Origin of the sequence: Pseudomonas sp. PGPR40 (genome assembly GCF_022014505.1) — a bacterium.
Taxonomy (GTDB): Bacteria; Pseudomonadota; Gammaproteobacteria; order Pseudomonadales; family Pseudomonadaceae; genus Aquipseudomonas.
This window is the reverse complement of the sequence record NZ_JAKLSP010000018.1, coordinates 1-57,671: the sequence shown is the minus strand read 5'-3', so window position 1 is coordinate 57,671 and position 57,671 is coordinate 1. Positions and strand designations below refer to the sequence as shown.

The 57,671-nt window shown below is 58.3% G+C and carries 47 protein-coding genes and 7 pseudogenes (1 of these 54 running past the window's edge); 16 read left to right on the top strand and 38 right to left on the bottom strand.

Annotation, left to right across the window (positions count from 1 at the left end; all coding sequences use genetic code 11):
- Window positions 1-1,353: the 3' portion of a cardiolipin synthase gene (gene cls / locus MEB48_RS16605; protein WP_237885166.1), read on the top strand. 87 nt of this gene lie to the left of the window's left edge; 1,353 of the gene's 1,440 nt are visible here — the last part of the coding sequence; its start codon lies off the left edge, out of view; its stop codon occupies window positions 1,351-1,353.
- On the opposite strand, the gene cfaB is transcribed toward cls, so the two are convergent.
- The 5 genes and pseudogenes from cfaB to MEB48_RS16580 all read right to left on the bottom strand — a co-directional run.
- A complete protein-coding gene (gene cfaB, locus MEB48_RS16600) occupies window positions 1,350-2,537 on the bottom strand; it encodes a C17 cyclopropane fatty acid synthase CfaB (RefSeq protein WP_237885165.1) in 1,188 nt (395 codons plus the stop codon). The genes cls and cfaB overlap by 4 nt on opposite strands.
- A 196-nt stretch (window positions 2,538-2,733) precedes the next feature.
- Window positions 2,734-3,485, bottom strand: a pseudogene (locus tag MEB48_RS16595) (HAD-IC family P-type ATPase); the annotation flags it as partial.
- A pseudogene (locus MEB48_RS16590) lies at window positions 3,473-3,709 on the bottom strand (protease modulator HflK); the annotation flags it as partial. The pseudogenes MEB48_RS16595 and MEB48_RS16590, both read right to left, overlap by 13 nt.
- A 57-nt stretch (window positions 3,710-3,766) precedes the next feature.
- Window positions 3,767-4,802 (bottom strand): annotated as a pseudogene (gene hflC / locus MEB48_RS16585) (protease modulator HflC).
- A pseudogene (locus MEB48_RS16580) lies at window positions 4,799-5,332 on the bottom strand (SPFH domain-containing protein); the annotation flags it as partial. The pseudogenes MEB48_RS16580 and hflC, both read right to left, overlap by 4 nt.
- Here MEB48_RS16580 and MEB48_RS16575 point away from each other — a divergent pair.
- Window positions 5,328-6,301, top strand: a pseudogene (locus MEB48_RS16575) (FAD-dependent oxidoreductase); the annotation flags it as partial. The pseudogenes MEB48_RS16580 and MEB48_RS16575 overlap by 5 nt on opposite strands.
- A gap of 156 nt (window positions 6,302-6,457) precedes the next feature.
- On the opposite strand, the gene MEB48_RS16570 reads toward MEB48_RS16575, so the two are convergent.
- Complete coding sequence (locus MEB48_RS16570; protein WP_038980472.1) at window positions 6,458-6,931, bottom strand: Lrp/AsnC family transcriptional regulator; 474 nt, start codon at window positions 6,929-6,931, stop codon at window positions 6,458-6,460.
- Between the two features lie 145 nt (window positions 6,932-7,076).
- Between MEB48_RS16570 and MEB48_RS16565 the strand changes: the two genes are divergently transcribed.
- Entirely contained in the window at window positions 7,077-7,706 is a 630-nt protein-coding gene (locus MEB48_RS16565; protein ID WP_237885164.1) for a LysE family translocator, read from the top strand.
- On the opposite strand, the gene MEB48_RS16560 is transcribed toward MEB48_RS16565, so the two are convergent.
- The 7 genes from MEB48_RS16560 to MEB48_RS16530 form a co-directional block, all read right to left on the bottom strand.
- Window positions 7,707-9,842, bottom strand: a complete 2,136-nt coding sequence (locus MEB48_RS16560) for a hypothetical protein (protein ID WP_237885163.1) — start codon at window positions 9,840-9,842, stop codon at window positions 7,707-7,709. It lies immediately after the preceding gene.
- Window positions 9,829-11,025: a DUF3142 domain-containing protein gene (locus MEB48_RS16555; RefSeq protein ID WP_237885162.1), complete on the bottom strand. Its 1,197-nt coding sequence runs from the start codon at window positions 11,023-11,025 to the stop codon at window positions 9,829-9,831. The genes MEB48_RS16560 and MEB48_RS16555 overlap by 14 nt, the downstream gene beginning before the upstream one ends.
- A gap of 168 nt (window positions 11,026-11,193) precedes the next feature.
- Entirely contained in the window at window positions 11,194-12,030 is an 837-nt protein-coding gene (locus MEB48_RS16550) for a class I SAM-dependent methyltransferase (protein ID WP_237885161.1), read from the bottom strand.
- On the bottom strand, window positions 12,024-13,178 hold the full coding sequence (locus tag MEB48_RS16545) for an acyltransferase family protein (RefSeq protein ID WP_237885160.1): 1,155 nt from the start codon (window positions 13,176-13,178) through the stop codon (window positions 12,024-12,026). Before MEB48_RS16545 ends, MEB48_RS16550 begins: the two co-directional genes overlap by 7 nt.
- Window positions 13,175-14,074, bottom strand: a complete 900-nt coding sequence (locus tag MEB48_RS16540; protein ID WP_237885159.1) for a class I SAM-dependent methyltransferase — start codon at window positions 14,072-14,074, stop codon at window positions 13,175-13,177. The genes MEB48_RS16545 and MEB48_RS16540 overlap by 4 nt, the downstream gene beginning before the upstream one ends.
- Window positions 14,071-15,375, bottom strand: coding sequence for a glycosyltransferase (locus MEB48_RS16535; RefSeq protein ID WP_237885158.1), 1,305 nt, complete (start codon window positions 15,373-15,375; stop codon window positions 14,071-14,073). The genes MEB48_RS16540 and MEB48_RS16535 overlap by 4 nt, the downstream gene beginning before the upstream one ends.
- A complete protein-coding gene (locus MEB48_RS16530; RefSeq protein WP_237885157.1) occupies window positions 15,375-16,934 on the bottom strand; it encodes a glycosyltransferase in 1,560 nt (519 codons plus the stop codon). The genes MEB48_RS16535 and MEB48_RS16530 overlap by 1 nt, the downstream gene beginning before the upstream one ends.
- On the opposite strand from MEB48_RS16530, the gene MEB48_RS16525 reads away from it, so the two are divergent.
- The 9 genes from MEB48_RS16525 to MEB48_RS16485 all read left to right on the top strand — a co-directional run bounded on the left by MEB48_RS16525 (window position 16,933) and on the right by MEB48_RS16485 (window position 26,353).
- Entirely contained in the window at window positions 16,933-17,148 is a 216-nt protein-coding gene (locus MEB48_RS16525) for a hypothetical protein (RefSeq protein WP_237885156.1), read from the top strand. The two genes, MEB48_RS16530 and MEB48_RS16525, sit on opposite strands and share 2 nt — an antisense overlap.
- Window positions 17,149-17,364: 216 nt before the next feature.
- Complete coding sequence (locus tag MEB48_RS16520; protein WP_237885155.1) at window positions 17,365-18,279, top strand: GDP-mannose 4,6-dehydratase; 915 nt, start codon at window positions 17,365-17,367, stop codon at window positions 18,277-18,279.
- The gene (gene gmd, locus MEB48_RS16515) at window positions 18,276-19,247 is read left to right on the top strand and encodes a GDP-mannose 4,6-dehydratase (protein WP_237885154.1); all 972 of its coding nucleotides are present in this window, start codon (window positions 18,276-18,278) and stop codon (window positions 19,245-19,247) included. The genes MEB48_RS16520 and gmd overlap by 4 nt, the downstream gene beginning before the upstream one ends.
- A gap of 3 nt (window positions 19,248-19,250) precedes the next feature.
- On the top strand, window positions 19,251-20,693 hold the full coding sequence (locus MEB48_RS16510; protein ID WP_237885153.1) for a mannose-1-phosphate guanylyltransferase/mannose-6-phosphate isomerase: 1,443 nt from the start codon (window positions 19,251-19,253) through the stop codon (window positions 20,691-20,693).
- Window positions 20,694-21,491, top strand: a complete 798-nt coding sequence (locus MEB48_RS16505; RefSeq protein ID WP_237885152.1) for an ABC transporter permease — start codon at window positions 20,694-20,696, stop codon at window positions 21,489-21,491.
- Entirely contained in the window at window positions 21,491-22,744 is a 1,254-nt protein-coding gene (locus MEB48_RS16500; protein ID WP_237885151.1) for an ABC transporter ATP-binding protein, read from the top strand. The genes MEB48_RS16505 and MEB48_RS16500 overlap by 1 nt, the downstream gene beginning before the upstream one ends.
- Window positions 22,741-24,108 (top strand): glycosyltransferase family 4 protein, encoded by a 1,368-nt coding sequence (locus tag MEB48_RS16495; protein WP_237885150.1) that lies wholly within the window; start codon window positions 22,741-22,743, stop codon window positions 24,106-24,108. The genes MEB48_RS16500 and MEB48_RS16495 overlap by 4 nt, the downstream gene beginning before the upstream one ends.
- Window positions 24,092-25,222, top strand: a complete 1,131-nt coding sequence (locus tag MEB48_RS16490) for a glycosyltransferase family 4 protein (RefSeq protein ID WP_237885149.1) — start codon at window positions 24,092-24,094, stop codon at window positions 25,220-25,222. The genes MEB48_RS16495 and MEB48_RS16490 overlap by 17 nt, the downstream gene beginning before the upstream one ends.
- Window positions 25,223-26,353, top strand: coding sequence for a glycosyltransferase family 4 protein (locus MEB48_RS16485; protein WP_237885148.1), 1,131 nt, complete (start codon window positions 25,223-25,225; stop codon window positions 26,351-26,353).
- 115 nt (window positions 26,354-26,468) lie between these two features.
- Here MEB48_RS16485 and MEB48_RS16480 read toward each other — a convergent pair.
- The 25 genes and pseudogenes from MEB48_RS16480 to rpmH form a co-directional block, all read right to left on the bottom strand.
- Window positions 26,469-26,836 (bottom strand): annotated as a pseudogene (locus MEB48_RS16480) (DUF6124 family protein).
- 470 nt (window positions 26,837-27,306) lie between these two features.
- Window positions 27,307-28,206, bottom strand: a pseudogene (locus MEB48_RS16475) (flavin-nucleotide-binding protein); the annotation flags it as partial.
- A gap of 63 nt (window positions 28,207-28,269) precedes the next feature.
- The gene (locus MEB48_RS16470) at window positions 28,270-28,896 is read right to left on the bottom strand and encodes a glutathione S-transferase family protein (protein WP_237885147.1); all 627 of its coding nucleotides are present in this window, start codon (window positions 28,894-28,896) and stop codon (window positions 28,270-28,272) included.
- 129 nt (window positions 28,897-29,025) lie between these two features.
- Window positions 29,026-29,928: a LysR family transcriptional regulator gene (locus MEB48_RS16465; protein WP_237885146.1), complete on the bottom strand. Its 903-nt coding sequence runs from the start codon at window positions 29,926-29,928 to the stop codon at window positions 29,026-29,028.
- An 80-nt stretch (window positions 29,929-30,008) separates the two neighbouring features.
- Window positions 30,009-31,841, bottom strand: coding sequence for a glutamine--fructose-6-phosphate transaminase (isomerizing) (gene glmS / locus MEB48_RS16460; RefSeq protein ID WP_237885145.1), 1,833 nt, complete (start codon window positions 31,839-31,841; stop codon window positions 30,009-30,011).
- Between the two features lies 1 nt (window position 31,842).
- Window positions 31,843-32,619 carry a DeoR/GlpR family DNA-binding transcription regulator gene (locus MEB48_RS16455; protein ID WP_237885144.1) on the bottom strand — a complete coding sequence of 259 codons (777 nt, stop codon included), beginning with the start codon at window positions 32,617-32,619 and terminating at the stop codon, window positions 31,843-31,845.
- A 230-nt stretch (window positions 32,620-32,849) separates the two neighbouring features.
- Window positions 32,850-34,217, bottom strand: coding sequence for a bifunctional UDP-N-acetylglucosamine diphosphorylase/glucosamine-1-phosphate N-acetyltransferase GlmU (gene glmU / locus MEB48_RS16450; RefSeq protein WP_237885143.1), 1,368 nt, complete (start codon window positions 34,215-34,217; stop codon window positions 32,850-32,852).
- A gap of 118 nt (window positions 34,218-34,335) precedes the next feature.
- Window positions 34,336-34,761 (bottom strand): F0F1 ATP synthase subunit epsilon, encoded by a 426-nt coding sequence (locus tag MEB48_RS16445; protein WP_237885142.1) that lies wholly within the window; start codon window positions 34,759-34,761, stop codon window positions 34,336-34,338.
- A 45-nt stretch (window positions 34,762-34,806) separates the two neighbouring features.
- Window positions 34,807-36,186 carry a F0F1 ATP synthase subunit beta gene (gene atpD, locus MEB48_RS16440; RefSeq protein WP_095052280.1) on the bottom strand — a complete coding sequence of 460 codons (1,380 nt, stop codon included), beginning with the start codon at window positions 36,184-36,186 and terminating at the stop codon, window positions 34,807-34,809.
- A 27-nt stretch (window positions 36,187-36,213) separates the two neighbouring features.
- Window positions 36,214-37,074 carry a F0F1 ATP synthase subunit gamma gene (atpG, locus tag MEB48_RS16435; protein ID WP_007934344.1) on the bottom strand — a complete coding sequence of 287 codons (861 nt, stop codon included), beginning with the start codon at window positions 37,072-37,074 and terminating at the stop codon, window positions 36,214-36,216.
- A gap of 50 nt (window positions 37,075-37,124) precedes the next feature.
- On the bottom strand, window positions 37,125-38,669 hold the full coding sequence (atpA, locus tag MEB48_RS16430) for a F0F1 ATP synthase subunit alpha (protein ID WP_237885141.1): 1,545 nt from the start codon (window positions 38,667-38,669) through the stop codon (window positions 37,125-37,127).
- A gap of 21 nt (window positions 38,670-38,690) precedes the next feature.
- Window positions 38,691-39,227 carry a F0F1 ATP synthase subunit delta gene (locus tag MEB48_RS16425; RefSeq protein ID WP_007903030.1) on the bottom strand — a complete coding sequence of 179 codons (537 nt, stop codon included), beginning with the start codon at window positions 39,225-39,227 and terminating at the stop codon, window positions 38,691-38,693.
- Between the two features lie 12 nt (window positions 39,228-39,239).
- Window positions 39,240-39,710 carry a F0F1 ATP synthase subunit B gene (locus MEB48_RS16420; protein WP_237885140.1) on the bottom strand — a complete coding sequence of 157 codons (471 nt, stop codon included), beginning with the start codon at window positions 39,708-39,710 and terminating at the stop codon, window positions 39,240-39,242.
- 57 nt (window positions 39,711-39,767) lie between these two features.
- The gene (gene atpE, locus MEB48_RS16415; RefSeq protein ID WP_002555987.1) at window positions 39,768-40,025 is read right to left on the bottom strand and encodes a F0F1 ATP synthase subunit C; all 258 of its coding nucleotides are present in this window, start codon (window positions 40,023-40,025) and stop codon (window positions 39,768-39,770) included.
- Window positions 40,026-40,158: 133 nt separating this feature from the next.
- Complete coding sequence (gene atpB / locus MEB48_RS16410; protein ID WP_237885139.1) at window positions 40,159-41,028, bottom strand: F0F1 ATP synthase subunit A; 870 nt, start codon at window positions 41,026-41,028, stop codon at window positions 40,159-40,161.
- 16 nt (window positions 41,029-41,044) lie between these two features.
- The gene (locus tag MEB48_RS16405; RefSeq protein WP_007903021.1) at window positions 41,045-41,452 is read right to left on the bottom strand and encodes a F0F1 ATP synthase subunit I; all 408 of its coding nucleotides are present in this window, start codon (window positions 41,450-41,452) and stop codon (window positions 41,045-41,047) included.
- Between the two features lie 148 nt (window positions 41,453-41,600).
- Complete coding sequence (locus MEB48_RS16400; protein WP_095052275.1) at window positions 41,601-42,473, bottom strand: ParB/RepB/Spo0J family partition protein; 873 nt, start codon at window positions 42,471-42,473, stop codon at window positions 41,601-41,603.
- A gap of 9 nt (window positions 42,474-42,482) precedes the next feature.
- Window positions 42,483-43,280, bottom strand: coding sequence for a ParA family protein (locus MEB48_RS16395; protein WP_007934331.1), 798 nt, complete (start codon window positions 43,278-43,280; stop codon window positions 42,483-42,485).
- 18 nt (window positions 43,281-43,298) lie between these two features.
- Window positions 43,299-43,943 (bottom strand): 16S rRNA (guanine(527)-N(7))-methyltransferase RsmG, encoded by a 645-nt coding sequence (gene rsmG / locus MEB48_RS16390; RefSeq protein ID WP_095052274.1) that lies wholly within the window; start codon window positions 43,941-43,943, stop codon window positions 43,299-43,301.
- A complete protein-coding gene (gene mnmG, locus MEB48_RS16385; protein WP_237885138.1) occupies window positions 43,940-45,832 on the bottom strand; it encodes a tRNA uridine-5-carboxymethylaminomethyl(34) synthesis enzyme MnmG in 1,893 nt (630 codons plus the stop codon). Before mnmG ends, rsmG begins: the two co-directional genes overlap by 4 nt.
- A gap of 552 nt (window positions 45,833-46,384) precedes the next feature.
- Complete coding sequence (gene mnmE / locus MEB48_RS16380; RefSeq protein ID WP_237885137.1) at window positions 46,385-47,755, bottom strand: tRNA uridine-5-carboxymethylaminomethyl(34) synthesis GTPase MnmE; 1,371 nt, start codon at window positions 47,753-47,755, stop codon at window positions 46,385-46,387.
- 79 nt (window positions 47,756-47,834) lie between these two features.
- Window positions 47,835-49,523 (bottom strand): membrane protein insertase YidC, encoded by a 1,689-nt coding sequence (gene yidC / locus MEB48_RS16375; RefSeq protein ID WP_237885136.1) that lies wholly within the window; start codon window positions 49,521-49,523, stop codon window positions 47,835-47,837.
- A gap of 2 nt (window positions 49,524-49,525) precedes the next feature.
- The gene (gene yidD, locus MEB48_RS16370; protein ID WP_052966011.1) at window positions 49,526-49,771 is read right to left on the bottom strand and encodes a membrane protein insertion efficiency factor YidD; all 246 of its coding nucleotides are present in this window, start codon (window positions 49,769-49,771) and stop codon (window positions 49,526-49,528) included.
- On the bottom strand, window positions 49,764-50,165 hold the full coding sequence (rnpA, locus tag MEB48_RS16365) for a ribonuclease P protein component (RefSeq protein ID WP_038983561.1): 402 nt from the start codon (window positions 50,163-50,165) through the stop codon (window positions 49,764-49,766). Before rnpA ends, yidD begins: the two co-directional genes overlap by 8 nt.
- A 16-nt stretch (window positions 50,166-50,181) precedes the next feature.
- A complete protein-coding gene (gene rpmH / locus MEB48_RS16360; protein WP_003213577.1) occupies window positions 50,182-50,316 on the bottom strand; it encodes a 50S ribosomal protein L34 in 135 nt (44 codons plus the stop codon).
- 567 nt (window positions 50,317-50,883) lie between these two features.
- On the opposite strand from rpmH, the gene dnaA reads away from it, so the two are divergent.
- Genes dnaA through gyrB form a run of 4 tightly spaced genes read left to right on the top strand, consistent with a single transcriptional unit; the run spans window position 50,884 to window position 57,094 of the window.
- Window positions 50,884-52,404 (top strand): chromosomal replication initiator protein DnaA, encoded by a 1,521-nt coding sequence (gene dnaA, locus MEB48_RS16355; RefSeq protein WP_237885135.1) that lies wholly within the window; start codon window positions 50,884-50,886, stop codon window positions 52,402-52,404.
- Between the two features lie 39 nt (window positions 52,405-52,443).
- Window positions 52,444-53,547, top strand: coding sequence for a DNA polymerase III subunit beta (gene dnaN / locus MEB48_RS16350; RefSeq protein ID WP_030132563.1), 1,104 nt, complete (start codon window positions 52,444-52,446; stop codon window positions 53,545-53,547).
- Window positions 53,548-53,567: 20 nt separating this feature from the next.
- A complete protein-coding gene (gene recF, locus MEB48_RS16345) occupies window positions 53,568-54,671 on the top strand; it encodes a DNA replication/repair protein RecF (protein ID WP_237885134.1) in 1,104 nt (367 codons plus the stop codon).
- A gap of 5 nt (window positions 54,672-54,676) precedes the next feature.
- Entirely contained in the window at window positions 54,677-57,094 is a 2,418-nt protein-coding gene (gene gyrB, locus MEB48_RS16340) for a DNA topoisomerase (ATP-hydrolyzing) subunit B (RefSeq protein ID WP_030132565.1), read from the top strand.
- Window positions 57,095-57,671 lie beyond the last annotated feature (577 nt).

The following is a 57,671-nucleotide window of genomic DNA, read 5'->3' as shown; positions in this document are numbered from 1 at the left end:
ACCGTTCGGACCGCTCAAGGCTCGATCGCCTGGGCTCTGTCACTGCTGTTCATTCCCTACCTCACGCTTATCCCTTATCTGGTCTTCGGCCGCAGCACCTTCGATGGCTACATCAAGGCCCGACGGCAAGCCAACGAGGAAATGCGCAAGGCAATCTCTGAGCTGAACTGGCGCCCCTGGGTAGAAGAGGCGCTGGCTGCGCGTGCATCCAGCGCCTACGCGTCTTTGAGGGCCATGCCGAAGCTGGGACGCATGCCGTGTCTGGCGAATAACGAAGTGCGCTTGCTGATCGACGGCCAAGCCACGTTCGAAGCGATTTTCGACGCCATCAACAACGCCCGCCAAGCGGTATTGATCCAGTTCTTCATCATCCACGATGACCGTCTCGGTCAACGCCTGCACACCTTGCTGACGAGGAAAGCTGCCGAAGGCGTGGCGATTTACCTGCTCTACGACCGCATCGGCAGCCACTCCCTGCCTCACGGTTACGTGCAACCGTTGCGCGATGCCGGTATCGAGGTCAAGGCCTTCGCCACCCGCAGCGGCTGGCTCAACCGCTTTCAGGTCAACTTTCGCAACCATCGCAAAATCGTAGTGGTCGACGGGATTGTCGGTTTTGTCGGCGGGCTCAACGTCGGTGACGAATACATGGGCGAGAAACCACCCCTGGCACCCTGGCGCGACACTCACGTGCAAGTGCGCGGGCCGGTGGTGGCCTGCATGCAGGAGTCCTTTGCCGAAGACTGGTTCTGGGCGGCCCGTTCGCTGCCGCCATTGATCCTGCCGGAGGTTTATCCGGATGACGGCGTGCTCTGCCAATTGCTGGCCAGCGGCCCGGCGGATTCCTACGAAACCTGTTCGCTGTTCTTCGTCGAAGCCATCCATGCGGCGACGGAACGAGTGTGGATCACCACGCCTTACTTCATCCCCGACGAAGCGGTGTTTGCCGCGTTACGACTGGCGGTGCTGCGTGGTGTGGATGTACGGATTTTGTTGCCGGCGCGGCCGGATCACCGGATCGTCTACGCCGCTTCCAATCTTTATGCCTTCGAAGCGGTGCGTGCTGGTGTGCGCATGTTCCGTTACCAACCCGGGTTCCTGCATCAAAAAGTAGTGCTGATCGACAACGAGATCAGCGCCATCGGCAGCGCCAACATGGACAACCGTTCGTTCCGGCTGAATTTCGAAGTGATGTTGCTGACGGTCGACAGTGCGTTTGCCGCCGAAGTGGAACAGATGCTCAACGATGACTTCGCCCAGGCTCACGAAATCGCCAAAGAAGAAAGCCGGGAAACCCACCGCCTGCAACAGATCGGCATGCGGATCGCCCGGCTTATTTCGCCAATTCTTTAAGGGTTGTAAATGTCATCGCGGGTCCATGGCAGTTCATGGCTGCCATCGGGATGGGCTTTTACCGCGAGGATTTGATGCAGGTTGATCCAGCCTCTGGCGAAGGCATAGGCGCATCCCGCCAGGTACAACCGCCAGATCCGTAAAGCCTGCTCCGGCACCAGTTTGCCGGCAGCTTCCAGATTGTCTTCCAGGCGTTCGCTCCAGTGGTCCAGGGTGCGTGCGTAATGCAGGCGCAGGCTCTCGACGTCGACAATCTCCAGTCCCGCTTCGCTGATCTCGGCGGAAATCATCGCCAGATGCGGCAGCTCGCCGTTGGGGAATACGTACTTCTCGATGAATTCACCGGCACCGCGCCCAACAGGGCGACCGTCTGTGTATTTGGCAGTGATCCCGTGGTTCATCACCAGGCCGCCCTCTTTCACCGCACCAAACAAGATTTTGCAGTACTCGGCCAGATTGGCGTGGCCGACGTGTTCGAACATGCCGACGCTGACCACCTTGTCGAAACGCCCGTCCTGAGGCAAATCGCGGTAGTCGAGCAGTTGCAGTTCGATCTGATCCTTCAGGCCTTCGGCATTCACCCGTTCACGGGCGAGCGCCAATTGCTCCTTACTGAGCGTGATCCCAAATACTTTCGCGCCGAACTCCCGAGCCGCATACCGCGCCAATCCGCCCCAGCCGCAACCGACATCCAGCAGATATTCACCTGGCTGCAACCGCAGCTTGCGGCACAAGTGGCGAAACTTGGCCTGTTGGGCTTGCTCGAGGGTTTCACTGCCGGTCTCGAAATAGGCGCAGGAGTACGCCATGTCGCTGTCGAGCCACAGTTGGTAAAACTCGTTGGAGAGGTCGTAGTGGTAGGAGATGGCTTTGGCATCGGTTTCTTTGTCATGAACCGTGCGCACCGGTTGTGCATCTGCGTCTTCGTTGATCAGCGCCTGACTCCACTCATCGCAGACACGAATCACATCGCTGATGGAGCCTTCCAGCTCTAGTTTGCCTTCGACAAATGCCGCCCCCAACGCATCGAGGCTGGGATGGGTGAACTGGGTAACCATGTGGGGGTCCTTGACCACAATGGTGACGCTGGGCGTCGGCCCCAGATTGAACTCATGGCCGTCCCAGAGTCGCAAGCGAAGTGGCAATTGCAGATTCTGTAAGGCCGGTGGAAGTTGCGCGAGCATGAAAAGCCCCCTTTTTCAGACGACAAATCTGAGGGTAGACCATCCTTGAAAAATAGCAGGCGATCGAATTAATAGCCTTTTTCTATTCCCGTCTTGCTTCCAACAGTGAAGCCAGCCAGCAGACGATCGTTGAAAATGACCGCCTTACCCTAGATGACTACAAATCCGGCACACAGTTCTGAAAAGTTGTAGACGCTCACACCTCATCCTTAAGCTTGAGTAAGGGTTCCTGAAAGCGTAGCAAACGCCCGGCATTACCCAACACCAATAACGTGCTCAAAGTTGTGCAACAGCGCGGCAATCATCGCCCTGCCGCGCCGAGCCAGCCGAATGCGGCGAACGCGACGATGGCCAGGGTCCAGCCCAAACCGATGATCACGTTGACCTGCAAGGTCTGGCGGCATTGGCGACTCAAGCGTACGCAGGTTCCGAGCCGGCGCAGGTCGCTGCCGATCAGGACGATATCGGCCGAAGCCAGCGCGATGTCCGCGCCGCCCGCCCCCATCGCCACGCCGACCACACCGGCCTTCAGCCCCAGGGAATCGTTGATGCCGTCTCCCACCACCATCGGCCGGAAACCGCTGCCGATCTCTTTCAACACGCGATTGAGTTTGTCCTCGGGCAACGCCTGGGCTTCGACATCACTAATGCCCACATCCCGGGCTAGCGTGTGCGCGACGCTATGCCGATCCCCGGTGAGCAACAGCTGACGACCCAAGCCCGGTTCATGCAACTCGCTCAGGGCAAACCGTGCCTCGGGTTTGACGCTATCGGCGAGCAACAGCCAGGCGAGAAATTCACCGTTGAGTGCCAACCTGGCAATCGGGCCGTCGTGATCGGGAACAGCCGAAGTGGCGATGCCCAATCGAACAGCTCCTGACGACCGAGGGCCGCTTCGCCCTGCTCGGTCATCGCCACGACGCCCAGCCCCTGACGCTCGTGAATGTCACCCGTGCCACTTCGATGCCCAACCCCTGCCCGGTCGCTGTCAGTTCGGCCAAACGTTGATTAATGCCCCGCACCAGATCGCCGCGTAGACGTTCGCGGCGCTCAGCGGCCTGATTGTCGGCGCCGATCAGTTCCGGTCGAGCCACCAGAATGGTGTCCAGATCTCGTGCGGCGGTGAGCGCCACGGCACTGCGTGTCACCAGCCGATCCAGTGCCGGCAGCACCGCGCCCGGCCTGAATCCAGGGGCTGCTCAACTCATGTGTTCCACGTGGAACTAATTTCATGGTTGCGACCCGGACGTGTTATCGAGCGTCGGCAGACCATCAACCAACACCCGGAACGGCGCCGCATCGGTACGTAAAATCAGTTTGGTACTCGGCGTGACGATGGTGCCCAAGGTATCGAGAGAACGCAGCAAGTTGTACAGGTGCGGCGAACCAGCGCAAGCACGGCCGTAAATCTGCGCGGCTTCGACGCGGGATTGGGCTTCGATGTCCGCAGCTTTCACCGTCGACATCGGCTTGCACGATTCGCGCATCACGCTCAGCTGCAGAGCGAATTTGCGCAGCTTCACGCTTGCCAATGGCTGTGCGTTCAGTGGCGATGGTTTCACGCTCGGCACGCATACGATCGACAGTCGCGGTGAGCGTCACCGAGGGCAACGTCAAACGCTCGATGCCGACTTGCAACACTCGCACGCCATACGTGGTGAGCAACTGCTGATCGATTTGCTGACGCAGCTGGGCTTCAAAATCGGCGATGCACACCTGGTTGGCATCGGTGTTCACAAGGTTGGCCAGATCGAAACTGCTGGTGGTTTCCAGCGCCGAGCCGACAAAGGTGCGGATCTGCCGCGCCGCTTCATCCGGCTGGTTTTGTACCGCGCGCATGAAGCGTTGCACGTTGTCCGGATCACCCTGCACCTGCCAGGCGACATAGGCTTGCACGATGATGCGCAGACCATCGCGAGTGCCCACGTCCTGCAAACCACTGGAGGTGGTGCACAACCGTAGATCCACCGGAATCGCCGCCTCGAACGGTGCCGACCAGCGCCAGCCAAGACCCGGTTCCAGCAACACCCGAGATGGATTGCCGAAACGCGTGATGCCCGTAGCCTCCCCCGAGCGCACTTGCACCAGGCTCGCCGTCGCAATCGCAAACGCCAGCAGCAGCGCCGCCCAACCCATTCACCGCCACGGGAAAGGACCCGCTTCGTGTGGATCACCGTGATGATGGTGATGAGGCCCGCCATGGCCGTGATCGTGGCCGGCGGGGGCATCGTGATCATGATTGTGAGTAGGCGTCGGCTGGCTCAATGGGCGGCTCCTGGCTGAGCAGTGTTACGCGACGGCGCAGGGTCAGCCGGCAGCGTGAATGTACGTAGATCGATGGTCGGCGCATTATCGTTGCCGCCCAGACGATGATCGAGAACCAGCAGTTTGGCGTTGGCCAAACCTTGGGTCAGCTGGCTGAGGTATTGCTCCAGCACGAAGGCCTGGCCGGCGTTGGAATAAGCCTTTCGCTCGGCGGCAAATTTCAGGTCGGCGGCCTGAGCGATCGACTTGATTTCATGGGCGCTGGCCGTCGCTTGATCGTGAGCGACGCTGGCTTGCAATTGCGCCTGATTGGTCACCTCCGCCGCTGTCCCGCGCTCACGGGAAATCTTTGCCTGAGCACCAATCTGCGCAGCTTGCACGCCGTGATAAGCATTGGCCGCCCCCGCTGGCGGGTGGATCGCCTCGACCACCGTGGCGAGAATTTCCACGCCACTATCGAGTTTTTGCAAGTCCGCCTGCACGGCACGACCGATCTCTTTGGCGAGCCCTACCCTGTCCTCGCCGAGCAAGGACATCATTATCGCCACCGGTTCCGAACCCACTCCCCTGCCCGGCGTGGACATCGATAACAAACGCATCCTCGACTCCACGGGCGCCCTGTCGCTGAACGAAGTACCGAAGCACCTGGTGGTGATCGGCGCCGGGGTGATCGGCCTGGAGTTGGGCTCGGTATGGCGGCGCCTGGGTGCTCAGGTGACGGTGGTCGAATTTCTCGACCGGATCTGCCCCGGTGTGGATGGCGAAACGGGCAAGACCCTTCAGCGCTCATTGAGCAAGCAAGGCATCAGCTTCAAGTTGAGTTCGAAAGTCACCAGCGCCACGATGTCGGCGAGCGGTGTTCAGCTCAGCGTCGAACCGGCCGCGAGTGGTACCGCCGAGTTGCTTGAAGCCGATTACGTGTTGGTGGCCATTGGTCGGCGCCCTTATACCCAAGGCCTGGGGCTGGAAAACGTTGGTCTCGCCACAGACAAACGCGGCATGCTCGTCAATAAGGGCCACCGCACCGAGGCCGCCGGCGTCTGGGTGATCGGTGATGTCACGTCAGGGCCAATGCTCGCCCACAAGGCCGAAGACGAAGCCATGGCCTGCGTCGAGCAAATCGTCGGCAAGGCCGGGGAGGTCAATTACGACCTGATCCCCAGCGTGATCTACACCAAACCGGAGTTGGCCAGCGTCGGTAAGACCGAAGAACAGCTGAAGGCCGAAGGTCGCGCCTATAAGGTCGGCAAATTTCCCTTCACCGCCAACAGCCGGGCGAAGATCAACCACGAGACTGAAGGCTTCGCCAAAGTATTGGCCGATGAGCGCACCGACGAAGTCCTCGGCGTGCACCTTGTGGGCCCGAGCGTCAGTGAAATGATTGGCGAATATTGCGTAGCCATGGAGTTCAGCGCCTCGGCCGAAGACATCGCCCTGACCTGTCATCACACCCGACCCAGGCGGCAATGGATGTGGAGGGGATGGCGACGCAGATGTAGGGCCGATGATTTGGCGGTGACTGAACTGACGCTTTCGCGAGCAAGTCGGATCGCCGCACCGCCGCTCCCACACTCGATCATTGTCGAACACAAAATCTGCGTTCACTGACGATCTACTGTGGGAGCGGGCTTGCTCGCGAATGGGGTCGACTCGGTCTAAAGCGGCAAATGCTCCAATGGCAATGCCCCCGGCGTCTTCACCGTGTGAATCGCAAAGTTGCTGCGGATATCGCTCACACCCGGCAATTTCAGCAGTCGCCCGGTGAGAAAACGGTCATAGGCGCGCAAATCCGGCACCACCACTTGCAGCAGGAAATCCGATTCCCCCGACACCAGAAACGCCGAAATCACCTCAGGCAATGCCGTCACGGCCAGGCGAAAGGCTTCGGCCTGTTCATCGTTGTGTCGTTCGACCTTGACCCCGACAAATACGGTCAGCCCAAGGCCCACTTCATCTCGATCCAGATTGGCCTGATAGCCGCGAATCACTCCCGCCTCTTCCAGCATCCGTACCCGACGCAAACAGGGCGAGGCGGACAAACCGATTTCGTCAGCCAATTGCACATTGCTCAGGCGACCGTCTCGTTGCAGCGCCGCGAGAATCTTGCGGTCATAGGCGTCCAGTTTCATGGTTTGGCAGATCCCGATGGTTCGATCATTACGAAATGGCAGGTTATGCCAAATATGGAAGCTTTAGAAGCTGACTACGCAACCACCTGCCCTGCTCTTCAGCCATAGACTGATCCCACCAAATCGACAACGAATGGGGTGCAACATGGCAGGACTCTGGCTGTTTTTCATGGCACTGGCGGTGGTGTACCTGTTGCCCGGCCCGGACATGATTCTGCTGTTGCAGACCGGTGCACGTCAGGGCAAAGGCGCGGCGCTGGCCACGGCGCTGGGGCTGGGCGTGGCACGTGGTTGTCATGTGGCCTTGGCAGCGTTGGGTTTGGCGGCGCTGTTCAAGACGGCGCCCTGGACCTTCGACGTGGTGCGCCTGATCGGGGCTGCGTACCTGCTGTGGATCGGCATTCAGTGCCTGCGCACCACGATGCTGCCGAGCTTGAACGGTACAGACGCAACGACTGAAAAACCGCATTGGCGCGAGGCGATCCAGCGCGGTTTGCTGACCAACCTGCTTAACCCCAAGGCCCTGCTGTTCTGTTCGGTGCTGTTGCCCCAGTTCATTGAGCCGCATGCCGGGCCAGTGCTCGCGCAATTTGCGACACTTGGCGTGATGCTGGTCGGTGTCGGGTTGTTGTTCGACAGCGCCTACGCGCTGGTCGGCGCCGCACTGGGCCGCTGGCTGCAACGTAGTCCCTCGGCCCAGCGGGTGCAGCAGTGGTTGTTCGGCAGCCTGCTGATCGGCTTCGCGGTGCGGCTGACCTTTGTGCAGCAGGCGTGATTACTGTCGTGCCTTGCGCTGGCGTCGGTTGATCAGCACCAGCGCTACCGCTGTAAACACCACCACACCGCCCACTTGCAGCGATTTTTTGTGGGGTCGCAATGCCGAGCGAACCGGGCTCAACACCTGAGTAATGTAACGTTTGTCGGCATTCTGGAAGTCTGGATAAAGGCATTGGTGACCGAAGTTCACCGCCCAATCCACGTACGGCCCTTCTTTCACATACCGTTGATAGAAGGCACGCTCTTCTTCAAGGCTGGTATTCCACCCCGCCGCCGCACACAACACCGCTGCAAAAGCATGGCTGGTACGAGGCAAATTATCGGCAGCACGGCTGGCCAAAGCCGTTGCGACATAACGATAGTGATAGCGCTCATCGGGTTGAGCGGCGCTGGCTTGCTGGCGCAAGACTTCATCTTCAGCCACTAATGGGCCGACCTTTAGCTCACGGCTCTCAAGACTGTAATTGCCACCAAATGTGGCGTAATCCGGCGCCATTTCGTAGCCGAGAATCTCCATTCCCCACTCACGCGCCATCCAACCCGCGTTAAACAGGGCAGCAGCACGCTTGGTCGGCCACCAAGCCGCGTCCGCCTCCTGACGCAACTGCCCATACGCGTTGGCTTTGTTCTGCAGATCGACGTTGTCGAAGTAAGCCGGGGCTTCGTCATAACGCCCTTCGCGCAGCAAGCGCCGCCCGAGCAAATTGCGCAGGCTCGCGGCTACCGGCAACGGCACATAATTGTCGCGATCCTGCTGGCTGAGCGGCGGCGGCGCGGGTACCTGAGTATCGACGTACTGCTTGAGTTCATCGAGGGTCAGTACCCGCTCGGCAACGGTGGCCGCGTCATACCAGTAAATGTTTTGGCTGCGATAGAGCTGATCAAAGGCTTGCAGATAATCGCCGCGTTGCAGGGCCAGGATCGCGCTTTCGCCGTCGACCCGGCACTTGGGCTGCACCGTTTCGTAATCCCAGTCCGGGGTCCGACGCTCACCCCAGGACTCGTTCTGCGGGAAGGCCTGGGCTGCCTTGGCATAGGCCGCCGCGGCAGCGCTTTTGTCGCCATCACGCAACGCCAGTTTCGCCCGCAGCCACCATGCGAGGCCGCCGTCACCGGCGTGTTCGAGTAAGGCTTTGGCACTGGCGTAATCGCCCTGTTGATAATTCATCGCCGCCAGACGATCCGCATTATCCAGACTGCCACGAGTGCTGGTTTGCAGCAGCTTGATCAGTTTCTGTTCGTTCGGCGGTTGATCACCGAATGACCAGCCCAGTCGACTGATCAACGACGCCGTCACCAATTGCTGTACCGCTTTGCCCTTGAGTAACACGGCCAGTTGTTCGTCGGGCATTGTCATCAGATCGGCCATCAACAACTTCAACGAGCTGTAGCCCACCGCCGAACCGTGGAGGTTCTGCGTCGCGTAGAGTTCGATGGCGCTATCCCAATCACCCGCAGTGCGGGCTACTCGCGCTTCTTCGCCGAGGCTGGCAACGCCCAGCTCCAACGGGTCGCTGAAGCCGTCGATGCTCAATTGACGAGTCTGCACGAAGGCTTTTCGAGATTGAGCCAATAGAGCGGGGCCCGCGCCAACCTCAGAACTCATGGCAAACAGTGCCCGGCCCAACGAGTAAGCCGCCCAGGTACTGCGCAACGCGCGTTGATCCGCCGGCAGCGCCAGCACCTTCTGAAAATACTCGGTGGCCAAGCCGTGATCACCCGCGTTGAACGCCACAGCGCCCGCCAGATAGAACATGTGCTCGGCCGGCAGGCTCGTGCCCTGCTCTTCAACCTGACGGGCATCGGCCAGGCTGCGCAGCTGTTGCACCAGCGCTTGCTGCTCAGGCGCCAGACCGGCCTGTTCGGCGGTGTTGCGCTGACCCGCGTAATCAGGCCCATCGCCGTAACCGTCCCCCGGAATGTTGGTGGCAGCGGTGGCTTTTTTCAGTCCCGCGATGGCATGCCCGAGGCGGTTGATTTCGACGTTGAAGTTGCCTTCCGGCAGCTCTGCCAGCGACTGGCCACGGTTGTCCAGCAGGCGCATGGGGAAGTCCGGCCCGCAGGCCAGCGCTGAACCCAACGGCAGGCTGAGGCTCAGGCAAAGCACATGGCGGGGCCAGTTACGGGTGAACATTCGAACCTCCTTGATCAATAGTTGCGCAGCGTGCCCAACCGATGGCGCGCTGCCCGCCGGCCGGGATTCGACCCTCGCGCAGGCGGGTGAAGGTAAGCAGATCCGGGCGCTGTTGCAATGCATAACCGGCCAATGCATCGGCGCCATCGCAACCCTGCACCGCCAGCGTCAGGCGTTCGGGCCAGGCAGTGTCGAGATTGCCTTGATTGCTGACGATGATGTCGTAGAGGCCGTCTTGTGCCGAGAGCTTCAACCCCATACGACTGTCGAGCGTATCGCCACGCGCCACAGCGATTAGCGTCGTCAGGCTCCAGGCCCTGCGATCATTGACCAGCGGCAGGCGAAACCAGATCAGCCCGGCCAGATGAGCCGGTGGATCGGCGCGCAACTCGGCGCCGAGTTTACTCAGTTGCAGCGGATCCGCCAGCAACTCCCGGCGATCGCCACCCTGGTCGATGGGCACTTCGCTCTCCACGACCGGCGCGCCACCGGCCCCCGGCAACAGCGCCACGCCATAAGCCGGCAGTGCCAAATAAAATGGTTTCGAGGTAATACGGCTCCAGGCCTTGGCCCACTGCCGCGCCTGATCCGGGTCGAACAGCCCACGCCGTGGATCGCTCACCGCGTGCACCTGCAATACGCTGCTGTCGACCGTCGCCAGCAACGCCGGCAATTCAGGGCTGTCGAGCCACGCCGGCAACGCGGTGATGCTCAGTGGCAAGGAGGCGGGCAGAACAGCGCGTAAATGCGTGAGGAATTCGCTGTAGGCAGGTAGCCGGGCATTGCCCGCATCGTGGTCGATTTCCACGCCGGAGACGATCAGCCCCTGCCCTTGCCAATCGTTGAGCACCTGCTGGATGTGCGCCGTGACCTCGTCCTGATCCAGCCCCTTGAGCTGGCCATCCAGACGAATCACTGCAATCAGCGGTCGACCATCACGCTTGAGCAGCGCCGGTTCGATCCGCGCCCGGCGCCAACCGGCCTGCGGAAACGCCTGCAAGGCCAGCACGCGCAAGGTCGAGAAGTCGGCGTGGCTATCGCGCAAAGCGGCATCATGGGCCGGCGTCCATTGCCGTTGCCAGACATAGAGTTGCTGATCGAGCAGCGGCGCGTCCTGTCGCTCGCAACCGTTGAGCAGCAGCAAGGCGGCGAGCAAGGCCGACAGACGAATGAAGAACGACATGACATCCCTGATCTAAAAAACACAGGGCTACAGGGTAATGCAGTCTCTCGCCACACAGATACCAGTGGCGAGGGCGAGTGAACCGTTTTTCCGTAGGAGCCAGCGGTGCGGCGATCCGACTTGCCGGCGAAGGCGCTCTTGAGGACGCCTTCGCCGGCAAGCTGGCTCCTACATTACGGGCTTGCGGGCAATGATCACCTGACTTTTCGCCACCACCGCGTCCAGCGCCTGTTTGATCTGCGCACCCCGTGGGGAGGACAGCACGGCTTGCCAGGTGTCGGCCCAATGATTGAGCAACGGGTGGTCGGCGTTGCTGAAATCGACTTTGGCTTCCCAGAACAACAGCATCCACATCGACCAATAGAACCCGTACTGGCTATGGCTGATGACTTCCAGGCCGGCGTCGCTGACCATCGCCTTGAACTGCTCTTCGCTGATGATGCGAATGTGGTTGGGCTTCTGGAAATACTCAGGCGCGGCGATGTCTTTTTGCAGGTCTTCGGAACTCGGGTGTGGAACGCTGAGCAAATACAGCGCCCCGGGCTTGCCGACCCGCACCAGCTCGGCGAGGAACTGCGCTGGATCGTCGACGTGTTCGATAACTTCAGTGGACACCACCCGGGTCGCGGTCGCGTCGGCAATCGGCAGCGGATTGCAGTCTGTGACGTGGCACTCGACGTCCCGCGCCGGCGTGTCGTTCAAGCGCTGACGAGTCGCTTCGACCTTGGCCGCGTCAATGTCGGCAATGATGATCTTCGCCCCGCGCATGCCGCAGAAATGCACGTTGCCACCATCACCGCAGCCCACATCCAGCAGCGTGTCCTCAGGGCTGACCGGAAAACCGCTGAACAGCTCGCCGGTTTGCTGGTTGAACCAGCCGCTGAGCATCGCATCGTGCAGGCCAAGCATGTACGGGTCGACCTTGTCGGCAACCGAGGGTGCTGGCGTCAGCGGCTTCGCAGCAACGGGCGTGCCCGTCGTGAGTTTCTTCAAAAGGCTCAGCATGAGGTGGCTCCAGAGGATGGAAGGGCTGATCGGGACATACGCAAGCGTTGCACCAGATGGGCACCCCGGTTGCGCATGGGCTGCTCGATGAATCGGTAGTTGAGTTCGCTCAGCAGCACGATCAGGGTCATGGCGCAAAACAGCGCCAGTGCCGGCTGCATCGCCACGTCCTGCGAACCGGCAGGCGCGAAACGAAACCAGCCTTCGCGCACGGCAAAAAACGCCGGGATGTGGATCAGGTAAATGCCATAGGAACGGGCGCCCAACCAGACCAGTATTTGCTTGAGCGTGCCCTTGGGCAGCAGGTAATCGCGATTGTAGGAAGCGATCCAGACCAGCGCCGCACACAACAAGGCAATCGCTGCGACCCGATAGCTCGCCAGGTTGAAAGGTGTGCTCGCCAGCACGCTCAGTGCAGCCCCTAGCCCGATCAATATCAACAGGCCTGACCAACGACGGCGTAACAACCGTGGTTCCCAGGCCAGATAACTCGGCCTTGAGCTCCACATCGCCAGCAACACGCCCAGTGCCAGGGCATCGGTCCTGATGATCATCAACAGCGCTGAACGCCAAGTGAACAGCTGCACGGCAACCAAGGCCAGCAACACCCACACCAGACGTTTGCGGCAGACGAGGATCAGTAACGGCAGCAGCAGGTAAAACTGCTCTTCAAGGGACAGACTCCAGTAAACGAAGCTGGCGCCGTATTCGAAGCGCATGAAGCTTTCAGCAAAGCGGAAATTGGCAAACTGCAGAAAGCCCGCCAGCGTCGCCTGCAGATTGGCTTGCACCGTGCCAAAGGCACCCGAATGATTGAAAAACAGTGCGCCCGATAACATCAGCAGCAGCCATAACCACGCGGATGGCAACAGACGAAAGGCCCGGCGAATCCAGAAATCGCGGGTTTCCAGCCAGAAGGCCTGCGGTGTCTGGCAACCACGCAGCAGCGGAATCAGGCCTCGGGCGATGACAAACCCGGAGATGACAAAAAACAGATCCACGCCCCACCAGAATTGCCCATGAGCCGTGCCCGATTCGAAACCCGGCAGTCCACCCGGAAACGGCATGGTTTGCAGGTGATGAACCAGCACGCCAAGCACAGCGATCCCGCGCAACAACTCGATATCGAGAATCCGTCGACTACTCATGGCGCAGTCCCGCCCTTTAGGCCAGTCATCATCGGTTTGCGTGCAATGATCACCTGGCTCTTGGGCATGAACTGATCGAGCATCTGCTTGATCGCCAGCCCATTGGGTTGCGCCAGCAAGTCTTGCCAGGTTTTCGCCCAGCTCTCCATCAGCGGTGGATACGGCGCCTGAATCCGGTCACGCACCGCGCCACCCAGGTCGCGCCCGGCCGCGCGCTCGCTGGCCCAGAAGAAAATCATGCCCATCACCCAGAAAAACCCGTTGGCCTGCCGATGCTCGATCACCAGACCGGCGTCCTCCACCAGCGCGGCGAAGCGTTCCGGGGTAAAAATCTGTACGTGATTGGGCGACTGGAAATAGCTGGCCGGGGCGATGCCCTGTTGCAAATGCTCGCCCACCGGTGCCGGCACGCTCAGCAGATACTGCGCACCCGGACGGCCCATGCGCACCAACTCGGCCATGAACGGCTCGGGCTGGTCGATGTGTTCGAGCACTTCCATGCACACGACCTTGCTTGCGCAGCCATCGGCCAGCGGCAACGGCAGGCTATTGCTGACCAGTCCCAGACTTGGCTTTTCCGTCTGCGCTTCCACTTGCCGGGCCAGGTCACGGACCTTGTCGTGTTCACTGTCAGTAAAAATCACCGACGCACCCTGACGCACCGCAAACAGCGTCGCCACGCCCTCACCGCAGCCGACATCCAGCAAGGTGTCGTCCGCGGTGATCGCAAAGCCTTTGAGCAATTCGCCGCTGTCGTTCAAAAACCAGCCATCGAGGATGGCGTCATGCAAACCGACATCGCGCGGCGACACGCTGCCGGATGCAACCGCTATTGGCACAGGCACCGGGTCGGCTTTCGCCACTGGACGCAGCCGCCTCATCAATGCGCGGATCATGCCTGGGGGGTATCCACGGCAGTCGTAGCTCGGGCTTCGAACAGACTGGCAAAAAATCCTTTCAACCGCTGTTCGGCGATTGCCTGGCTGCAAAAGGTTTGCAGGCTGGTCACCGCGTGGGCGGACATTCTTGCATAGCGTTGCGGATCGTCTTTGGCCACGTCATAGCTGGCCTGATAGGCCGTGCATAACGAGGCCCAATTGGTGATGTAACGCAGGGTGCGAAACGCCTTGCGTGGGTCGTGGGGCCAGGCCGTCAGCTCATCCGTGGAGTCGATGAGGAAAGCATTGTCTGCGTCCAGATAATCGATCATCGCCGTGGTGCGCGGCGCCACTGCCGGCTTGCCGCATGACATGAACTCCATCAGCGGCAGGCACTGGCCTTCGCCGTAGGACGTATTCACCACGTAACTCGTGGCCTGCACCAGACGCTCGTAGTCCGCATCCGCGAGGTAGCCGTAAATCAATACGATGCGGCAGCGGTAGGACTGGTTTTTGTACAAGTGATGAAGGATATCGGTCAGCGCTTCTTCGGCATCGTGATGCGTCAGTTTGAGCACCAGCGTTGCGTCTTCTACTTCGCGGAAAGTCACGCAGAAGGCACTGAGCATGTCTTCCCAGTTCTTGCGCCCATCGCCGGGGTTGAACACCGAGGTGTAGATCACACCGTCGAGCACCAACTCCTGTTCACGGGCAGGGGCCTGAAAGTCGATGCCCTTGCCGGCACGCAAATGTGCAGGACCAAAGGCCCGCAAATCGAGTTGGCGACTGTCGGCCAGCAAGCCTTTGATCTTCAATCGCACCTGGCGGGCCAATGGCTGACGCTGCAATTGCGCACCGCGTGCGGCAAAGCGATCCCACACCGGCGCCGGCACCGCGACGATCGGATAGTCGGCGCCCATGGCTTCGCGCACGGCATTGACGGTGTAAGTGGAATGGGTGATCGCCGCTCCGCTCGCGCGCAACACCGTGCGCCAGTCGTTACGCGGCTCACCGGCGAATGGCTCGTGGGGAATGGTGCTGAATTCCCAGGCAAATACCGCCAGGGTCGGACACGCAAAATGCACCGGCGTGCGATGCGGCGGCGAGAACGACAGGAACACGCAGTCTTCGCCACGGGACAGACAGTCGAGGTACAAGGCATCGACTTCGCTTTGTGGGTCCCCGACTTCCACTACCCGTCCCAGTCGCTCCAACACCGGCCGATATTCCTTGAGCACGAAGTAGTAACTGTATTCCGAACGGCCCAGGTTCTGGGCAATGGTGCGCTGGTTGGTTTCCGAATGAATGATGATCAGCATCAGGCGTTATCCGTCATGGCCGCCGCCGGCGCACCGTGTGGCACCAAGCCGAAAAAGTCTGCCAGGCGCTGTTGCACCGCAGCGAAGGCGCAGTAATCGTGCATGCGCTCGACCGCGGCGTGAGACATCTGCTGATACTCCAGCGGCTGTTCCTTGGCGATCCGGTAGCTGTTTTCATAGGCCGTTTTCAACGAACCCCAGTCCGGTCGATGACGCAGGGTGCGGTAGATGATGCGAGTGTCCTGAGGCCAGATGGTCAGTTCTTCACTGGACTTGACCACAAACGCCACGCGCTCATCGATGTAATCCTCCATGGCCGTATGGTCCGGGGCAATCACCGGTTTGCCGCTGGCCATGAACTCCATCAGCGGCAGACACAAGCCTTCGCAGCGCGAGGCGTTGACGTAATAACTCGCCGCCTCATAAAGCCGGGCATATTGCGGATCGTCCAGGTAACCGTGCATCACCACCACCCGACAGGCGAAAGGTGACAGTTGCGCCAGCAAGGTCATCAGTTCGCTGTAATAAGACGACAGGTCGCTCTGGGTAATTTTCAACACCAGCGTGGCATCCTCGGTTTCCCGGAACGCCCAGCAGAAGGCGCTGATCAACTGATGCCAGTTCTTGCGCCCGTCCCGGGGGTTGAACACGGTGACGTAGACCACACCGTCGACCTGGGTTTGCACCTGTTCCGTCGTGTCTGGCAGGTCTACCGGCGCCGGTACAGGAACCGGCAGCGACTGCGGACCGGCGATCGTCGGCAAGTATCTGGCGAGCCAGGATCGGGCAGTGTCCGAGCATAAATCCTGGATACCCTCCCAATACCACTGGCTCAGAAAATGAGTGCGATGAACCGGCACCGGTTGCGCCTTGCCCAGGTCCAGCGCCCACAGACGCAGGTAGTGCCTGGCGATGACGAAGCGGCGTTTCAGGGTCAGCGGCGGCGGTCGCAAGGCCTCGAGTTCGGCCTGCTGTTCAAGGGTCAAGGGCGGTGGAATCAGCGAGTCGGCGGACAGTTCGAGCGTACGGCTATCAAGGATGCAGCCCTTGATGTCGAGGGTCGAACCGGCGTTGACCGGTACGCTGGCATGGCCGCTACGAATGGCCGCGAAGTTTTCCCACAGCGGGGTCGGCAAGACCAGTACCGGAAAGTCTTCGCCCATGGCCCGGCGGATGGCGCGGGCGGTATGACTGGAGAGCGTGATCACCCGGCCCTGGCGCGCCAGCATGCGCGTCCAGTCCTGCCGGGGATCGTTGTCCCACGGCTCATCGGGAATCGAATCGAACTCCCAGGCCACCACGCAGATCGTCGGGCAATCAAGGTCGTTCAGGGTTTTCTGCGGAGGGGTGAAGGACAGGAACAAGCTCTCTTCGCCGGCGGCAAGCAGCTGTCGGTAAAGGGGATCGACCTCGGCGGTGGAACACACCACATGCACCCGTCCAAGGCTTTCGAGCACCGGTCGATAAGCCTTGAGCACAAAGTAATAACTGTATTCGGGACGACCGAGACTCTGGCTGATGGAACTGTCGTTGACGTCCGAGTAAAGAATAAAATTCATGGCATCCCACGATGAGGCCGCCATCCCGGCAACCCCACTCTATGACGGCGAAGCCACCGATCGAGACGTCGTGTACCCGTCTTCGTCTATAGTCTTCGTGCCCGTCTACATTCTTGTTTTAGTGGTCAGTTTCGCGCAGTTGCAGAACAACCCTGCCGAACCCTGGACGATCGTGACGAGGGGCATTCTAAACACATCCATCAAGGGTTCGTGAACCGCTCGGCGAGAATAAATAGGCCTGCAAAAACGAGAACTGATCGGTCACGGTGGGACCTGTTGAAATTGCTGCGCAATTGGCACAGATTGGCTACCAAACAACTACAACAACGACTTCGCCTGTCTTTCGACCCTGTAATCCACCCGGTCTGTAAGACATCTCCATCAAGCCTGTGGGGAATGGACGAGGTTTTATGATCAAGGGAGTCGCTGCTTGAAAAAGCGTCTGTTCGTGACGGGTCTGAGTGGATTCGTAGGGCAACACATCCAATCCCGACTGAAGGCTGATGCCTCGGAATGGGAACTGCTCTGCGTCCCCTCCCGGTACGATCTCGAACGGCCAGAAAGCCTTGAAGGCCTGTGGCCCGAGATGCCAGATGCGGTCATTCATCTGGCCGGCCAAACCTTCGTCCCCGAAGCCTTTCGTGATCCGGCACGTACGCTGAATATCAACCTGCTGGGCACTCTCAACCTGATTCAAGCCCTCAAAGCCCGCGGCTTTAACGGCACCTTCCTGTACGTCAGCTCCGGTGACGTCTATGGCCAGGTCAATGAAACCGATCTGCCCATCACCGAACTCCAGCCACCCTGCCCCCGCAATCCTTATGCCGTGAGCAAACTGTCGGCGGAGTTCCTGAGCCTGCAATGGGGCCTGAGCGAGGGCTGGCCAGTTTTGGTCGCGCGCCCGTTCAACCACATCGGCACCGGGCAGAAGGACAGCTTCGTCATCGCCAGCGCTGCGCGACAAATCAGCCGGATCAAGCAAGGCCTGCAAGCACCGCAACTGGAAGTCGGTGACATCGATGTCACCCGCGACTTTCTTGATGTCGGCGATGTGGTATCGGCCTACCTGGCGTTGCTGGAAAAAGGCACACCGGGGCAGGTCTACAACATTTGCTCGGGGCGCGAGCAGAGCATTCGCAGTTTGATCGAACAGCTGGGGGACCTCGCCCAGATCGATATGCAACTGATTCAGGATCCGGCACGTCTTCGCCGCGCGGATCAGCGTCGCGTTTGCGGCAGCCATGCCAAGCTTGTCCAGACCACAGGATGGACGCCTGAAATCACAACACAACAATCCCTGCGGGCGATCCTGTCCGACTGGGAGAAGCGAGTACGACAAGAATGACAAAAAGTGCACTGATCACAGGGATCACCGGCCAGGACGGCGCGTATCTGGCCAAACTGCTGCTCGACAAGGGTTACAACGTCTACGGCCTGGTAGCGCGACGCAGCAGCGATTCGCGTTGGCGGCTGCGCGAGACGGGGATCGAGGGCGATATCGTTTATCTGGATGGCGACATGGCCGATGCCTGCTCGGTGCAGCGCGCGGTGATCAAGTCGGCGCCAGACGAAGTCTATAACCTGGCGGCGCAAAGCTTCGTCGCCGCCTCCTGGGATCAACCGGTGACCACCGGCATCGTCGACGGCCTGGGCGTGACCCACCTGCTCGAAGCGATCCGTCAGTTCAGTCCGCACACGCGCTTCTATCAAGCGTCCACCAGCGAAATGTTCGGCTTGATTCAGGCCGAGCAGCAAGACGAAAACACGCCGTTTTATCCGCGCAGCCCTTACGGCGTGGCCAAACTCTATGGCCACTGGATCACCGTGAACTATCGCGAAAGCTTCAACCTGCACGCCAGCAGCGGGATCCTGTTCAACCACGAATCACCGCTGCGCGGCATCGAGTTCGTGACCCGTAAAGTCACCGACGCCGCCGCTCGTATCAAACAGGGCAAACAGCAGGAGCTGCGCCTGGGCAACATCGACGCGAAACGGGATTGGGGATTTGCCGGCGACTACGTCGAAGCCATGTGGCTGATGCTGCAACAAGACAAGCCTGACGATTACGTGGTCGCCACCGGCGTGACCACCACCGTGCGTGAAATGTGCCACATCGCTTTCGATCACATCGGCCTCAACTACCGGGATTACGTGAAAATTGACCCGGCGTTCTTCCGCCCCGCCGAGGTAGAGGTGCTGCTTGGCAACCCGGCCAAGGCCCAACGCGTGCTGGGCTGGAAGCCAAAAACCGATTTGGACACCTTGATCCGCATGATGATGGATGCGGACATGAAACGCGTCGCCAAGGAGTAGGCCATGCTGATTCCCGTGATTCTCTCCGGCGGTGCCGGTACCCGTTTGTGGCCGGTGTCCCGCGAAGGCCATCCCAAGCCGTTCATGACCCTGCCCGACGGTCAGTCGCTGCTGGGTAAAACCTATCGGCGTGCGGCCGGTTTGCTCGATGGCTGGGGTGACATCGTCACGGTGACCAATCGCGACTATTACTTCCAGAGCAAGGATCACTATCAGGACGCGCGCCTGGAGCGCCACCGCGGGCACTTCCTGCTCGAACCGACGGGCCGCAATACGGCCCCGGCCATCGCCGCGGCGGCCCTTTCGCTACAAGCCCTGCACGGCGACGAAGCGATCATGGTGGTGATGCCTGCCGACCATCTGATTCTCAACGAAGACGCGTTGAAGAGCGCGGTCGAGCACGCCGTGGCGTTGGCCAAGGCGGGTCATCTGGTGACGTTCGGCGTAGTGCCGACAGCCCCGGAAACCGGCTTCGGCTACATCGAAACCGGTGCGCCGCTGGACGACAAAGGCGCCGCCAAGGTGCAGCGCTTCGTCGAGAAACCCGACCTGCAAACCGCCACGCATTATCTGGAGAGCGGTAACTTCCTGTGGAATTCGGGGATGTTCTGCTTCTCGATCGCTACGCTGCTGGCCGAGTTGCACCTTCACGGCCCCGAGCTACTGGAACAAGCTCGGGCCTGCATGGCAGCCAGTGCGCCGGTGGAAACCGGCGGTTGTCTGCAACAGGAGCTGTCGCCAACGCACTTCGCCGAAATCACCGACATCTCCATCGACTACGCGTTGATGGAGCGCTCCGACAAAGTGGTCGTGGTGCCGGCCTCTTTCGACTGGAGCGACATCGGTTCCTGGGGCGCAGTGGCGGCTTTGGTGCCGGCCGATGCACAGAACAATCGCGCCAGCGGGGATGCGATTTTCATCGACAGCCATGACAACTTCATCCAGAGCGAAGACCGCTTGGTCGCCGCAGTGGGTGTGGATAACCTGATCATCATCGACACCGCCGACGCGCTGCTGGTGGCCCACGCCGACCGCGCCCAGGATGTGCGTCGGGTAGCCCGGCAGCTAAAGGATGAAAAGCACGAAGCCTATCGCCTGCACCGCACGGTCAGCCGACCCTGGGGTACCTACACCGTGCTCGAGGAAGGTCCGCGCTTCAAGATCAAACGTATCGTCGTCAAACCCGGCGCCAAGTTGTCGTTGCAGATGCACCACCATCGCAATGAACACTGGGTGGTGGTCGAAGGCATGGCCAAAGTCACCAACAACGGTTCCGGTTCGCACCTGGTGGCGAAAAACGAATCGACGTTCATTGCCGCCGGGCACAGGCACCGCCTGGAAAACCCCGGCGTGATCGATCTGGTGATCATCGAAGTGCAAAGCGGCGAATATCTGGGGGAGGACGATATCGTTCGCTTCGAAGACCAATACGGCAGGACGGTTTGAATGCTGCTTTCCCTGTATCGCTCGCTGTGGGGCTATCGAGGTTTCATCCTCGGTAGCGTCAAGCGAGAGTTTCAAGCGCGTTATCGCAATTCGCTGTTCGGTGCCCTGTGGACCGTGCTCAACCCGCTGTCGATGATCGTCGTCTACACCGTAATTTTTTCCCACATCATGCGCGCCCGCTTGCCGGGTGTGGATGACGGCATGGCCTACAGCATCTACCTCTGCGCCGGGTTGCTGACCTGGGGCCTGTTCTCGGAAATCACCCTGCGCAGCCAGAACATGTTTCTGGAAAACGCCAACCTGCTGAAGAAAATCAGCTTCCCGAGAATCTGCCTGCCGGTGATCGTGCTGTTCAATGCCGGCATCAACTTCGCGATCATCATCGGTCTGTTCCTGGGGTTTCTGCTGATCACCGGACGCCTGCCGGGCATGGCCCTGCTGGCGTTGCTGCCGCTGATGGCGTTGCAAGTGATGTTCTGCGCCGGGCTGGGGATGATCCTCGGTGTGCTGAACGTATTCTTTCGCGACGTCGGGCAATTTTTCGGCATCTGCCTGCAATTCTGGTTCTGGCTGACCCCGATCGTGTACCCGTTGAGCATCCTGCCCGAGTGGGTGCAACGGCTGTTGCAACTCAACCCCATGACCAACCTGATCGGCAGCTACCAGAACCTGTTCCTCTACGGGCAATGGCCGGTCTGGAGTTCGCTGCTGCCGATCTTCGTGATCGGTGTGTTGTTCTGCCTGATCGGGCTGCGACTGTTTCGTCAGCGGGTCGGCGAAATGGTGGATGAACTCTGATGGGGCACATACGCGTGACCGGCCTGGGCAAGGCCTACAAACAATACCCCACGCGCTGGAGTCGACTGGCTGAGTGGCTGATCCCGTTTTCGCCGATTCGTCATCGCCAGCACTGGGTGCTGCAAGACGTCGCATTCGAGATCGCTCCCGGTGAAGCGGTGGGCATCGTCGGGGTCAACGGTGCCGGCAAAAGTACCTTGCTTAAGATGATCACCGGCACCACCCAACCCACCTGTGGACAGATCCAGCTCGAAGGGCGCGTCGCCGCGCTGCTGGAACTGGGCATGGGCTTTCACCCCGATTTCACCGGCCGGCAAAACGCGGTCATGGCCGGGCAATTGCTGGGCATGCAGGTCGAAGAAATCGAAAGCCTGATGCCGCAAATCGAACACTTCGCGGAAATCGGCGAAGCCATCGACCACCCGGTGCGCACCTATTCCAGCGGCATGCAGATGCGCCTGGCGTTCAGCGTGGCCACCGCGCGGCGCCCGGATATCCTGATCGTCGACGAAGCGTTGTCGGTGGGCGACGCCTACTTCCAGCACAAAAGCTTCGATCGCATCCGCAGCTTCCGCAAGGCCGGCACCACGTTGCTGATCGTGTCCCACGATCGCTCGGCGATCCAGTCGATCTGCGACTCGGCGATCCTTCTGGAAAACGGTCGCATGGCCATGCATGGCAAGCCCGAAGCCGTCATGGATTACTACAACGCCCTGCTCGCCGAGCGAGAAGGCCAGACCGTACGTCAGGAAATACTCGCGGACGGCCAGGTGCAAACCGTTTCCGGCACCGGTGAAGCCGGGATCATCAGCGTGCGCATGCTCGATGAGCGCGAACGCGCCATCGATGCTGCCGAAGTCGGCCAGTCGGTGGTGCTCGAGGTGCAAGTCGAAGTGCGCCGGGACATCGAACGCCTGGTGCTGGGTTTCATGATCAAGGATCGCCTGGGCCAGGCCATGTACGGCATCAACACCCATCGTCAGGACCTCGCCCTCACCGACCTGCTGGCCGGCGAGCGGGTGACCTACCGCTTTGCCTTTGTCATGGGCCTGGGCAAGGGCAACTATTCCGTGGCCCTGAGCTTGTCGCGGCTGGACTCGCACCTGGACCGCAATTTCGAGTGGCGCGACTATGGCCTGGTGTTCCACGTGATCAACAACCGACACGAAGACTTTGTCGGCTGCTCGTGGCTGGGGGCGAAAACCACTATCACGCGCACAGCCGAATCGATTGTCTCGGAGAACACGCCATGACCCGTCTTCTGGTGGAATGCACGTACGTGTTCCAGCACCCCAAGGTCAATTCGGGCATTCAGCGGGTGGTGCGCAACGTCATTAATCAGTTGCCTGAACACGTCGACGGCGTTGAGTGCATTCCGGTGGTGATGCTCAAAGGCAAGCTCTACCGGGTTCTGAAACTGAGCCCTTCGGACATCCCTTTTTTCAACGGCCTGATGGAGTTCGGCGGGCGCCTGGAGCGATTGGCCCATCGTTTCTGGCAACTGCACCAGCGCCTCGACAAACGCTGCACATCGCGATGGGCCCGACGTGCGCTATACGTGGCCTACCGCCTTACCACACTGGCGGGGTTCAGCGTACCGTTGCGGGTGATCGACCGGATCAACCAATATCACCTGCCCAAACGTTGCTCGCCGTTGCAGCATCAACCGGGCGATCAACTCGTGTTGCTGGATTCGTCCTGGCACGCCGATTTCTTCCCGTTGGCCGAACAACTCAAACGCGAAGGCGTGGGCATTGTCTCGGTGATCTACGACCTGATTCCCCTGACCCACCCGCAGTTCTACGACGCGCGGCTGGTGCAGATTTTCAACGAATGGTTCGACTGGATCGCCAAAACCGCCGACGGCTACGTGGCGATTTCGGCCACTGTGCGCGATCAGGTGCGCGATGAATTGCATCGTCGCGTCGGCCCTGCCAAAGCCGACACCTTGTGGTTCGACTATTTCCACCTGGGCTCCGAGCTGGACCTGCGCGAAGAAACCGCCGCCGTCGAAACGCGTTTGACACGGCTGTTCGAGACCCCGGAACCGGTGTTTCTGATGGTCAGCACCATCGAGCCGCGCAAGAACCATGACTACTTGCTGGACGCCTTTGAACTGGCCTGGGCCGCCGGCTCGAAAGCACGGTTGTGCATCGCCGGGCGCATTGGCTGGAAGTGCGATGCCCTGCTCGCTCGGGTGCGCAATCACCCGCAGTTGAACACCCGACTGTTCATGTTTAACGACCTCAGCGACACCAGTCTCGAACACGCCTATTCCCACGCCAGTGCGCTGGTGTTTCCGTCCTACGTCGAAGGCTTCGGCTTGCCATTGGTAGAAGCCATGCAGCGTGGCTTACCGGCCATGGGCAGTGACATCCCGGTTTTCCGTGAAATAGGCGGCGAGTTCATGGCGTACTTTGACCTGGCCGAACCACAAAGCCTGGCCGATCTGGTTGCTCGATTCGAGAGCAGCAAACTATTCCCGGCGGCTCGCAATGTGGCGGACTGGCGCTGGATCGGCTGGCGTGAAGCCAGTGCGCAACTGGCCGAACGAACCCTGCGCAACCTTGTGGAAACACCCGTGGTGCAAGTGAGGCAACATGCGAATTGCCCTTAACGCCCGAATTCTCCAGGCCCCGCGAACCGGCATCGGCCATTACGTCGCCGAACTGGTGAATGCCCTGGCCGATGAGCCAGACGTCGAGTTGTCGCTGTTCCATGGCTGGGGCTGGAGTTCTTCGCTACCCGAGGCCGCCATGCCGGGCTACTCGCGACTGACGCCATTGCTGCGGCAGATACCCGGGGCGTATCAGGCTCGACGCTGGCTGACGCAGAAACGCTTTGATCAAGGCCGCGCCCAGGCGATCGACCTTTATCACGAACCCAGTCTGTGGCCGTTGTCGTTCGACGGCCCGACGGTCATCACCCTGCATGACCTGACGCACTTGCACTATCCCGAGACGCAACCACCGGCGCGCCTGCGAGAAATCGAGCGGCGACTGGCCGAGGGCGTGCAACAGGCGCGGTTGATTCTCACCGATTCGCAGTACATCGCCGACGAAGCTCAGGCCTGGTTCGCCCTGCCGGCCGAGCGTTTTGTGGTCGCACCGCTGGGCGTGGCGGCACGTTTCCACCCGCGCGAACCCGAAGTCATCGATGCGGTGCTCAATGCTCATGGAGTCGAGATGCGGGATTACTTTCTCTGCGTCGGCACTCTGGAACCACGCAAGAACCTGACTCTGGCCCTGCGCGCCCACGCCCAACTACCGGAAGCGTTGCGTCAGCGCTTTCCGCTGCTGATCGTCGGCATGGCCGGCTGGCAGCGCGAGCAATTCAGCGATGAGCTGCACCAGGCATTGGCCAATGGTCATGTGTGTTTGCTCGGTTATCTGCCCGACGAGCAGGTCGCACAGTTGTTGGCGGGCGCTCGGGCGCTGATTTTTCCGTCGCTCTACGAAGGCTTCGGCCTACCGGTGCTGGAGGCCATGGCCAGCGGCACGCCCGTCATCCTGACTCGACGCTCGGCCATGCCCGAAGTCGCAGGCGTTGCGGGCAACTATATTGAACCTGACGATCCAGACGGCTTGCGCGATGCCATGCGCCGTCTGATCGACGATCAAACACATTGGCAGGCATGCCGAAAAGCCGGATTGCAGCAGGCAAGGCTTTTTTCCTGGGAGCGTTGCGCGAAGATCACCGCCCGCGCCTACCGCCAGGCTATGGGAGGTTGAATGCGAGTTCTTCATTTTTTCAAGACGTACCTGCCTGACTCGGTCGGCGGGATCGAACAAGTCATCTTCCAGTTGTGCGAAAGCGGCGCCGAGCATGGCATTGAAGGCCAGGTGCTGACCCTCAGTACCGATCCGACACCGCCGGTGGTGCAACTCGGGCAGCATGAAGTCCATCGGGCCAAACTCGACATTCAGTTCGCTTCCACAGGTTTTTCTTACAGCGTCTTCAAGCAATTTCGCGAAATGGCCGCTGAGGCGGACGTGGTCAATTACCACTTCCCGTGGCCGTTCATGGACCTGGTGCATTTCTTCAGCGGCCTGAACAAACCCAGCGTCGTGACCTACCACTCGGACATCATTCGCCAGAAGCACCTGCTTAAACTTTACCGACCACTGATGAACCGCTTCCTCGCCAGCGCTGACCGGATCGTCGCCGCCTCCCCCAACTACCTGCACACCAGTGATGTGTTGCAGCAGTTTCAGGACAAGACCCGAGTCATTCCCTATGGCCTGAACAAGGCAGGTTATCCACAGCCCGACAACGAACGCATGGACCATTGGCGGCAAACGCTTGGGGATAAGTTTTTCCTGTTTGTGGGCGTGATGCGCTATTACAAAGGCCTGCATATCCTGCTCGACGCCTTGAAAGACGTGAATTATCCGGTGGTGATCGTCGGCGCCGGGCCGCTGGAAGTCGAACTGCACGCCCAGGCCGCGGCCTTGGGTTTACGCAATATTCACTTCCTCGGACGCTTGGGAGACGAAGACAAAGTCGCGCTGCTGCAACTGAGTTACGCCATCGTATTCCCGTCGCACTTGCGCTCCGAAGCGTTCGGCATCTCGCTGCTTGAAGGCGCGATGTACGGCAAACCGATGATCTCCAGCGAAATCGGCACCGGCACCAGCTACATCAACATTCATAACGAAACCGGGCTGGTAGTGCCGCCGAGTCATCCACAGGCGTTCCGTGAAGCCATGCGCACGCTGTGGGAAAACCCGATGCTTGCAGCCGAAATGGGCGTGAAGGCTGAGGCGCGTTATCGGCAATTGTTCACGGCGGAAGAAATGGGTCGCAAGTGGACGGAGTTGTATCAGGACCTGCTGGAAGAGAAATCCCTGTCCTACGCATAACTCTGTAGGAGCGAGCGGTGCGGCGATCCGACTTGCCCGCGAAGGCGGCCTGACATTCAACATTGATGTCGACTGATACGCCGCCTTCGCGGGCAAGCCTCGCTCCTACAGGGGATCAGCTGTGTGGCGCAGGTTTTGGTACGTCGACGTTATCCAGCATCCGGTTCACCGCCAGTTCGGCCAGCATGACGATCTGTTGAATCGCCATCGCCTTGTGCCGGTGCGGCCCTTCCAGATACCCTGCAAAATCACTCGCCATCACACTGGCCTGGGCCAACGATTCACAGGTGTGAGCCAACAGGTCTTCGTCTTTGATATCAGGCACGATCGTGCTCGGCTTGCGGGCCATGGGGGATTTGAGGGCGGATGGGTTGAGGTAATGATCGAGCGCGCGGTTAGCGGCTTCGTTGAGTTTTTTGAATCGAGGGATTCGTAGGGGGAAACGTCATCGGTTTCCGGGGGATTCGGTGTTGCTTTGAACATGATGAAACTCCATTCGAGGACTGGAGTTCGCCAACACTGCGACCAAGCAGAAGGGTGGCGAACCGTACGCGGGTTGGTCGACCAGGGAATGGAACCCGGCAGGGCCTAAGCCCTCCCACTCACAGCTCGCCATGAAGCAAGCACAAAAGTGCGCCATTCTAAACCTGGGCGACCAAACCCGATCACTGAATTTACAGCGACCCCCGAAGCCTATCCCCCCGACTTCTGACACGACAACCGCTAGAGCTTGTCGGAATCGTCCTTCAGAACAGCCAAATCTGTAGGATATTCGCAAATGTCTTCAGGCCAACCGAGATCAAATGTGGGAGCGGGCTTGCTCGCGAAGGCTGTTTAACATTCAACATCGAAGTTGTCTGACACACCGTTTTCGCGAGCAAGCCCGCTCCCACAGGGGATTTTCTGTGTTGTCTGGTTCAGTTACAGATCCCACATCAATAGATGCGCACCCTAGTGGGTGACACGCCGTCAAAGCGCCAGCGCAAGGCCAGCGCCGCGGGCCGCCGCACCACGCGCTCCACCTCGAATATCCACAACCGCTCGGCCCCTTGAAAGGCTTCGACCTGCGGGCCTTCGAGGATGATTTGCGTACGACCACTGAGCTGCAGCAGGTCGCCCGTATCAAAATCGATGAACAGCAAACCGGCCCGAGGATTGATCAGCAGGTTGCCCAACGTGTTGAAGAACATATTGCCGGCAAAGTCCGGGACGGTCAGACGATTGCCCTCTACCTGGACGAAACCGGCCTGGCCACCCCGATGAGAAACGTCCACCGAGCGTTGGCCATCGACGTCCACATAACTGGCGACAAAGAAGGTATCGGCGCCGGCGATCATGGCTTTGGCCGCGTCATCCAGCCCGTGGAGGTGCTGCGCGACACGGGTCGCCGGATCCGCCAAGGGCACCGAGCGAAACTGGCGCAACTGAATATACTGCGGGCAATTGCCGAAAGACTGCTCCACCTTCACTTCGAAGCCATTCGCCGTTACAGCGCCGACTCGACCATTGAGGCGGTTGCGACGTCGGGTGTGCAACTCGATACCGAGCAAACCGATCGCCGCCCCGTCTTGCAATTGCGCAGGGTCGTCGCGGCCAGGCAGCATGCCGAACTGCAGCAGCGTAGGCTCGGGAGAGTGCGCAAAACCCGGTGCCCCTTCAAGAATGCTGGCCCAAGGGTTGCCGTCAGCATCCACCGCGCCGTACAGCATGAATGGCAGTTGCTGATAGAACATGCGGTGCTGATCCGGCATCTCGCTGCGAATCACCCTACGACCTAATGCGTCCATTCGCTCAGCGACACCCACGTGAGCCTGCAACTGTTTCTCGCCAGCGTGCCATGGTGAACGTTCCATAACGGCTTCTCCCCTGCGCTGCTCGCGCAATAAGAACAGCCCGACTGAATCGGGCCATGAGCATCAGGCGGTTTTTTGCAAACCGGCGACGGTGCGCGGCATGCCGACAAACCCTGGCAAGGCTTCAATCCGCGCCAGCCAGGCGCGGATGTTGGCGTAGTCGTCCAGCGACACATTGCCTTCCGGTGCGTGGGCGATGTAGCTATACGCGGCGATGTCGGCGATGGTCGGCTCGCTACCAACCAGATAGGGCGTTGCGCCCAGTTCCTGATCGATCACTTTGAGCCAGGTGTGGGCATAAGCGATCACCTCTTGCGCGTTGAAAGGCGCACCAAACACAGTGATCAGCCTCGCCCTGGCAGGGCCAAAGGCAATCGGCCCGGCGACGACCGATAACCAGCGCTGAACCTTGGCTGCACCGACTGGATCGGTTGGCAGCCACTGACCGTTGCCGTATTTCTGCGCAAGGTAAACCAGGATCGCGTTGGAATCGGCCAGCACCACGCCTTGATCATCAATCACCGGCACCTGCCCGAACGGGTTGAGCGCCAGAAAATCCGCCTGCTTGTGCGCGCCCTTGGCCAAATCGACGAAGATCAGCTCGGTCGGCAGTTGCAACAACGACAGCATCAGCTCCACACGGTGTGCATGGCCAGAACGGGGAAAGTTGAAGAGTTTGATGGCTTGCATGGTCGACTCCGCTGGGTGGTGGCGCCGTTCAGGAAAGATCAGCGCCGATAGGGGGCTATCTTCCATCCGCAACCAAAACAACAGAATAACCAGCAAACGCAATCCATTATTTCAGCCAGTGCAACAACCTCAGTAGCGCAGGGCAGGGTGTTCGCGCAGCACCTTCACCGTGAAGTCGACAAAACTACGGACCCGCACCGGGGCCTTGCGCCCACCCTGGTAGACCACATGGATGGGTAATGGCGGCAGTTCGAAATCAGCCAGAACAATTTCGAGCTCACCGGCGGCGACCTTGCTCGCCACTTGATACGACAGCACTCGGGTCAGTCCCAGCCCCATGGCGGCGGCCGTGATAGCCGCCTGATTGGCGGTGACCACAAGACGCGGTTCCAGACGAATGCTGATCGGCTCTCCCCCGTCAAGGAACGGCCAGCTTCTGTGCTGCCCGATAGACGAGGTAGCGATGATCGGGGCTGCGCTCAAATCTGCAGGATGGCGGGGCCGACCATGGTCGGTCAGGAATCCAGGGGATGCGCAGATCACCCGCCGCACTTCGCCCACGCGAATTGCATGTTGATTGCTGTCAGGCAACTCACCGATGCGCACAGCCACATCGATGCCCTCCTCGACCATGCTCACCACCCGATCGACCAGTAGAGCGTTGATGCTGACTTCAGGGAATTGAGACAAGTAACCGACCATGACCGGCGTAACGAACAAATCACCGAACAATACCGGCGCCGTGATCGTCAGCTGCCCACGGGGTTGGGCGTGGCTTCCTGCTGCCGAATCCTCGGCTTCCTGCACCTCGGTGAGAATTCTCCGACAGTCCTCCAGATAACGCTGACCCGCCTCGCTCAAATGCACGCTGCGGGTGGTACGTGTCAGCAATTGGGTGCCGATGCGCTTTTCAAGCGCCGCCACCGCCCGGGTGACACTGGCCGCCGACATCCCCAAACGCCGCGCTGCCGCCGAGAAGCCTTGTTCTTGAGCGACGGTGGTGAAGACCTGCATTTCCTGGAAGCGGTCCATCGGGCATGTCCTTCATTCAGATAAAAAAAATCGCAACCGTAGGCTGCGATTTTTAATTGTTTCGATCACCTGTGGATAACTTATTCCACCGTCACCGACTTCGCCAGGTTACGCGGCTGGTCAACGTCCGTGCCTTTCAACACGGCAACGTAATACGACAACAACTGCAACGGAATGGTGTAGAGGATCGGCGACAGGATGTCGTGGATGTGCGGCATCTGGACGACATGAGTGCCTTCGCCATTGGTCATTCCAGCTTGTTCGTCGGCGAAGACGATCAACTCACCGCCACGGGCGCGGACTTCCTGGAGGTTGGACTTCAGTTTTTCCAGCAACTCGTTGTTCGGCGCCACGGTGACCACTGGCATATCGTTATCCACAAGCGCCAACGGGCCATGTTTCAGTTCGCCCGCTGGATAGGCTTCTGCGTGAATGTAGGAAATTTCCTTGAGCTTGAGAGCCCCTTCCATCGCCACTGGGAATTGCGCACCGCGACCGAGGAACAGCGTGTGGTTCTTCTCGGCGAACAGCTCGGCGATTTTCTCCACGGTGCTGTCCATGGCCAGGGCTTCGCCCAAACGGGTTGGCAAGCGACGCAATTCTTCGACCAGCGTGGCTTCTACGCCTTCTGCCAATGTTCCGCGAACCTGACCCAGAGACAGAGTCAGCAACAGCAGGCCAACCAGTTGAGTGGTGAAGGCTTTGGTCGAGGCGACACCGATTTCGCGACCGGCCTGGGTCAGCAGCGTCAGGTCTGATTCACGCACAAGAGAACTGATGCCGACGTTGCAAATCGCCAGGCTGGAAAGGAAACCCAGCTCTTTGGCATTGCGCAGGGCAGCCAATGTGTCGGCAGTTTCACCGGACTGGGAGATGCTCACGAACAGCGTGTCCGGCTGCACCACTACTTTGCGATAGCGGAATTCGCTGGCGACTTCGACCTGACACGGGATACCGGCCAATTCTTCGAGCCAATACCGGGCAACCATGCCGGCGTGATAGCTGGTACCACAGGCGACGATCTGGACATTGCGCACCTTGGCGAATAGCTCGGCAGCTGTTGGGCCAAATGCCTCGACCAGAACCTGATTATGGCCCAGACGACCTTCGAGAGTGCGCTGCACCACGACCGGTTGCTCATGAATTTCCTTGAGCATGTAATGCCGGAATTCACCTTTATCGGCGGCTTCGGCACCGTCACGGTACTGAACGCTTTCACGCTCGACGAGTGCGCCGTTGATGTCCCAGATCTGCACGCTATCGCGGCGAATTTCGGCGATATCGCCTTCTTCCAGATACATGAAGCGGTCAGTGACCTGGCGCAGTGCCAATTGGTCGGAGGCCAGGAAGTTTTCGCCCAGACCCAGACCGATCACCAATGGGCTACCACTACGGGCCGCCACCAGACGATCCGGTTGAAGGGCGCTGATCACCGCCAGACCGTAAGCACCGTGCAACTCTTTCACGGTCGCTTTCAGGGCCAGCGTCAGGTCGGGTTGCACTTTGAGTTTTTCGTGCAGCAAATGCGCGATGACTTCAGTGTCAGTGTCCGAGGTGAATACGTGGCCCAAAGCCGTGAGTTGCTCGCGCAGGGCTTCATGGTTCTCGATGATGCCGTTGTGCACCACCGCCAGATCGCCTGAAAAATGCGGGTGAGCGTTGCGTTCGCACGGCGCACCGTGGGTCGCCCAGCGGGTATGGGCAATGCCCAGGCGGCCGACCAGAGGCTCTTCGATCAACGCCTGTTCCAGTTCGCTGACCTTGCCCGGACGACGCATGCGCAAGAGTTTTTCATCGTTGGTGTACACCGCCACACCGGCGCTGTCATAACCACGGTATTCCAGACGCTTGAGGCCTTCGAGCAGGATAGCGCTAATGTTACGTTCTGCGACTGCACCGACAATTCCACACATGCTAGTTCTCCTGACTGACGGCGGCGCAAATCAAATTAATGCCGCGGGCCTGAATCTGATCGCGTGCCTCCAGTGGCAGACGATCATCGGTAATGAGGGTATGGACACTGCTCCATGGCAGCTCCAGATTGGGAATTTTGCGGCCGATCTTGTCGGCCTCGACCATCACGATCACTTCGCGGGCAACTTCGGCCATGACACGGCTCAAACCCAGCAATTCATTGAAAGTGGTGGTTCCGCGCACCAGATCGATGCCATCGGCACCGATAAATAACTGATCAAAGTCATATGAGCGTAGTACTTGCTCGGCCACCTGACCCTGGAAGGACTCGGAATGCGGGTCCCAGGTACCCCCGGTCATCAACAGCACCGGCTCGTGCTCGAGTTCGTTCAAAGCGTTGGCGACGTGCAGGGAGTTGGTCATCACCACCAGACCCGGTTGTTGGCCGAGTTCCGGGATCATCGCGGCGGTGGTACTGCCGCTGTCGATGATGATTCGCGCATGCTCGCGGATTCGCGTGACGGCGGCGCGGGCAATGGCCTGCTTGTATTTGGAAATTGGTTGGCCGAGATCGGCGACAAGTTCCTGAGGCATGGTAATCGCCCCGCCATAGCGACGCAGCAACAGACCATTGCTTTCAAGCGCCGCCAAATCCTTGCGAATCGTAACTTCCGAGGTTTCGAAGCGCTTGGCCAGTTCGTCCACACTGACTTCCCCCTGCTCATTGAGCAAGGCGAGGATGTTATGGCGGCGTTGGGGTGTGTTGCGCTTTGACATGGCTTAGTAAGTTTCGATTCGAAAGATAACGTAAGCAATCAAAACCTATTAGCGAAACTTCGTCAAGCGGGCATGCGAAAAAAGATCTGTGGATAAAAGCTTCGCGGGCAAGCCTCGCTCCTACAGGGCCGGAGTCGTAAACACATTTGTGAACGACCTCAAATCCTGTAGGAGCGAGGCTTGCCCGCGAAAGCGATCTCATGAGCGCCACATCATGCGCTGTGGATAACTTAACTCTTCTTGACCTTCTCCGGCCGTTTCCAGCCATCGATATTCTTCTGCCGAGCCCGCCCCACGGCCAACTGAGCCTTATCCACATTCTGCGTAATGGTCGAACCAGCCGCCGTCGTCGCACCCGCTGAGATATCCACAGGCGCCACCAACGAGTTGTTGGAACCGATGAACACATCTTCACCCAACACGGTTTTCCACTTGTTGGCGCCGTCGTAGTTACAGGTGATGGTGCCCGCGCCGATGTTGGTGCGCGCACCGATCTCGGCGTCGCCCAGATACGTCAGATGACCGGCCTTGGCGCCCTCGCCCAGGTGGGCATTCTTCAGCTCAACGAAGTTACCCACATGCGCGCGAGCTTCCAGCACCGTGCCCGGCCGCAAACGAGCGAACGGACCGGCATCGCTGCCTTCACCGAGCATCGCGCCTTCGATATGGCTGTTGGCCTTGATCACCACGCCTTTGCGCAGGGTGCTGTCCTTGATCACGCAGTTCGGGCCAATCACTACGTCATCCTCAATGACCACTTTGCCTTCGAGGATCACGTTGATGTCGATCAGCACGTCACGACCGACGGTAACCTCGCCACGCACATCGAAACGTGCCGGATCGCGCAGGGTTACGCCTTGAGCCATCAAACGACGAGCGGCGCGCAGCTGGTAGTGACGCTCAAGCTCGGCCAGTTGCTTGCGATCATTGGCGCCCTGCACTTCCATGGGGTCATGGGGTTGCTCGGTAGCCACCACCAGACCATCGCTGACCGCCATTTCGATGACATCGGTCAGGTAGTACTCACCCTGTACATTGTTGTTCGACAGACGGCTCGTCCAGTCGGCCAAGCGATCGGCAGGAACAGCAAGGATGCCGGTATTGCCTTCGTTGATGGCACGTTGAGCCTCGTTGGCGTCCTTGTGTTCAACAATGGCTGCAACTTTACCGTCAGTGTCGCGCACGATGCGGCCATAGCCAGTCGCATCGTCCAGTTCCACGGTCAGCAGGCCCATCTGCCCTGGCACGACATGCTTGAGCAAACGTTGCAGGGTTTCGACTTCGATCAACGGCACGTCGCCGTACAGAATCAGCACCGTGTCGGACTCGATGAACGGCACAGCCTGGGCCACTGCATGACCAGTACCCAGCTGTTGGTCCTGCAGGACGAAATTCAGGTCATCGGCGGCCAGGCGCTCGCGCACCACTTCAGCACCATGGCCGATCACCACATGGATGCGCTGGGGATCAAGTTGCCGGGCACTGTGGATAACATGGCCAAGCATCGAATTACCGGCAATAGGATGCAGGACTTTTGGCAAGGCCGAACGCATGCGAGTGCCTTGGCCGGCAGCGAGGATAACGATTTCAAGAGACATGACAGGCTACTAATCCTGGGAGGTCAGCGACTGCGACCGGGTGATGAAAGTCGGAAAAGAAAAAAGGGTAGCCGAGGCTACCCTTTTTAATCAATCGCACAAAAAGTCGAAGGCCGATTTAATGGCCGAACTTCTTGCGGATCTGCTGGACGGTGCGCAGCTGAGCTGCAGCTTCGGCCAGACGTGCGGCAGCAGCACCGTAGTCGAACTCACCGCCTCTGTCGTGCAGAGCCTTCTCGGCAGCCTTGACGGCTTCCTGAGCGGAGGCTTCATCCAGGTCGGCAGCACGTTGCACAGTGTCGGCAAGCACCTTGACCATGTTCGGCTGAACCTCGAGGAAACCACCGGAGATGTAATACACCTCCTCTTCCCCGCCCTGCTTGACCAGGCGGATCGGGCCCGGCTTGAGATTAGTGATCAACGGCGCGTGACCCAGAGCGATACCAAGATCACCCAGAGCACCGTGCGCAATCACCATCTCGACCAGACCGGAAAAGATTTCTCCTTCCGCGCTGACGATATCGCAATGGACTGTCATAGCCATCTGATTGCCTCAACCTAAATTAGCGCCCGTTGCCGGGCGCCGGGATTACAGTTTCTTGGCTTTCTCGATCGCTTCTTCGATGCCGCCGACCATGTAGAACGCTTGTTCTGGCAGGTGGTCGTAGTCACCGTTGAGGATGCCTTTGAAGCCAGCAATGGTGTCTTTCAGGGAAACGTATTTACCCGAAGCACCGGTGAAGACTTCAGCCACGAAGAACGGCTGCGACAAGAAACGCTGGATCTTACGAGCCCGGTTTACCAACTGCTTGTCGGCTTCCGACAGCTCGTCCATACCCAGGATCGCAATGATGTCCTTCAGTTCTTTGTAACGCTGCAGAACGTACTGAACGCCGCGAGCGGTGTCGTAGTGGTCCTGGCCGATTACGTTCGGGTCCAGCTGACGCGAAGTCGAGTCGAGTGGATCGACCGCCGGGTAGATACCCAGGGAAGCGATGTCACGGGACAGAACGACGGTAGCGTCCAAGTGGGCGAAGGTGGTCGCTGGCGACGGGTCAGTCAAGTCATCCGCTGGTACGTATACCGCCTGGATCGAGGTGATCGAACCTTCTTTGGTCGAAGTGATACGTTCTTGCAGAACGCCCATCTCTTCGGCCAGGGTCGGCTGGTAACCTACTGCAGAAGGCATACGGCCCAGCAGTGCGGATACTTCAGTACCGGCCAGGGTGTAACGATAGATGTTGTCGACGAACAGCAGAACGTCGTTACCTTCGTCACGGAACTTCTCGGCCATGGTCAGGCCGGTCAGTGCTACGCGCAGACGGTTACCCGGCGGCTCGTTCATCTGACCGTAAACCAGTGCCACTTTGTCCAGAACGTTGGAATCCTTCATCTCGTGGTAGAAGTCGTTACCCTCACGAGTACGCTCACCCACACCGGCGAACACGGAATAACCGCTGTGCTCGATGGCGATGTTACGGATCAGTTCCATCATGTTTACGGTTTTGCCTACACCGGCACCACCGAACAGACCGACTTTACCGCCCTTGGCGAACGGGCAAACCAGGTCGATAACCTTGATGCCGGTTTCCAGCAGGTCGTTGCCGCCCGCTTGTTCAGCGAAGGATGGCGCAGGACGGTGAATGCCCCAGCGCTCTTCGGTGTCGATCGGGCCAGCTTCGTCGATCGGGTTACCCAGAACGTCCATGATCCGGCCCAGGGTCGCTTTACCGACGGGTACGGAGATGGCTGTGCCGGAGTCGATGACGTCCAGACCGCGCTTCAAGCCTTCGGTGGAACCCATCGCAATGGTACGAACCACGCCGTCGCCCAGCTGCTGCTGAACTTCCAGGGTGGTCCCGGCCGCGCTTTGAACTGTCAGCGCGTTGTAGATGCTCGGTACGCTGTCGCGTGGAAATTCCACGTCGATAACGGCGCCGATGATTTGAACGATACGTCCGCTACTCATAGCTGGATCCTCTGAATATTTGAACCGTTAAACCGCGGCAGCGCCGCCGACGATTTCCGAGATCTCTTGGGTGATCGCAGCCTGACGCGCCTTGTTGTAGACCAGCTGCAAATCGCTGATCAAATCACCGGCGTTGTCGGTAGCGTTCTTCATCGCGATCATCCGCGCAGCTTGTTCAGCCGCGTTGTTCTCGACCACCGCCTGGTAGACCTGCGACTCCACGTAACGGACCATCAAGCCGTCAAGCAGCTCTTTGGCGTCCGGTTCGTACAGATAATCCCAGTGGTGCTTGAGTTCTTGATCCGGGGTTGCCACCAGTGGAATCAACTGCTCCACGGTAGGCTGTTGCGTCATGGTGTTGATGAACTTGTTGGACACCACGGACAGGCGGTCAATACGGCCGTCCAGGTAGGCATCCAGCATCACCTTGACGCTGCCGATCAGGTCATTGATCGACGGCTCTTCACCCAGGTGGCTGATAGCTGCAACGACGTTACCGCCGAAGTTGCGGAAGAAAGCCGCACCCTTGCTACCCACTACACACAGATCAATCTCGACGCCGTTTTCGCGGTTTACCGCCATGTCCTTGACCAGGGCCTTGAACAGGTTGGTGTTCAAGCCACCACACAGACCACGGTCACTGCTCACCACAACGTAACCGACGCGCTTTACTTCACGGTCGATCATGAATGGGTGGCGATATTCCGGGTTGGCGTTGGCCAGATGGCCAATAACCTGGCGGATGCGCTCCGCGTAAGGACGGCTAGCAGCCATGCGCATTTGTGCCTTGCGCATTTTGCTGACCGCCACTTTTTCCATGGCGCTGGTAATCTTTTGCGTGCTTTTGATGCTCGCAATCTTACTGCGAATCTCTTTTGCGCCTGCCATGTAACACCTATCAGGTTAGCAAGCGGGAGCCTTGCGGCTCCCGCTGCGGCTTACCAGGTTTGGGTGGCCTTGAACTTCTCGATACCGGCTTTCATGCCAGCATCGATTTCGTCATTGAAGTCACCCTTCACGTTGATCTTCGCCATCAAATCGGCGTGATCGCGGTTGAAGAAACCAATCAGCGCTTGTTCAAAGCTGCCGATCTTGGTGATTTCGACGTCAGTCAGGAACCCACGCTCAGCGGCATACAGCGACAGCGCCATGTCAGCGATCGACATTGGTGCGTATTGCTTCTGCTTCATCAGCTCGGTAACGCGCTGACCATGCTCAAGTTGCTTACGGGTCGCTTCGTCCAGGTCAGAAGCGAACTGGGCGAATGCCGCCAGTTCACGGTACTGAGCCAGAGCGGTACGGATACCACCGGACAGCTTCTTGATGATCTTGGTCTGAGCGGCACCACCCACACGGGATACCGAAACACCGGCGTTCACAGCAGGACGGATCCCGGAGTTGAACATGGCCGATTCCAGGAAGATCTGACCGTCGGTGATGGAAATCACGTTGGTCGGAACGAACGCGGAAACGTCGCCAGCCTGGGTTTCGATGATCGGCAGTGCGGTCAGGGAACCGGTTTTGCCGGTCACTGCGCCGTTGGTGAACTTCTCTACGTATTCTTCCGAAACGCGGGATGCGCGCTCCAGCAGACGGGAGTGGAGATAGAACACGTCGCCTGGGTAAGCTTCACGGCCTGGTGGACGGCGCAGCAGCAGGGAAATCTGGCGGTAAGCCACTGCTTGCTTGGACAGATCGTCATAAACGATCAGCGCGTCTTCACCGCGGTCGCGGAAGAATTCACCCATGGTGCAACCGGAGTACGGTGCCAGGAATTGCAGCGCAGGAGATTCCGAAGCACTGGCAGCCACGATGATCGTGTTGGCCAGAGCGCCGTTTTCTTCCAGCTTGCGAACCACGTTGGCGATGGTCGATTGCTTCTGACCGATCGCTACGTAGACGCAGAAAATGCCGCTGTTTTTCTGGTTGATGATCGCGTCGATCGCCAGAGCGGTTTTACCGATCTGACGGTCACCGATGATCAGCTCACGCTGGCCACGGCCGACAGGGATCATGGCATCGACAGCCTTGTAGCCAGTCTGTACAGGCTGGTCTACCGACTTACGCCAGATCACGCCAGGAGCAACTTTCTCGACCGCGTCGGTCTCGGTGTTGCCCAGTGGACCTTTGCCGTCAACAGGGTTACCCAGTGCGTCGACTACGCGACCCAACAGTTCCTTACCCACCGGAACTTCGAGGATGCGGCCGGTGCACTTGGCGCTCATGCCTTCAGCCAGAGACTGGTAAGCGCCCAATACAACGGCACCTACAGAGTCTTGCTCGAGGTTGAGAGCCATACCGAAGACGCCGCCCGGAAACTCGATCATCTCGCCGTACATAACGTCGGCCAGACCGTGAATCCGCACGATACCGTCAGATACGCTGACGACAGTGCCTTCGTTACGGGCTTGGGAGGTCACATCGAGTTTGTCGATGCGGCCCTTGATAATTTCACTTATTTCGGAAGGATTGAGTTGCTGCATTGCTCTGCTGCCCCTTCAAACTCAAGATTTCAATGCTTCGGCAAGGTTCGCGAGTTTGCCGCGAACCGAGCCATCGATAACCAGGTCGCCGGCGCGGATGACAATGCCCCCGATCAGGGATTTGTCTTCCTCGACTTGCAGGCGCACTTCCCGGTTGAGTCGTGCACTGAGAACCTTGGCGAGTTTGTCTTGCTGTTCTTGGTTCAATGCAAAAGCACTGGTCACTTCAACGTCTACCGACTTCTCTTGTTCGGCCTTGTACAGGTCGAACAGAGCGGATATCTCCGGCAAAAGCGGGAGACGGTCGTTTTCGGCAACGACGTTAATGAAGTTCTGTGCCTTGGCATCAAACTTGTCGCCGCACACGTCAATAAACGTGGCGGCCTTGTTTGCGCTCGTCAGTCGCGGGGCCTTGAGCACGCGCTGCATGGTGTCGTCTTGCGACACTGCTGCAGCCAGGCCGAGCATGGCTGACCAAGAGGCCAGTTGCTGGTGGGCCTGGGCGTGCTCGAAGGCTGCCTTAGCGTAAGGTCGGGCCAACGTGGTCAATTCTGCCATGATCGCCCTCGCTTAAATTTCAGCAGCCAGTTTGTTTACCAGCTCCGCGTGCGCGTTTTGATCGATTGTGGCACCCAGGATCTTCTCGGCGCCGCCGACAGCCAGTGCACCCAGTTGGGCACGCAGCACGTCTTTGACACTGTTCAGTTCCTGCTCGATCTCGGCCTGAGCCTGAGCCTTCACACGGTCAGCGTCGACACGGGCTTTTTCAACAGCCTCTTCGACGATCTGGTTACCGCGTTTCTTGGCTTGCTCAATGATTTCGGCTGCCTGAGCTTTCGCTTCGCGCAGTTGCTGACCCACTTTCTCATGGGCCAACTCCAGGTCGCGAGCTGCTCGGCTGGCAGCGTCCAGTCCATCCGCGATCTTCTTCTGACGTTCGTGCAAAGCCGCGATGACCGGAGGCCACACGAACTTCATGCAAAACAGTACAAAAATGAAGAACGCAACGGACTGGCCAATCAGGGTTGCATTAATGTTCACGCCAACACCTCGCTCATTCGTTGCACATCACACCAATCAACTCGAAGGTTCGAGTGATTAGCCAGCGAGTTGACCAACGAATGGGTTCGCGAAGGTGAAGAACAAAGCGATACCAACACCGATCATGGTTACGGCGTCGAGCAGACCGGCAACGATGAACATTTTGACTTGCAGCATTGGAACCATTTCTGGCTGACGCGCTGCGCCTTCCAGGAACTTGCCGCCCAACAGGCCGAAACCAATTGCGGTACCCAGTGCGCCCAGGCCGATCAACAGTGCAACAGCGATAGCGGTTAGACCAACTACAGTTTCCATCTTTCCTCCCGACTTTTACGTCGTATGGTTTAGGTTTTTTAGATTTTAAAGCGGTAAAACAAATCGTTTCATAGCCCTGTTCGGGCACCCACCCGTTTTACCGGGTGGGACATCAGACCAGTCGAGACTGGTCTTAATGGTTCTCTTCGTGCGCCATCGACAGGTAAACGATGGTCAGCATCATGAAGATAAACGCCTGCAGGGTGATGATCAGGATGTGGAACACAGCCCACGCCCACTGCAGAACTACGCCCAGGCCACTAAGCCAGAGCAGACCGCTACCGAACATCACAGCAATCAGAATGAAGACCAGCTCGCCGGCGTACATGTTGCCGAACAGACGCAGTGCCAGGGAGATTGGCTTGGCCACCAGCGTCACGAACTCCAGCAGGAAGTTCACCGGGATCAGCAGGGCTTGAACGAAAATGTTCTTGCTGCCGAACGGGTGCAGGGTCAGTTCGCCGATGAAGCCGCTGATGCCCTTGACCTTGATGCTGTAGAAAATGATCAACGCGAATACCGACAGGGACATGCCCAGGGTCGCATTCGGGTCAGTGGTCGGAACGGCACGGAAGACCAGATGCGGGTCGCCGGTAATGATGGCGGCTACCTGCGGAATCCAGTCAACCGGTACCAGGTCGACGGCGTTCATCAGGAACACCCAGACAAAAATCGTCAGGGCCAATGGCGCGATCAATGGATTGCGGCCGTGGAAAGTATCTTTCACGCTGCCGTCGACGAACTCGATCAGAACTTCGACGAAGTTCTGCAGGGCGCCTGGTTGACCGGAAGTCGCCTTTTTCGCCGCCATGCGGAAAAGAAGAACGAAGATCAGACCCAACGCGACCGACCAGCCGAGAGTATCGACGTGGAAAGCCCAGAAGCCCATTTCTTTGGCTTCTGCTGCGGTGTGGGCAAAACCCCACCCGCCAGTTGGGTGCTGACCGAAGGTCAGGTTCTGCAAGTGGTGCTGGATATAGCCCGAAGCGGTTGTCTCTGCCATGGTTGCCTCAAACGCCCTAAGGTCTCGAAAGTCTTGTTCTCATTAGCAGGGGAGCGAACCAGCTAACCAGTTGGGTCAGCACGAAGACGCCGAATACTGCTAACGGCGCCAATGGCTTCACACCTGCAAACGTCAATGCAAACAGCACTGCCGTCAAAATCAGTTTGCCCGCCTCGCCGGCATAAAAAGACCGGACGATGGCTTGAGCTGCTCGGGCGCCGGAAAACCGAAATGCCCTGTGAGCGAAATAAATATTGGGAAGCAAGGCTATCAGGCCTCCGCAGAGTCCTGAGTACCCGGCAACGACTCCATGCCATTGCCAGAGCGCCAAAGCGGCAATCAGCAAAACGACAAATTGAGCCATTAACACCGGAAAAACTGCCAGGCGATGGAACGGCAAGCGGTCTGGCGTGCGGTTTTCCATCACTTTTACTCCCCAATGGTCGGCTGCCGGAATTCAATAACCTGGCATAATTTGTGCCGACAAAATGCGCGCAGAGTATAGGGGCGGTTCTGCCCCTATTCAACTGTCAGGTAGTGATTTCCGACTTCACGCTACATGAGGAATTGTTTCAACGGATGTGTGCGAGTACACCTTGAAGCTCATCAAGAGAGTTGTAGCCGATCACCAACTGACCCTTACCCTTCTTTCCGTGGCGAATCTGCACCGCAGAGCCTAGGCGCTCGGCCAGGCGCTGCTCGAGACGGGCGATATCCGGGTCGGGTTTTGCCGGTTCCACAGGCTCCGGTTTGCCACTCAACCACTGGCGAACCAGTGCTTCAGTCTGGCGCACAGTCAGCCCCCGTGCGACAACATGTCGCGCCCCTTCGACTTGTTGGTTTTCCGGCAAACCGAGCAAGGCACGCGCATGACCCATTTCCAGGTCACCGTGAGACAGCATGGTTTTGATGACTTCCGGCAACGCAATCAAACGCAACAGGTTGGCGACGGTGACGCGGGACTTACCCACAGCCTCGGCCACTTGTTGCTGAGTCAGCTGGAATTCTTGCTGCAAACGCTGCAAGGCCACCGCTTCTTCGATCGGATTGAGGTCTTCGCGCTGGATGTTCTCGATCAGCGCCATGGCGATGGCGGTTTCATCCGACACATCGCGAACCATGGCCGGGATGGTTTCCTGACCAGCCTGCTGGCTCGCGCGCCAGCGGCGTTCGCCAGCGATGATTTCGAAGCGGCCGCCGCCGATCGAACGAACCACGATCGGCTGCATCACGCCCTGAGCCTTGATCGATTGCGCCAACTCCTCAAGCGCTTGTGAGTCCATGTCCCGCCGCGGCTGGTATTTGCCACGCTGGAGCAGGTCCAGCGGCAGATGCTGCAGTTCACGTTGGTCGGCCTGTACAGCCTGTTCTTCCAGCGCGCTGACAGTCGGACCACTCAGCAGTGCATCCAGTCCACGTCCGAGACCTCGTTTCTTGACGGCCATGGGGATTCCTTAAGTTGCCTGAGCAGCGGCGGTGCGTGAGTTTTTGCGTTGACGGCGAACCATCTCGCCGGCCAATGCCAGGTAGGCAATCGCGCCCCGCGATGATTTGTCGTACGCCAGCGCGGGCATCCCATAGCTTGGCGCTTCGGCCAGACGGATGTTGCGCGGAATCACGGTGTCGTAGAGCTGATCGCCGAAGTGTTCCTTGAGCTGCGCCGATACGTCGTTCATCAGGCTAAGACGCGGGTCGTACATGGTCCGCAACAGGCCTTCGACTTTCAGGTTCGGGTTCAGCAGTTCGGCAATGCGCTTGATGTTATCCACAAGGTCGCTCAACCCTTCGAGCGCGAAGTACTCGCACTGCATGGGGATAATCACCCCGTCGGCGGCAACCAACGCGTTGAGCGTCAACATCGACAGCGACGGCGGGCAGTCGATCAAAATGTAATCGTAGTTTTCACGGATCGGCGCCAACGCACTGCGCAGACGACTTTCCTTCATCTGCATTTCCAGCAGAACGACTTCGGCCGCGGTCAGGTCACGGTTGGCCGGCAGCAACTGGTAACCACCGTGTTCGGAATAGTGCATGGCCTGGGCCAGATCGCATTCACCGATCAGCAGGTCGTAGACCGAATTTTCCAGGCCGTGTTTATCCACACCGCTACCCATGGTGGCGTTGCCCTGTGGATCGAGATCGATCAACAGCACCCGACGCTTGGTAGCGACCAGGGAAGCTGCGAGGTTGATGCAGGTGGTGGTCTTGCCCACACCACCCTTTTGGTTCGCTATCGCGAATACCTTAGCCATTCTTGCTTGTGTTCCCAATCATGCCGTGCGGCGCAGTATCAGCAGATGGCGTTGGCCTTGGCAACCGGGTACGGCCAGGGCGTGTTCGCTATCGAGGTGGAAGTCTGTCGGCAATGCTACCAGCTCATCAGCGGGATGAACGCCCTTCATTGCCAGCCAACGTGTATCGGCGTCGCCCAAATGGCGAGTCCAGTTGCTGAAGTTCTCCATGCTGCTGAACGCCCGGGAAATGATCCCGTTGAATGGCAGTTCCGGCTGGAAGGCTTCGACGCGACTGTGGATAACTTGCAGGTTATCCAGTTTGAGTTCGAGTTTGACCTGGGTCAGGAAGCGGGTTTTCTTGCCGTTGCTGTCCAGGCAGGTCACTTGCGACTCGGGAAACAGGATCGCCAAGGGAATCCCTGGCATGCCGCCGCCACTGCCCACATCCAGCCAACGGCCGTTTTCGATGAAGGACATAACGCTCAGACTATCAAGCAAATGCCTTGAAACCATTTCGTCTGGATCGCGCACGGCGGTGAGGTTGTAGGCCTTGTTCCATTTTATCAACAGGGCCAGATAACCCAGCAGCTGTGCATGCTGGGCTTCCGTCAGGTTGACACCGAGCTGGCGCGCACCTGTGGATAACTCTTCGGCGTGTTGCGAGGTGACCAACGAACTCAAGCGCTTTGCTCCAACTGACGGCCCGCGCCGCGTTTTTTCAAATGAATCATCAACAGCGAAATCGCTGCCGGAGTCACGCCCGGAATACGCGACGCCTGCCCCAATGTCTCTGGACGGGTCGCGCCGAGCTTGCTCTGGATCTCTTTCGAGAGACCGGAAATGTTTGTGTAATCGATATCCACAGGCAGTTTGGTGTCTTCGCTGGCCCGCAAGCGCGCGATTTCATCCTGCTGACGATCGATGTAACCGGCGTATTTGGTCTTGATTTCGACCTGTTCGGCGACCTGTGGATCTTCTGCGCCCCCACCGGTCACGGCGATCAAACCAGCGTAGTCGATTTCCGGACGGCTCAGCAGGTTGAGCAAATTGTATTCGTGGGTCAGCGGTGTGCCGAACTTCTCGGAAATCGCATCGCCCTGCTCGGTGCCCGGGCGAACCCAGGTACTTTTCAGGCGTTGCTCTTCCAGATCGATGCTTTCGCGTTTCTTGCAGAACGCTGCCCAACGCAGGTCATCCACCAGACCCAATTCGCGACCTTTTTCGGTCAAGCGCAGGTCGGCGTTGTCTTCGCGCAGGATCAAACGGTATTCGGCGCGGGACGTGAACATCCGATACGGTTCCTGGGTACCCAGGGTAATCAGGTCGTCGACCAAAACGCCGATGTACGCCTCGTCGCGACGCGGGCACCAGGCGTCTTTGCCCTGAGCACGCAGTGCGGCGTTGGCTCCGGCCAGCAAACCCTGGGCGCCGGCTTCTTCGTAACCGGTGGTGCCGTTGATTTGCCCGGCGAAGAACAGACCGCCGATCACTTTGGTTTCCAGGCTGTATTTCAGGTCACGCGGGTCGAAGTAGTCGTACTCAATGGCGTAACCCGGACGAACGATGTGCGCGTTTTCCATGCCGCGGATCGATTGCACGATCTGCAGCTGTACGTCGAACGGAAGGGAAGTCGATATCCCGTTCGGGTACAGCTCGTGGGTGGTCAAACCTTCCGGCTCAATGAAGACCTGATGGCTTTCCTTGTCGGCAAAGCGGTGAATCTTGTCTTCGATCGAAGGGCAATAACGTGGGCCGATGCCTTCGATCACACCGGAATACATCGGCGAACGATCAAGATTGGAGGCAATGATTTCGTGGGTACGAGCGTTGGTGTGGGTAATCCAGCAGCTGACCTGTTTCGGGTGCTGCTCTTTGGAGCCCATGAACGACATCACCGGAATCGGGGTATCGCCTGCCTGTTCGGTCATCACCGAGAAATCCACAGAACGACCGTCGATACGCGGCGGTGTGCCGGTTTTCAGGCGACCGACCCGCAATGGCAGTTCGCGCAGACGATGAGCCAGCGCAATCGACGGCGGATCACCAGCGCGACCGCCGGAATAATTCTGCATGCCGATGTGGATAAGTCCACCAAGGAAGGTGCCAGTGGTCAACACCACGGAATCTGCGAAAAAACGCAGGCCCATTTGGGTGACAACACCGCGCACTTGTTCCTGCTCGACGATCAGATCGTCAGCAGCCTGTTGAAATATCCACAGGTTCGGCTGGTTTTCCAAAGCTTCGCGGACAGCGGCCTTATACAGAACCCGATCTGCCTGAGCGCGGGTTGCACGCACGGCTGGGCCTTTGCGGCTGTTCAATACTCGAAACTGAATACCGCCTTTATCGGTAGCCATGGCCATCGCGCCGCCCAGGGCATCGATTTCTTTAACCAAATGGCTTTTGCCGATCCCGCCAATGGCAGGGTTGCAACTCATGGCACCGAGGGTTTCCACGTTATGCGTCAGCAACAGGGTTTTTGCCCCCATGCGTGCTGACGCCAGTGCTGCCTCGGTACCGGCATGACCGCCGCCGATGACGATCACTTCAAAACGGGAAGGGAAATCCACCACGCACCTCGTGCCTGCTTCAGTCAGGTAATCCGGAAATAGTTTGAGCTCAGGTTTTTGGACCTGGTCGGCAAGTATAGGGACTTCGCCCTTCCTAAAGAACCCTTTGCACAAAATTTAACCAGCTGTGGAGAACTCGAGGTTATAGAAATTAAAAAGAGAGAAATTTATTAAATCTTTGTTTTTATGTTTATTTCTACTGAGCCACCTTTCTGTGGATAGATTGATACAGCCCTTTATTTTCAATATGTACAGAGATTCAAAACCCTGTGGTCATGTGCCAAGGAGGCCCTTGGATAACCGGTGTAAGCCTGTGGATGAAAGGGGTGGTTATCCACAGAGGTGGTTATCTTCAGTTTTGAGGCCTTGTTATCAACTGCCCTTAGCGGCACTTATTCACAGGGCTTAATCCACAGAAAAGCCGGTCGAATGAGCAAATCCCGGGCAAGGGAAATCCGTTCGAGCGAAGAATCTGCTCGGCACTGGGGAAAAATTTCAGAAAAGGAGAGAACAGACAGGCCCGAATGGCCTGTCTGGGGACAGCGGAAGGGACTATTTACCGATACAGAAGCTGGAAAAGATCCTTCCGAGCAGATCATCGGAGCTGAACGCACCGGTGATTTCGCCCAAAGACTGCTGCGCCTGCCGCAAATCTTCGGCCAGCAATTCACCGGCACCCGCTAACGTCAGCTGTGCACGGCCATGCTCGAGGGACGCACTCGCATGACGCAGTGCCTCCAGGTGACGCCTGCGAGCACTGAAGCTGCTTTCGGAGGTCTGCTCGTAACCCATGCAGGCCTTGAGATGTTCGCGCAACAGTTCCAGTCCCATGCCGGCGGATTTGGCACTGAGGCTGATTGTGACATGGCCATCGTCACTGACCTCCAGGGCAATCGCTTCGCCCGTCAGGTCAGCTTTGTTACGGATCAGCGTAACTTTTGCCGGGTCAGGGCGGGTTTCGAGGAATTCAGGCCACAAGGCAAATGGATCAAGGGCCTCGGGAGCTGTGGCATCGACCACCAGCAGTACTCGATCCGCTTCGCCAATGGCTTTCAAGGCCCGTTCGACGCCAATCTTTTCCACTTGGTCATCGGTATCACGCAAACCAGCCGTGTCGACCACATGCAACGGCATTCCATCAATGTGGATATGTTCGCGAAGAATGTCTCGGGTAGTGCCGGCAATTTCGGTGACGATCGCGGCTTCTCGTCCAGCCAAGGCATTCAGAAGGCTGGATTTGCCGGCATTCGGCCGGCCGGCGATCACCACGGTCATGCCGTCACGGAGCAAGGCCCCTTGCCCGGCTTCACGCAGCACTGTGGATAATTCGTCGCGCACTTTGTCGAGCATGCTCAGTACGTGGCCATCGGCGAGGAAATCGATTTCTTCTTCGGGGAAGTCGATGGCTGCTTCGACGTAAATCCGCAGGCCTATCAATTGCTCGGTGAGATTATGCACACGCTGGGAAAACGCACCCTGCAACGAACGCAGGGCATTGCGTGCCGCTTGTGCAGAACTTGCCTCGATCAAATCGGCGATGGCCTCGGCCTGAGCCAGATCGAGCTTGTCGTTGAGGAAGGCACGCTCGCTGAATTCACCCGGCCGGGCCAGACGACAACCCAGTTCCAGGCAACGCTTGAGCAGCATATCCAGAACGATCGGCCCGCCGTGGCCCTGCAGCTCCAGAACATCTTCACCGGTGAACGAATTCGGTCCCGGGAAATATAGCGCGATGCCTTCGTCCAGCACCTCTTCGTTTGCACTGAGGAACGGGCCGTAATGGGCAAACCGCGGTTTCAGTTCGCGACCGCTGATGGCTTTGGCTGCCAGACTCGCCAGCGGCCCGGAAATACGGACGATGCCCACACCGCCGCGACCTTGAGCGGTAGCGACGGCAGCAATGGTTTCACGAGGAATGCTCATAAACCGGTATCCAGACAAAAGTGACAGATAGCAAAACGCCCCACTAGGGGGCGTTTTGAGTGGTTATCCACAGAGTAAGTTACGCCTCGGCTTTTTTGGCAGCCGCTTCGATCTTACGCGTGATGTACCACTGTTGTGCGATGGACAGCACGTTGTTCACAACCCAGTACAGCACCAGGCCCGCCGGGAACCACAGGAAGAAGAAGGTGAAGATGATCGGCATCATTTTCATGACCTTCGCCTGCATCGGATCTGGAGGCGTCGGGTTCAACTGCTGCTGGATGAACATGGTTGCACCCATGATGATCGGCAGAATGAAGAACGGATCCTTGATCGACAGGTCAGTAATCCACAGCATGAACGGCGCCTGACGCATTTCCACGCTTTCCAGCAGAACCCAGTACAGCGAAAGGAAAACCGGCATCTGCACGAGGATTGGCAAGCAGCCACCCAGTGGATTGATCTTCTCTTTCTTGTACAGCTCCATCATGGCTTGCGACATTTTCTGCCGGTCGTCGCCATGTTGCTCTTTCAGCGCGGCCAGTTTCGGTGCTACTGCACGCATGCGCGCCATGGATTTGTAGCTGGCAGCCGACAGCGGGAAGAAAATCCCCTTGATCAGCATGGTCAGGAAGATGATCGACCAGCCCCAGTTACCAACCAGTGAGTGGATATTTTGCAGCAACCAGAAGATTGGTTGGGCAATGAACCACAGAATGCCGTAGTCGACAGTCAGTTCCAGGCCTGGGGACAACTCTTTCAGCACAGCCTGGCTTTTCGGACCGGCGTACAGAACGGCGCTGGTTTCAGCTTTCGCACCTGGCGCAACAGTCATTGCCGGGGCGGTGTAGCCGATGATGTAGTTGCCTTTGCTGTCTTTACGGGTCTGGACGATGTTGTTTTCGCCCTTGACCGGAATCCATGCAGTCACGAAATAGTGCTGCAACCAGGCAACCCAACCACCGGTGACAGTTTCTTTCAGCGGAGCCTTGTCCATGTCGCTCATCGACACTTTCTTGTACGGCTCGTTACTTGTCCACAGGGCGGCGCCCAGGTAAGTCGCGGTGCCGGTGGCGGTGCTGGAAGAAGGATCGGAGCTGGCATCACGCTTCAATTGCGCGAACATTGCACCGGACCAGGGCTGAGCGCTCTGGTTGTCGATCAGGTAGGAAACGGTTACGTCATACAGGCCACGTTTCAGTGTGAAACGCTTGATGTAGTTGACGCCGTCTTTGCTGAACTTAAGGTCCACGACCAATTGGTCCTGACCGTTAGCCAGTTGATAAATCTTCTTCTCGGAGGAGTAAACCGGACGACCGGCAGGACTTGCGTCCGGACCGTTGGTGCCGATCAGGCCGCTCTGAGCCAGATAAGTCCGCTCGTTGCCGTTATCGAACAGCTGGAATGGAATTTCCGGATGGTCCTGGCGACGTGGATACAGCGGCAACGTCAACTGGGCAACATCACCACCTTGTGGATCGATGGCCAGGTTGAGCACATCCGTTTTGATCTGGATGAGGTCTTTGCTTGCAGCCACTGGCGTTTCAGCAGGTGCAGTTGCACTGGTATCGCTTGCGGCGCGTGGAATGTCGTCACTGACAGAAGCATTATTGCCAGTCGCCGTGTCCGGTAGGCCCGGTGCGGTAGTACTGGAAGCAACATTCTGAGTCGGCAAGGCAGCCTGACCATAGTCCTGGTTCCATTTAAGAACCATAACGTAGGACACGATTGCCAGGGCGACGATCAGGATCGTGCGTTTGATATCCATGATTACTCGGCCATCGAAGAAGAACGGGAGGTAGGGATAGATGGAACCGGGTCATAACCACCGGGATTCCACGGATGACAGCGACCTAAACGACGAAAGGTCAGCCAGCCACCGCGCAGAAGGCCATGATTTTCAATGGCTTCATACGCGTAGCAGGAACAACTGGGGTAGAAACGACAGTGACTGGCCATCAAAGGACTAATGGCATAGCGATAAAACTGGATCGGAACGAGCGCCAGTTTACGCATCGGGACTGTCTACCCCTACAGTTTCGGTTTTGACTGCTGGTACCGGCTTGCTGCGTGCCAGACGTTTCCAGAGTTTGTCGAAATGCTGAATCAATTCGGGGCTTTCTACGTCACCCAAACCTTTGCGCGCGACAATAACGATGTCCCAACCGACCAGTAAATCCTGGTTCAGGCGAAACGATTCGCGCATCAGACGTTTGAGGCGATTGCGCTCGACGGAGAGCTTTACGCTCTTTTTCCCGATAACCAGCCCGAGACGGGGGTGATCAAGATCGTTGTTGCGCGCAAGGAGCAGGAGATTTTTCCCCGGAACCTTGCCGGTAGGGGAGTCAAAGACTGCCTTGAAATGTCGGGGGGTAAGCAGACGCTTTTCCCGACTGAAGTCCTGACTCACCTCCAGTGCCGGATTATCAAACTGCCAGACGCGCACGACCTTTGGCGCGACGACGCGACAGGACGGCACGACCGTTCTTGGTAGCCATGCGAGCACGGAAACCGTGGGTACGAGCGCGTTTGATAGTGCTTGGTTGGAAAGTACGTTTCATTGTCGTGTTACCTGGTTCGTCCACAACGGGCCGGAATGGCCCCCGTTTTAAGAGACCGGGGATTCTAGAGAAAGCAAGCCTCTAGGTCAATTTCCAACCAGCGTTTCCTTATAAATAGATCTCCAGACGATTTGCTCGCCGAAGGTCGTTGGCTAGATATAGAAATAAAGAAGGGAATTATTTAAAGCTTTTCTGTAAAGCTTATAAAAGCTAGGCACACGATCATCTGTGGATAACTGGCTTAAGCCCTTCTAAACCGTGATGTACAGAGAATGACAACTACGCTGGAAAACAGTGATCAGCCTGTGCTGCGCTGTCGGATAACCTGTGTGTGAAAAGGCCAGTTATCCACAGGCAGGTTATCCACTGAGTTTCGCCCCCACTTGTCCAGTGCCCTCATGGGCTGTTATCCACAGAGCTTATGCACATACCGTTGGTCTTCTTTTCTAGGGTTAATGCCTTGATAAATCATGTCCTGTGCGCAACCTGCATGTGGATAAGTGGACGACTGGTCGCTACAATGACCGCTTGTTTTTGCCTCACCGGCTTTCAACTTAGGGGATATCCGTGTCAGTGGAACTTTGGCAGCAGTGCGTAGAGCTTTTGCGCGATGAGCTGCCTGCCCAACAATTCAACACTTGGATCCGTCCACTACAGGTCGAAGCCGACGGCGATGAGCTGCGTGTCTACGCGCCGAATCGTTTTGTTCTCGACTGGGTCAATGAAAAGTACCTGGGCCGCGTCCTTGAACTGCTGGATGAGCATGGCAATGGCCTGGCGCCGGCGCTTTCCTTATTAATAGGCAGCAAACGCAGTTCGACACCGCGGGCGGCACCCAATGCCCCGTTGGCTGCTGCGGCGTCCCAGGCTCAGGCCGCTCAAGCGCCTGCCAGCGCTCCAGCACCCGTTCCGGCAGCTGCTCCGACCAAACGTGCGACACAAAAAGTTGCTGAAGTCAGTGAAGAGCCGTCCCGCGACAGCTTCGATCCAATGGCCGGCGCCAGTTCGCAACAGGCCCCGGTCCGCTCCGAACAGCGCACGGTCCAGGTTGAAGGCGCGCTCAAGCACACCAGCTACCTGAACCGCACCTTTACCTTCGAGAACTTCGTCGAAGGCAAGTCCAACCAACTCGCCCGGGCTGCGGCCTGGCAGGTGGCGGACAACCCCAAGCACGGCTACAACCCGCTCTTCCTTTATGGCGGTGTCGGCTTGGGTAAAACCCACTTGATGCATGCTGTGGGTAACCATCTATTAAAGAAGAATCCGAATGCCAAGGTTGTGTACCTGCATTCCGAGCGTTTTGTCGCGGACATGGTCAAGGCTTTGCAGCTGAATGCGATCAACGAGTTCAAGCGCTTCTACCGCTCGGTGGATGCCTTGCTGATCGATGACATTCAGTTCTTCGCCCGCAAGGAGCGCTCCCAGGAAGAGTTTTTCCACACCTTCAATGCCCTGCTTGAAGGTGGCCAGCAGGTCATTCTTACCAGTGACCGCTACCCGAAAGAAATCGAAGGTCTTGAAGAACGCCTGAAGTCACGTTTCGGCTGGGGCCTGACGGTTGCCGTCGAGCCGCCGGAGCTGGAAACCCGCGTGGCGATCTTGATGAAAAAGGCCGACCAGGCCAAAGTCGATCTGCCACACGACGCGGCGTTCTTCATTGCCCAGCGTATTCGCTCCAACGTTCGTGAGCTGGAAGGCGCGCTCAAACGCGTGATCGCCCACTCGCACTTCATGGGCCGCGATATCACCATCGAGCTGATTCGCGAATCCCTGAAAGACTTGTTGGCGCTGCAAGACAAACTGGTCTCTGTGGATAACATTCAGCGCACCGTCGCCGAGTATTACAAGATCAAGATATCCGACCTGTTGTCCAAGCGTCGTTCACGCTCGGTGGCACGTCCGCGTCAGGTCGCCATGGCGTTGTCAAAGGAACTGACCAATCACAGCTTGCCGGAAATCGGCGATGTGTTTGGCGGTCGCGACCATACGACTGTTTTGCACGCCTGCCGCAAGATCAACGAGCTTAAGGAATCCGACGCGGACATCCGCGAGGACTATAAGAACCTGCTGCGTACACTGACTACTTGATGAACACCAGCGCAGCTTATTAAGGCAAGGGACTAGACCATGCATTTCACCATTCAACGCGAAGCCCTGTTGAAACCCCTGCAACTGGTCGCAGGCGTCGTCGAGCGCCGACAGACCTTGCCGGTGCTTTCCAACGTGCTGCTGGTTGTCGAAGGCCAGCAACTGTCGCTGACCGGTACCGACCTGGAAGTCGAGCTGGTCGGTCGTGTGCAACTCGAAGAGCCTGCGGACCCGGGTTCCATCACTGTGCCTGCGCGCAAGCTGATGGACATCTGCAAGAGCCTGCCAAACGATGCGCTGATCGACATCAAGGTCGATGAGCAGAAGCTCGTGGTGAAGGCCGGCCGTAGCCGCTTCACTCTGTCGACCCTGCCGGCCAACGACTTCCCGACAGTGGAAGAAGGCCCGGGCTCGCTGACCTGCAGCCTCGAGCAAAGCAAACTGCGTCGTCTGATCGAACGCACCAGCTTCGCCATGGCGCAGCAGGACGTACGTTACTACCTAAACGGCATGCTGCTGGAAGTCTCGGCTGGGGTCATCCGCGCCGTAGCCACCGACGGTCACCGTCTGGCCATGTGCTCGATGCAGGCCGATATCGGTCAGCCGGATCGTCATCAGGTGATCGTGCCGCGCAAAGGTATTCTGGAACTGGCGCGTCTGCTGACCGAACCGGATGGCAACGTCAGCATCGTGCTGGGCCAGCACCACATCCGTGCCACCACCGGCGAGTTCACTTTCACTTCGAAACTGGTCGACGGTAAATTCCCTGACTACGAGCGTGTTCTGCCTAAAGGCGGCGACAAACTGGTACTCGGCGATCGCCAGGCGCTGCGTGAAGCGTTCAGTCGTACCGCGATTCTGTCCAACGAGAAGTACCGTGGCATTCGTCTGCAACTGGCTAATGGTCAGCTGAAGATCCAGGCGAACAACCCGGAGCAGGAAGAAGCGGAAGAAGAAGTAGGTGTTGAGTACAACGGTGGCTCTCTGGAAATCGGTTTCAACGTGAGCTATTTGCTCGACGTTCTTGGCGTGATGACCACCGAGCAAGTTCGCTTGATCCTGTCCGACTCCAACAGCAGTGCGCTGGTGCAAGAGTCCGACAACGACGACTCGGCCTACGTTGTCATGCCGATGCGTCTGTAATCATGCTTAGCAGAAGCTAGATGTCCTTAAGTCGCGTCTCGGTCACCGCGGTGCGCAATCTGCACCCGGTGACCTTCTCCCCCTCCCCCCGCATAAACATTCTTTACGGCGCCAACGGCAGCGGAAAAACCAGTGTTCTGGAAGCCATTCATCTGCTGGGGCTTGCCCGTTCGTTTCGTAGCAGCCGTCTGTTACCCGTCATTCAATACGAGCAATTGGCATGTACGGTGTTTGGCCAGGTCGAATTGGCCGAGGGTGGACATAGTGCGTTGGGGATATCTCGCGACCGTCAGGGTGAGTTTCAGATCCGCATCGATGGGCAGAATGCCCGCAGTGCAGCGCAACTGGCGGAGATCCTGCCGCTGCAGCTGATCAACCCGGACAGTTTCCGCTTGCTTGAAGGGGCGCCGAAGATACGCCGGCAGTTTCTCGACTGGGGAGTGTTCCATGTGGAGCCCCGCTTCATGTCCACGTGGCAGCGCTTGCAGAAGGCCTTGCGCCAGAGAAACTCTTGGCTGCGGCATGGTACACTTGACGCCGTTTCGCAAGCGGTTTGGGACAGGGAGCTGTGCCAGGCCAGCGCTGAAATAGATGAATACCGCCGCGCTTACATCAAAGCCTTGAAACCAGTCTTTGAACAGACCTTGAGCGAACTTGTTGAGCTTGAGGGCTTAACGCTCAGCTATTACCGAGGTTGGGACAAAGACCGGGAATTGAGTGCAGTGCTCGCCGGATCCCTTCAGCGGGATCAGCAAATGGGTCATACCCAAGCCGGACCACAACGCGCTGATTTGCGTCTTAGATTGGGCGCACATAACGCCGCGGACATCCTGTCCCGTGGTCAGCAGAAGTTAGTGGTTTGCGCATTGCGGATCGCCCAAGGGCACCTGGTTAGCCAGGCCCGTCGCGGCCAGTGTATTTATCTGGTGGATGACCTGCCGTCTGAACTGGACGAGCACCACCGTCGCGCGCTTTGTCGCTTGCTGGAAGACTTACGCTGCCAGGTCTTTATCACCTGTGTAGATCACGAATTATTGAGGGAAGGCTGGCAGACGGAAACGCCAGTCGTTCTGTTCCACGTGGAACAGGGCCGTATCACCCAGACCCACGACCATCGGGAGTGAAGGCATTGAGCGAAGAAAATACGTACGACTCAACGAGCATTAAAGTGCTGAAAGGCCTGGATGCCGTACGCAAACGTCCCGGTATGTACATTGGTGACACTGACGATGGCAGTGGTCTGCACCACATGGTGTTCGAGGTGGTCGATAACTCGATCGACGAAGCTTTGGCCGGCCATTGCGACGACATCAGCATCATCATCCACCCGGACGAATCCATCACCGTTCGCGATAACGGTCGTGGCATCCCGGTAGACGTGCACAAAGAAGAAGGCGTTTCGGCGGCCGAGGTCATCATGACCGTGCTGCACGCCGGCGGTAAATTCGACGATAACTCCTACAAAGTATCCGGCGGTCTGCACGGTGTAGGTGTATCGGTGGTGAACGCACTGTCCAAAGAGCTTGTTCTTACAGTGCGCCGCAGCGGCAAGATCTGGGAACAGACTTACGTCCACGGTGTTCCGCAAGAACCGATGAAAATCGTCGGCGAGAGCGAGACAACCGGTACCCAGATTCACTTCAAACCATCGGCTGAAACCTTCAAGAATATTCACTTCAGCTGGGACATTCTGGCCAAGCGGATTCGCGAACTGTCCTTCCTCAACTCCGGTGTCGGCATCGTCCTCAAGGACGAGCGTAGCGGCAAGGAAGAGCTGTTCAAGTACGAAGGTGGTCTGCGTGCGTTCGTTGAATACCTGAACACCAACAAGACTGCGGTCAACCAGGTGTTCCACTTCAACATCCAGCGGGAAGACGGCATCGGCGTTGAAATCGCCTTGCAGTGGAACGACAGCTTCAATGAGAACCTGTTGTGCTTCACCAACAACATTCCGCAGCGCGATGGCGGTACTCACTTGGTGGGTTTCCGTTCGGCCCTGACGCGTAACCTGAATACTTACATCGAAGCTGAAGGTCTGGCGAAGAAGCACAAAGTCGCCACCACCGGTGACGATGCCCGTGAAGGCCTGACGGCGATCATTTCGGTAAAAGTGCCGGATCCGAAGTTCAGCTCCCAGACCAAAGACAAGCTGGTGTCTTCCGAAGTGAAGACCGCGGTCGAACAGGAGATGGGCAAGTACTTCTCCGACTTTCTGCTGGAGAACCCGAACGAAGCCAAGCTGGTCGTCGGCAAGATGATCGACGCGGCGCGTGCGCGTGAAGCCGCGCGTAAGGCCCGTGAGATGACCCGTCGCAAAGGCGCGCTGGATATCGCCGGCCTGCCAGGCAAGCTGGCTGACTGCCAGGAAAAAGACCCTGCCCTCTCCGAACTGTACCTCGTGGAAGGTGACTCTGCTGGCGGCTCCGCCAAGCAGGGACGCAACCGTCGCACCCAGGCCATTCTGCCGTTGAAGGGCAAGATCCTGAACGTCGAGAAGGCGCGCTTCGACAAGATGATCTCTTCGCAAGAAGTAGGCACCTTGATCACCGCGCTGGGTTGCGGCATCGGTCGCGACGAGTACAACATCGACAAGCTGCGTTACCACAACATCATCATCATGACCGATGCTGACGTCGACGGTTCGCACATCCGTACCCTGCTGCTGACCTTCTTCTTCCGTCAGTTGCCGGAGCTGATCGAGCGCGGCTACATCTACATCGCTCAGCCTCCGCTGTACAAGGTCAAGAAAGGCAAGCAAGAGCAATACATCAAAGACGACGACGCCATGGAAGAGTACATGACGCAGTCGGCCCTGGAAGATGCGAGCCTGCACCTGAATGACGAAGCCCCGGGTATCTCCGGTGAAGCCCTCGAGCGTCTGGTGAATGATTTCCGTCTGGTGATGAAGACCCTCAAGCGTCTGTCGCGCCTGTACCCACAGGAACTGACCGAGCACTTCATCTACCTGCCAGCCGTCAGCATGGAGCAATTGTCCGATCATGCAGCGATGCAGGATTGGCTGGCTCAATACGAAGTTCGCCTGCGCACCGTCGAAAAATCCGGTCTGGTTTACAAAGCCAGCCTGCGAGAAGATCGTGAGCGTAACGTCTGGCTGCCAGAGGTCGAATTGATCTCCCACGGTCTGTCGAACTACGTCACCTTCAACCGCGATTTCTTCGGCAGCAACGATTACAAGACCGTCGTCTCCCTGGGCGCTCAACTGAGCACCTTGCTGGACGAAGGCGCTTATATTCAGCGCGGCGAACGCAAGAAAGCCGTCACCGAGTTCAAGGAAGCCCTTGAATGGCTGATGGCCGAAAGCACCAAGCGTCATACCATCCAGCGCTACAAAGGACTGGGCGAGATGAACCCGGATCAGCTGTGGGAAACCACCATGGATCCGGGCTCGCGCCGCATGCTCAAAGTGACCATCGAAGACGCCATTGGCGCAGACCAGATCTTCAACACCCTGATGGGTGATGCGGTCGAACCTCGCCGTGACTTCATCGAAAGCAACGCATTGGCGGTTTCCAATCTGGACTTCTGATCCGGTGTAGATTCAAAGAATAGTTATCATTTTCACAAATAGATGATCGACGATCGTCCGGAAACGACTCAAAAGGCCAATTCTCTGAATTGGCCTTTTTTGTGCGCAGATGTTCGGCTCCCCTCCCCTTCTATTAATGAAGCCCACCCCATCTCACTCGGGTGGAGAGCTGAGCCTGTCACGACACGCGGATGCTGCTGCACACTCTTCTGTTGTCTTGATGCTTGGTCAGATCTTGGAATATTTAATAGTGATAACGCTGGGCTTTTTAATGGAAAAGAATTTTTAGGCATGGGGTTGACCACGCATTTTAATCCTGTATTATTTGCCTCCCGCTAACGAGCAGCTTGAAGCTGATTTTGGCCTAAGCAGTTGATTTTATTAATAAAATTATAAGCTTTTAAGGGTGAGGAAGTGCTGTATAATGCACGCCTCGGTTGAGACGAAAGCTCTTAACCAACCGCTCTTTAACAACTGAATCAAGCAATTCGTGTGGGTGCTTGTGGAGTCAGACTGATAGTCAACAAGATTATCAGCATCACAAGTTACTCCGCGAGAAATCAAAGATGTAACCAAC

What these genes read in the sequence shown, in the direction of transcription:
- cfaB (WP_237885165.1), bottom strand. Translation starts at nt 2,537, where the DNA reads ATGCTCGCGCAACTTCCACCGGCCTTACAGAATCTGCAATTGCCACTT.
- MEB48_RS16570 (WP_038980472.1), bottom strand. Translation starts at nt 6,931, where the DNA reads ATGAAACTGGACGCCTATGACCGCAAGATTCTCGCGGCGCTGCAACGA.
- MEB48_RS16565 (WP_237885164.1), top strand. Translation starts at nt 7,077, where the DNA reads ATGGCAGGACTCTGGCTGTTTTTCATGGCACTGGCGGTGGTGTACCTG.
- MEB48_RS16560 (WP_237885163.1), bottom strand. Translation starts at nt 9,842, where the DNA reads ATGTTCACCCGTAACTGGCCCCGCCATGTGCTTTGCCTGAGCCTCAGC.
- MEB48_RS16555 (WP_237885162.1), bottom strand. Translation starts at nt 11,025, where the DNA reads ATGTCGTTCTTCATTCGTCTGTCGGCCTTGCTCGCCGCCTTGCTGCTG.
- MEB48_RS16550 (WP_237885161.1), bottom strand. Translation starts at nt 12,030, where the DNA reads ATGCTGAGCCTTTTGAAGAAACTCACGACGGGCACGCCCGTTGCTGCG.
- MEB48_RS16545 (WP_237885160.1), bottom strand. Translation starts at nt 13,178, where the DNA reads ATGAGTAGTCGACGGATTCTCGATATCGAGTTGTTGCGCGGGATCGCT.
- MEB48_RS16540 (WP_237885159.1), bottom strand. Translation starts at nt 14,074, where the DNA reads ATGATCCGCGCATTGATGAGGCGGCTGCGTCCAGTGGCGAAAGCCGAC.
- MEB48_RS16535 (WP_237885158.1), bottom strand. Translation starts at nt 15,375, where the DNA reads ATGCTGATCATCATTCATTCGGAAACCAACCAGCGCACCATTGCCCAG.
- MEB48_RS16525 (WP_237885156.1), top strand. Translation starts at nt 16,933, where the DNA reads ATGGCATCCCACGATGAGGCCGCCATCCCGGCAACCCCACTCTATGAC.
- MEB48_RS16530 (WP_237885157.1), bottom strand. Translation starts at nt 16,934, where the DNA reads ATGAATTTTATTCTTTACTCGGACGTCAACGACAGTTCCATCAGCCAG.
- gmd (WP_237885154.1), top strand. Translation starts at nt 18,276, where the DNA reads ATGACAAAAAGTGCACTGATCACAGGGATCACCGGCCAGGACGGCGCG.
- MEB48_RS16510 (WP_237885153.1), top strand. Translation starts at nt 19,251, where the DNA reads ATGCTGATTCCCGTGATTCTCTCCGGCGGTGCCGGTACCCGTTTGTGG.
- MEB48_RS16505 (WP_237885152.1), top strand. Translation starts at nt 20,694, where the DNA reads ATGCTGCTTTCCCTGTATCGCTCGCTGTGGGGCTATCGAGGTTTCATC.
- MEB48_RS16500 (WP_237885151.1), top strand. Translation starts at nt 21,491, where the DNA reads ATGGGGCACATACGCGTGACCGGCCTGGGCAAGGCCTACAAACAATAC.
- MEB48_RS16495 (WP_237885150.1), top strand. Translation starts at nt 22,741, where the DNA reads ATGACCCGTCTTCTGGTGGAATGCACGTACGTGTTCCAGCACCCCAAG.
- MEB48_RS16490 (WP_237885149.1), top strand. Translation starts at nt 24,092, where the DNA reads ATGCGAATTGCCCTTAACGCCCGAATTCTCCAGGCCCCGCGAACCGGC.
- MEB48_RS16485 (WP_237885148.1), top strand. Translation starts at nt 25,223, where the DNA reads ATGCGAGTTCTTCATTTTTTCAAGACGTACCTGCCTGACTCGGTCGGC.
- MEB48_RS16470 (WP_237885147.1), bottom strand. Translation starts at nt 28,896, where the DNA reads ATGCAAGCCATCAAACTCTTCAACTTTCCCCGTTCTGGCCATGCACAC.
- MEB48_RS16465 (WP_237885146.1), bottom strand. Translation starts at nt 29,928, where the DNA reads ATGGACCGCTTCCAGGAAATGCAGGTCTTCACCACCGTCGCTCAAGAA.
- glmS (WP_237885145.1), bottom strand. Translation starts at nt 31,841, where the DNA reads ATGTGTGGAATTGTCGGTGCAGTCGCAGAACGTAACATTAGCGCTATC.
- MEB48_RS16455 (WP_237885144.1), bottom strand. Translation starts at nt 32,619, where the DNA reads ATGTCAAAGCGCAACACACCCCAACGCCGCCATAACATCCTCGCCTTG.
- glmU (WP_237885143.1), bottom strand. Translation starts at nt 34,217, where the DNA reads ATGTCTCTTGAAATCGTTATCCTCGCTGCCGGCCAAGGCACTCGCATG.
- MEB48_RS16445 (WP_237885142.1), bottom strand. Translation starts at nt 34,761, where the DNA reads ATGGCTATGACAGTCCATTGCGATATCGTCAGCGCGGAAGGAGAAATC.
- atpD (WP_095052280.1), bottom strand. Translation starts at nt 36,186, where the DNA reads ATGAGTAGCGGACGTATCGTTCAAATCATCGGCGCCGTTATCGACGTG.
- atpG (WP_007934344.1), bottom strand. Translation starts at nt 37,074, where the DNA reads ATGGCAGGCGCAAAAGAGATTCGCAGTAAGATTGCGAGCATCAAAAGC.
- atpA (WP_237885141.1), bottom strand. Translation starts at nt 38,669, where the DNA reads ATGCAGCAACTCAATCCTTCCGAAATAAGTGAAATTATCAAGGGCCGC.
- MEB48_RS16425 (WP_007903030.1), bottom strand. Translation starts at nt 39,227, where the DNA reads ATGGCAGAATTGACCACGTTGGCCCGACCTTACGCTAAGGCAGCCTTC.
- atpE (WP_002555987.1), bottom strand. Translation starts at nt 40,025, where the DNA reads ATGGAAACTGTAGTTGGTCTAACCGCTATCGCTGTTGCACTGTTGATC.
- atpB (WP_237885139.1), bottom strand. Translation starts at nt 41,028, where the DNA reads ATGGCAGAGACAACCGCTTCGGGCTATATCCAGCACCACTTGCAGAAC.
- MEB48_RS16405 (WP_007903021.1), bottom strand. Translation starts at nt 41,452, where the DNA reads ATGGAAAACCGCACGCCAGACCGCTTGCCGTTCCATCGCCTGGCAGTT.
- MEB48_RS16400 (WP_095052275.1), bottom strand. Translation starts at nt 42,473, where the DNA reads ATGGCCGTCAAGAAACGAGGTCTCGGACGTGGACTGGATGCACTGCTG.
- MEB48_RS16395 (WP_007934331.1), bottom strand. Translation starts at nt 43,280, where the DNA reads ATGGCTAAGGTATTCGCGATAGCGAACCAAAAGGGTGGTGTGGGCAAG.
- mnmE (WP_237885137.1), bottom strand. Translation starts at nt 47,755, where the DNA reads ATGAGCATTCCTCGTGAAACCATTGCTGCCGTCGCTACCGCTCAAGGT.
- yidC (WP_237885136.1), bottom strand. Translation starts at nt 49,523, where the DNA reads ATGGATATCAAACGCACGATCCTGATCGTCGCCCTGGCAATCGTGTCC.
- yidD (WP_052966011.1), bottom strand. Translation starts at nt 49,771, where the DNA reads ATGCGTAAACTGGCGCTCGTTCCGATCCAGTTTTATCGCTATGCCATT.
- rpmH (WP_003213577.1), bottom strand. Translation starts at nt 50,316, where the DNA reads ATGAAACGTACTTTCCAACCAAGCACTATCAAACGCGCTCGTACCCAC.
- dnaN (WP_030132563.1), top strand. Translation starts at nt 52,444, where the DNA reads ATGCATTTCACCATTCAACGCGAAGCCCTGTTGAAACCCCTGCAACTG.
- recF (WP_237885134.1), top strand. Translation starts at nt 53,568, where the DNA reads ATGTCCTTAAGTCGCGTCTCGGTCACCGCGGTGCGCAATCTGCACCCG.